The sequence below is a fragment of the Streptomyces sp. NPDC014733 genome, assembly GCF_043083385.1.
Classification (GTDB): domain Bacteria; phylum Actinomycetota; class Actinomycetes; order Streptomycetales; family Streptomycetaceae; genus Streptomyces.
Map to the genome: position 1 here is coordinate 384,020 of NZ_JBIBYO010000005.1, position 56,738 is coordinate 440,757.

Below are 56,738 nucleotides of genomic sequence, written 5' to 3' on the forward strand. Positions count from 1 at the left end.
TCATCTCAGCCTCGCCGCCGAGGAGCGGTACGCGCAGGCCGGACGGCTGCTGACGGAGCTGGCGGCGCTGGACGTGCCGTACGCGGTGGCCGGCGGCGATCTCAACGACCGGCCGGACGGCCGGAGTTTCCGGCGGCTGTCCGGGGCGCTCACCGACGCCTGGGCCGCGCACCCGTGGGGCGGGGAGTTCACCTCGACACCGCGCGAGCCGCACCAGCGCATCGACGCGCTCTTCACCACCGGCGGTGTCGAGGTACTGGGCTGCGGTGTCCCGCACGGGCTGCCCGGGGTGGACCCCGCCGATCTGACGGCCGCCACCGACCATCTGCCGGTGCTCGCGGCGCTGCGGATCCCGGCGGTCGCTCCCTGAGGGGTGTCCGCAGCGCCCGCGCCGGGTGGCCTCAGACCACCGCGCCGCTGCCGGGCGCCGGCCCGTCGCCGTCCTCGTCGTCGTCCTTCATGCGGGCGATCAAGGTGGCGAAACCGCCGAGGAAACCGCCGACGCCCAGGACCGTGATCCACCACGTCACCGGCTGCTGGAGCAGCACCATGACGACCAGCAGCAGCGGTCCGCCGAGCACCGCGAGCCAGGCGAACTTCGCCGTCACGTCGGCCTGCGGGAGCGGGGGCGGCTCGGGCGGGGTGAAGTGGCCCTCGTCGTCCTCGTCGAAATCGTCCTCCGAGGGCTCGGCGGCGCTCCAGTCGCGCGGGCCGACGCCCGGCGCGTACACCACGAAACTGCCGGGGGAGCCGGGGCCGGGCGCCGCGGGACCGGGCGGCGTCCTCGGTTCGTCGTCCCCGGTCCGGTCCTCGGAGCCGGACTCCCCGGTCCGCTCCTCGGGGCCGGACTCCCCGGCCGGAGCGTCGGACGCCTGCGCCGCGGGGGCGGGCCGCTCGCCCTCCGGGGCGGCGGTGCCGGCGCCGTGGCCGGGCTCCCCGGGGTCGGTGCTCTCGCCCCGTACCTCCCGGCGGGCGTCGTCCCACGCCGGTTCCTCGCCGTAACCCGCGACGATCTGGGCCCAGGCGGCCTCTTCGTCCAGCGGGTCCTGGGGATCGCGAGGGCTACGCTCCGCCACGGGCCGCCGTCCCCTCGTCCACCGGGTCGGTCAGGGCGCCCGGGGCCAGCCGCTCGATGAAGGCGGCGGTGTCCCGGAAGATCTGCTCGGCGTCGTGGTCGAGCGTGGCGACGTGGTAGCTGTGCTCCAGCAGCGTCCGGTCCACGTCCGTCGACGACACCCGGGCCAGGATCCGCTCGGAGTCGGCCGGCGGGACGACATGGTCCTGCGGGCTGGTCATCACCAGCAACGGCTGTGTGACCTGCGGGAGTTCGGTGTCCACCAGCCGGAAGAACTGCCGCACGGAGTACGCGGCGTGCAGCGGGACGCGGTCGTAGCCGGTCTCCGTGGCGCCCGGCTCGGCGATGTCGCTCGCCAGGCCCTTCGTCGTCGGGACGAGGTGGCGCAGCACGGGCAGCAGCCCGGCCAGCGCGTCGTGCACCTTGTTGGCCGGGTTGACCACCACGACGCCGCTGATCGCGTCGCCGTGCCGGGCGGCGAGCCGCAGCGCCAGCGCGCCGCCCATCGACAGCCCGCAGACGAAGACCTTGGTGCACCGCTCGGAGAGCGCCCGCAGCTCGCGGTCGACCTCCGCGTACCAGTCCTGCCACGTGGTGACCGCCATGTCCTGCCAGCGGGTGCCGTGGCCGGGCAGCAGCGGCAGCGTGACGCTCGCCCCCCGGTCGGCGAGGTACTCGGCCCAGGGGCGTACGGACTGGGGGGAGCCGGTGAAGCCGTGACACACGAGGACGCCGACCTCTCCGCCGTCACGGCGGAACGGCTCGGCTCCGGGAAGGAGCGGCACCGGGGAACTCCGATCGATGGGGGATCTGGCTCGTCACCTGCAGCGTACGCGGAGTGACGCCGGTGGGGTAAGGGCGATCGCGCGATGCGGGGGCCCGCCTCGTCCCGGACGGCGGGCCGGAGGCGACGAACGGGGCTCCGGGCCGGGTTAAGGTCTTTGCGTCACACACAGGAGGCAGTCGGTTGATCTACGGCGCAATGAAGTTCTCTCTCGGCGGTTCGCTCAAGCTGGCGTTCCGTCCCTGGGTGGAAGGCATCGAGAACGTTCCCGCCGAGGGTCCGGCGATCCTCGCGAGCAACCACCTGTCCTTCTCGGACTCCTTCTTCCTGCCCGCGGTCCTCGACCGCAAGGTCACCTTCATCGCGAAGGCCGAGTACTTCACCTCGCCCGGCGTGAAGGGGAAGCTGACCGCCGCGTTCTTCAAGGGCGTGGGCCAGCTGCCCGTCGACCGCTCGGGCGCGCGCGGGGCGGGCGAGGCGGCCATCAAGAGCGGTATCGAGGTGCTGGAGCGCGGTGAGCTGTTCGGCATCTACCCGGAGGGCACCCGCTCGCCCGACGGCCGCCTCTACCGCGGCAAGCCCGGCGGTCTGGCCCGGGTCGCGCTGGCCACCGGGGCGCCGGTCATCCCCGTCGCGATGATCGACACCGAGAAGGTGCAGCCGCCCGGCAAGATCGTGCCGAAGATGATCCGGCCCGGCATCCGCATCGGCAAACCGCTGGACTTCACGCGCTACCAGGGCATGGAGGGCGACCGCTTCATCCTGCGCTCGGTCACCGACGAGGTGATGTACGAGATCATGAAGCTCTCCGGCCAGGAGTACGTCGACATCTACGCGACGGCGGCCAAGCGGCAGATCGCCGACGCGAAGAAGAAGGCCGAGGCCGAGGCGAAGAAGGCCGAGGCCGCCGGCAAGGGCAAGGGACACGGCACGGACGGACCGGGTAAGGCCGGGGCCGGGGCGTAGGCGCGCCCGGCGAGGGGTGGGGGCCGGGGAATGGCGGACACCGACACGACGACGGAGGCGGGCGGGGCGGTGGCGGGCACGGCGCCCGCCGCGCCGCGGCCGGGGCTGCGCATGTCCGTGGAGCTGCCGCTGTGGCGCGCGCTCACCGGCTACCGCATCCTCACGCTGATCTACACCTGCTGCCTGGTCGCCTCGCAGTACGAGAAGTACGTGCATCCGCTCGGCGCGGTCGGCTACATGGTGGCGCTCGCCGTCTGGACCGCGCTGACCTGGCGCCACACCACTTCGGCGGAGCGCTGCACCCGGCGCTTCCTCGCCGGGGACCTCACCTTCGCGGTGGGCGGCATCCTGCTGACCATGGTCGTCGAGTCCCATGAGCGGATCATGGGCGGCGCGGCCACGCTGCCGTCGATCTGCACCGCGGGCTCCGTCCTCGGTTTCGCGATCAAGGGCGGCTGGCGGTGGGCGATGGCCGCGTCCAGCCTGGTGGCCGTCGCCAACCTCGTCGAACGCGAGGAGCTGGCCGGGAACACCATCCACAACGTCGTACTGGTCTGGGTGGCGAGCGTGGCGATCGGCTACGTCGTCGAGGTGGCCCGCGACAGTGAGCGCACCCTCGCCCGCGCGCTCCAGATCGAGGCGGCCACCCGGGAGCGGGAGCGGCTGGCCCGCGACATCCACGACAGCGTCCTCCAGGTCCTCGCGATGGTGCAGCGCCGCGGCGCCGCGATCGGCGGGGAGGCGGCGGAGCTGGGCCGGATGGCCGGGGAGCAGGAGGTCGCGCTGCGGACGCTGGTGGCCGGCGGGCTGGTCCCGTCGCCCCGTACGGGCGCCCCGGCGCCCGCCGCCGCACCGCCGGTGGCCGCCGCGCCGCCCGCCGACGCGGCGCGGGGCGGCCGCTGCGACGTACGGGCGCTGCTCGCCCCGTACGCCGGGAGCGGGGTGACGTTCTCCGAGCCGGGCACCGCCGTGGAGCTGCCGGCGCACGCCGCCGGGGAGCTGGCCGCCGCGGTCGGCGCCGCGCTGGACAACGTACGGGTGCACGCCGGGGAGGATGCCCGGGCGTGGGTGCTGCTGGAGGACGAGCCGGAGGCGGTCGTGGTGACGGTCCGGGACGACGGGCCGGGCATCCCCGAGGGGCGGCTCGACGACGCCGAGCGGGAGGGGCGGCTGGGTGTCGCCCTGTCGATCCGCGGGCGGCTGCGGGACCTGGGCGGCACCGCCGAGTGGCTGTCGGTCCCCGGTCAGGGCACCGAAGTGGAGTTGACCGTGCCCAAGGGCGCACCGCCCGAGGGCCGACGCGGGGGGAAGACGCGCGCATGAGCGACCAGGACGGCACGGTTCCGGCAGGCGGTTCCGGCGACGCGATACAGGTGATGGTGGTCGACGACCACCCGATGTGGCGCGACGCCGTCGCCCGGGACCTGGCGGCCGCCGGGTGCGAGGTGGTGGCCACCGCGGGCGACGGTCCGCAGGCGGTGCGCCGGGCCCGCGCCGTGGTGCCCCAGGTCCTCGTCCTGGACCTCAACCTCCCCGGGCTGCCCGGGGCGCAGGTCTGCAAGGAGGTCGTCGGCTCGCACCCCGGTGTGCGGGTCCTGGTCCTGTCGGCCAGCGGGGAGCACGCCGATGTGCTGGAGGCGGTGAAGTCCGGGGCGACCGGCTATCTGCTGAAGTCGGCGAGCACCGAGGAGCTGCTGGACGCGGTGCGCCGCACCGCCGCCGGTGAGCCGGTCTTCACCCCGGGGCTGGCCGGTCTGGTCCTCGGCGAGTACCGGCGGCTCGCGACGGAACCGGCGCCCGCCACCGCGGACGTGCCCGGCGCCCCGAGCCTGACCGACCGGGAGACCGAGGTGCTGCGGCTGGTCGCCAAGGGCCTCTCGTACAAGCAGATCGCCGAGCGGCTGGTCATCTCGCACCGCACGGTGCAGAACCACGTCCAGAACACCCTCGGCAAGCTCCAGCTCCACAACCGCGTCGAGCTGGTCCGGTACGCCATCGAGCGCGGGCTCGACGACGCCTGACCCGCGGGCCGCGTCACCGCCGCGCCGCGCTCCCGCCCGTACGGGTGATCGTCGGGCGCCAACTCGCCCCCGGCGTACCGGAGTCGGCCGCACGCCCATCCCGGAGTGACCCGGATCACGTCTAGCGTGACCGCATCGGTTCGTGCGGGGCCGTGCGCGGCCCTCTGACGGGATGTAGGTGAAGGCGATGCGGGTCGGAGTGCTGACCGGCGGTGGCGACTGCCCCGGTCTGAACGCGGTGATCAGGGCCGTCGTCCGCAAGGGCACCCAGGAGTACGGGCACACCTTCGCGGGTTTCCGCGACGGCTGGCGCGGGCCGTTGCGCGGCGACGTCCGCCCGCTGGACATCGCCGCGGTCCGCGGCATCCTGCCCCGCGGCGGTACGGTCCTCGGCTCGTCGCGGACCAACCCCTTCCAGGAGGAGGACGGCGTCCGCCGGATCAAGGAGACGCTGGCGAAGGAGGAGGTCGAGGCGTTGATCGCGATCGGCGGCGAGGACACCCTCGGCGTCGCGGCGAGGCTCTGGGAGGAGCACGGCATCCCCTGTGTCGGCGTCCCCAAGACCATCGACAACGACCTCTCGGCCACCGACTACACCTTCGGCTTCGACACCGCCGTCGGCGTCGCCACGGAGGCCATCGACCGGCTGCACACCACCGCCGAATCCCATATGCGGGTCCTGGTCGTCGAGGTGATGGGCCGCCACGCGGGCTGGATCGCCCTCCACTCGGGGCTCGCGGGCGGCGCCAACGTCATCCTCATCCCCGAGCAGCGCTTCGACGTCGAGCAGGTCTGCGCCTGGATCGAGTCCCGCTTCCGGGTCCGCTACGCGCCGGTGGTCGTCGTTGCGGAGGGGGCCATGCCCAAGGACGGCCAGATGGTGCTGAAGGACGGCAGCACCGACGCGTTCGGGCATGTGCGGCTCTCCGGTGTGGGGGAGTGGCTGGCCAAGGAGATCGAGCGGCGGACCGGCAAGGAGGCGCGGACCACCGTCCTCGGCCACACCCAGCGCGGCGGCACGCCCAGCGCCTTCGACCGCTGGCTGGCCACCCGCTTCGGGCTGCACGCCGTCGACGCGGTGCACGCCCGTGACTTCGGCTCGATGGTGGCGCTGCGCGGTACGGACATCGTGCGGGTGCCGCTGGCCGAGGCGACGGCGCAGCTGAAGACGGTCGATCCGGCGCTGTACGCGGAGGCGGGGGTGTTCTTCGGCTGACGGCGCGGGCGGCGGCGGGCGGGTGTGCTCCGGAGGGGCCGGGGCGCCCCGCCCGTCGCTCCGCCGGGCCCCGCCCGCGCCGCGGCGGGGCCCGGCGGCCCGGGGCCCGTATATTCGGCCCGGCAGACAAAAGCCGCGGAACGGGCGGGTGTGAGGCGAGGAGGAGAGCGGTATGGAGATCATCGCGTTCGGGGTGCAGGCCGATGAACGGCCCCTGCTGGAGCGGGCGTTCGCCGGCCGGCACCAGATCCGCTGCCTGGACGTCAACCTCGACCACGACACCGCGCCCATCGCCCACGGCTACGAGATCGTCACCACCGACGTCAACTCCGAACTGTCCGCCGAGGTCCTCCAGACCCTCTTCACGGGCGGTACGAAGCTGATCGCCCAGCGGGCCACCGGCTACAACAACATCGACCTCCGGGCCGCCGCCGACCTCGGCATGACCGTCGGCCGGGTCGCCGCCTACTCGCCCTACGCCGTCGCCGAGTTCGCCTGGGCGCTCGCCCTCGCCGTCGACCGCCGGGTGATCCGCGCCGCCCAGCGCACCCGGCTCTTCGACTTCCGCCTCGACGGGCTGATGGGCCGCGACCTGCGAGGACGCACCGCCGGCGTGGTCGGCACCGGCCGGATCGGCGAGGCGTTCACCCGCATCGCGCACGGCTTCGGCATGCGTTTGCTGGGCTGGGACCTCGCCGAGAACCCGGCCTGCCGGGACCTCGGGATGCGCTACGTCGACCGCGACCACCTCTTCGCCGAGTCCGACCTGATCACCCTGCACGTCCCGCTGACCGACGCCACCCGCCGTCTCGTCGACGCCCCCGCGCTGGCCGCCATGAAGGACGACGCCCTGCTGGTCAACACCAGCCGCGGCGGACTCGTCGACACCGCCGCCCTCGTCGAGACCCTGAAGTCCGGCCGCCTCTCCGGCGTCGCCCTCGACGTCTACGAGGAGGAGGCCGGAATGTTCTTCCACGACCGGTCCCTCGACGTCGTCCGCGACGACGTGCTGGCCCGCCTGATGACCTTCAACAACGTCCTCGTCACCTCGCACCAGGCGTACTTCACCGCCGACGCGGTCGGCCAGATCACCGACGCCACCCTCGCCAACGTCGAGGACTACCTGGCCGGCCGCGACGGCGTGAACCTCCTCGTCACACCAGAACGGCCGCCAGCAGCTGGGCGGTGAGCCGCGCCCCGTCCAGCGTCAGCACCGACTCCGGGTGGAACTGCACCCCGGCGAAGCCCGGCCCGCGCAGCGCGTGCACCTCCCCGCTCACCTCGTCCCGGCTCACCTCCACGCGGTGCATGGCCAGTTCGGCGGCGGTGGCGTCGTCGCAGCGGGCGGTGAAGGTGTTGTAGAAGCCGACGGTCTCCGGGCGTCCGAAGAAGTCGATCCGCTCCTGCGCCCCCTGGAACGGCACCTCCTTGCGGACGATCTCCAGCCCCAGCTCCGCCGCCAGCAGCTCATGGCCGAGGCAGACCCCGAGGACCGGCCGGTCCGCCGCCCGCCCGCCCACCAGCTCCGCGGCGAGCGACCGCAGGAAGCGCATCCGGGGGTCGCCGGCGTCGGACGGATCGCCGGGGCCGGGGCCCAGCACCACCGGCCCCCGGTGCGCCCGCACCGCCGCGCGCAGCCCCGGCTCGTCGAACCGGCGCACCGTGACCTCCAGGCCCGACGTCCGCAGCAGATGCGCCAGCATCGCGGTGAAGGTGTCCTCCGCGTCCACGACCAGCGCATGGCCACGCAGCGCCGCGGTCGGCTCGCCCGAGCGCATCCGCAGCCAGAACGGCGCCAGATCCGCCCGCCGCGCGTCCAGCGCGGCCCGCACCCGCGGATCGTCCGCCAGCCGCGGCGCCTCGGCGTCCGCCGCCGGCCGCTCCGGCGCCGGCCGCACCCCCAGCGCGGTGAGCACCCCCGCCGCCTTCGCATGTGTCTCGGCCACCTCGCCGTACGGGTCCGAGGCCCGTACCAGCGTCGCCCCGACCGGCACCCGCAGCCGCCCGCCCGCGTCGATGTCGGCCGTCCGGATGAGGATCGGCGAGTCCAGCGTCTGCGCCCCGGACGCGTCCCGGCCCAGCAGCGCCAGCGCGCCCGCGTAGTAGCCGCGGCCCCGGCCGTCGGCGGCGCGCGGCTCGTGGCGCTCGATGACCCGGCAGGCGTTCTGCACCGGCGAGCCGGTGACCGTCGCCGCGAACATCGTCTCCTTCAGCACCTCCCGCACGTCCAGCGAGGTCCGGCCGCGCAGCTCGTACTCGGTGTGCGCGAGGTGCGCCATCTCCCGCAGCCGCGGCCCGACGACCACCCCGCCGCCGTCGCCGACGGTGCACATCATCTTCAGCTCCTCGTCGACCACCATCGACAGCTCCTCCACCTCCTTGCGGTCGCCGAGGAACGCCAGCAGCCCCTCGGCGCTGGGGCCGCCCGCCGGGTAGCGGTAGGTGCCGCTGATGGGATTCATCACGACGGTGCCGCCGCCCGGCGCGTCCGGCCGCGCCCCGGTCATCCGCACATGCACCTCGGGGCTGGCGCCGACCAGCGTCCGCGCCCCGGGGCGGTGCACCACGTACGTCCAGTACGCCCCGCGCTCCCCGGCCAGCAGCCGCCGGAACAGCGCCAGCGCGTCGGCGGCGCCGAATCCGTCGATCGCGCCCTCGAAGGTCCGCCGGATCACGAAGTTGGCGCCCGCCCCGGTGCCGATCTCGTCCCGCACCACCCGCCCGACGATCTCCGCGTACGCGTCGTCGGCCACGTCGAACGCCCCGTCGCGCACCGCCACGTCGTGCGCCGGGAGCGCCTCCCGCACGGCGTCCAGGGGCAGCTCGTACGCGGTGTGCGGGCGCAGCACGGCCAGCGGGGTGGCGTCGTCGTGGGCGGTGAACCCGCGCTCGCGGATCTGCCGGAACGGGACCAGAGCCAGCGCATCGGTGACCGGCGCGCCGGAGGCGTCCGGGCCGTCGCCGAGCGGGATGTCCGCCAGCAGCTCGACCTCGGTGACCTCGCCGATCAGCACCTCGACGACGGAGCCGTCGCGTCCGGGCGTACGGCGGCGCAGCAGCGCGAACGGCGGGCAGCCGGGGGCCAGCAGCTGCCGCACCAGGGCGGCGGCGTCCTGCGCTGCGGGGGAGTGGTCGTGCATCCGGGGTTCCTTCCGGGAGGAGGAACGGCCGGTGGATACACCGAAGGCCGCCCCTCGGGCGGCCTTCGCGAAGTTCGAGTGAGTACGCGCGTGTCAGCGGGCCGCCGGATGAGCGGTCCACCACCAGTTCGTGACGTGCTGCGCGTACATGCCGGGCACCCTACCGGACCCGCGGCGGCCCGGCGCCGCCGTCCGCACTCCGGACGGCCGCACCCGGCAGCACCCGGCCGCGTGGAGCGGCCCGGAAACGGAGGTGAACCGGCACCGGGCCGCCGGCCGGGGCGCCCGGCCGGCGGGTGCGGTCCGTCTCATACTCCGGGCGTGGCCCGGACACCCTCCGCGGACCCCGTAATGTGGACGGTGTGACCGTGAACGCTGATACCCACGCCGGTGGCAACACCTGGCGAGACCTGCCCGCGGCGCAGCAGCCCGACTGGCCGGACCACGAGGCTCTGCGCGATGTGATCGCGGAGCTCGAGTCCTATCCGCCGCTCGTCTTCGCCGGCGAGTGCGACCAGCTGCGCGAGCGCCTGGCAGCGGTCGCCCGCGGTGAGGCGTTTCTGCTGCAGGGCGGCGACTGCGCGGAGGCGTTCGACGCCGTCTCCGCCGAGCACATCCGCAACAAGCTCAAGACGCTTCTCCAGATGGGCGCCGTCCTGACCTATGCCGGGTCCGTCCCGGTGGTCAAGGTCGGCCGGATCGCCGGCCAGTACAGCAAGCCGCGCTCCAAGCCCACCGAGACCCGCGACGGCGTGACGCTGCCGACCTACCGCGGCGACTCCGTCAACGGCTTCGAGTTCACCGAGGCGGCCCGGATCCCGGACCCCGAGCGGCTCAAGCGGATGTACCACGCCTCCGCCGCGACGCTGAACCTCGTCCGTGCCTTCACCACCGGTGGCTACGCCGACCTGCGCCAGGTGCACGCCTGGAACCAGGACTTCGTGAAGTCGTCGCCCTCCGGCCAGCGCTACGAGGCGCTCGCCCGCGAGATCGACCGCGCGATGAACTTCATGAACGCCTGCGGGGTCGACCCGGAGGAGTTCCGCACCGTCGAGTTCTTCTCGTCGCACGAGGCGCTCATCCTCGACTACGAGTCGGCGCTCACCCGCACCGACTCGCGCACCGGGCAGCTCTACGACGTGTCGGGCCACATGGTCTGGCTCGGCGAGCGCACCCGCCAGCTCGACCACGCGCACGTCGAGTTCGCCTCGCGCATCCGCAACCCCGTGGGGGTGAAGCTCGGCCCGAACACCACGGCCGAGGACGCGCTGGCGCTCATCGAGCGGATCGACCCGGACCGTGAGCCGGGCCGGCTGACCTTCATCACGCGGATGGGCGCGGACAAGATCCGCGACCGCCTTCCCGGGCTGGTGGAGAAGGTCACCGCCTCCGGCGCGCAGGTCGCGTGGATCTGCGACCCGATGCACGGCAACACCTTCGAGGCGGCGTCGGGCCACAAGACCCGCCGCTTCGACGACGTGCTCGACGAGGTCAAGGGCTTCTTCGAGGTCCACAAGGCGCTGGGCACCCACCCGGGCGGCATCCACGTCGAGCTGACCGGCGACGACGTCACGGAGTGCGTGGGCGGCGGCGACGAGATCTTCGTCGACGATCTGCACCAGCGCTACGAGACCGCCTGCGACCCGCGGCTCAACCGCAGCCAGTCGCTGGACCTGGCCTTCCTGGTCGCGGAGATGTACCGCGACCAGTGAGTCCGTCCGTCGCGACGGTGAGCGACACACCTGTGGGGCGCGGATCTGTGATCCGCGCCCCACGGCGTTGTCCGGCGTTGTGCGGCACCTTCGACGAAAGGTAAGGTAAGGGTTACCTCACTGACGATCAACGGGATCGACGAGGCCGACCTACGCGGAGGTGGACCGGGTGTACGTGTGCTCCTGCTTCGGCATCACCGAACAGCAGGTCCGCGAGCATGCGGACACCGGTGCCTGCACGCCCCGCCAGATCGCCTCCGCCTGCAAGGCCGGCACCGACTGCGGCGGCTGTGTGCGCCGCATCCAGGCGCTGCTGGGCCGTGGCGCCTGCCCGCGCCGCGAGCTGATCGACAAGGGCGCCCCCGAACCGCTGGGCGCACCCGTCCCGCCGGCCGCCGCCGAGGCCCTGCCGGTGGCGGCGGAGTCCCTGCCGGTGGCCCCGGAGGCCCCGGTCGCCGAGCCGGCCGCGGCGCTGCTCCCGGTGGCGCAGACGCCCCCGGCGTACCGCGAAGCGGCCTGACCGCCGCCGCGGGCGGCGGGCTCAGGTGCTGGGCTGCTCGACCAGCTGGGCGATGTAGAGCGGCTCGCCGAGCTTCTCCACCAGCTCCAACTGCGTGTCCAGATAGTCGATGTGGTGCTCCTCGTCGGCGAGGATGCTCTCGAAGATGTTGGCCGAGGTGATGTCCCCCTTGGCGCGCATCAGCTCGATCCCGCGCTTGAGCCGGTCGATCGCCTCGACCTCCACCTGCCGGTCCGCCTGGAACATCTCCGTCACCGTCTGGCCGACGCGGACATGGAACAGCCGCTGATAGTTCGGCAGTGCCTCCAGGAAGAGGATGCGGTCGGTGAGAATTTCCGCGTGCTTCATCTCGTCGAACGATTCGGCGCGGGTGTACTTCGCAAGCTTCGGCCAGCCGAAGTTCTCCTGCATCTTCGCGTGCAGGAAGTACTGATTGATCGCGGTCAGCTCGGCGGTCAGCTGCTCGTTGAGGAATTCGATGACCTCGGGGTCGCCCTGCATGGCAGCGGGCTCCTTCCGCGCGGTAACGGGCACGTGCGCCGCATCCTTGCATCGCCCGGAGCGTAACGTCCAGTAAGTGCACGCTTACTGTGGATTGCCCGTTTCGTCTGGCGTTGGTCAGGGGCACCCCTTCCGGTCTGACACCATGGAGGCATGGGTCAGCCGGAAAGCCGCGAAGCGGAGCAACCTCCGCTGCCTCCCGGGCAGCGACTGCAGCGGGGCTGGCCCGTCACGCACTACGGCCCGGTGCCGAAGTTCCGTCCCGAACGCTGGGAGTTCCGCGCCTTCGGCGCCACCGCGGACGGCGACAAACACTGCTGGACGCATGAGGAATTCGCCGCGCTGCCGTATACGACGGTCGTCGCCGATATGCATTGCGTCACCAAAATCAGCATGCTGGGCGCCGAATGGGGCGGTGTCCGTACGGCGACGATCCTCGAACTCGCACCGCCCGCACCCGAGGCCACGCACGTGATGGTCTGGGCAGAATACGGATTCAGTTCGAACCTGCGCCTGGAGGATTTCGCGGCGGAGAACTGCCTTTTCGCCACCCACCGCTCCGGTGAACTCCTCACCGCCGAACACGGCTTCCCGGTCCGGCTGATCGTCCCCCATCTCTACGCCTGGAAGGGCCCCAAGTGGGTCCGCGGCATCGAGTACATGACCGCCGACCGCCGCGGCTTCTGGGAGGAGCGCGGCTACCACAACCTCGGCGACCCCTGGCGCGAACAGCGCTACTCCTACCAGGAGGAACCGGGGGACGGGCCGGAGCTGTGACGAGGCGTCCGCCGCGGTGCGCAGCACGCGCCCGGCGGCCCGTCCCGGGCACACCGGCCCGCCCGGCCCGTCGGCTCAGCTGATCGCGGCCGTCCGCAGCTCCTTCAGCCGGGCGACGTCCGCCGCATGCCCCTCCGGGCCGCCGGGCGTCTCGATCACCAGCGGCACGCCGTCCGTCGCCGGGTGGGTGAACAGCTCGGCGAACGGCTCCGCACCGAGGTGACCGGCGCCGATGTTGGCGTGCCGGTCCTTGTGGGCGCCGACCACGTCCTTGGAGTCGTTGGCGTGGATCAGCCGCAGTCGGCCCTCGCCGGTGACCTCCGTCAACTCGTCCAGCAGCGCCTTCATCCCGCCTGGCGCGGCCATGTCGTGACCCGCCGCGAACGCATGGCAGGTGTCCAGGCAGACGCCGAGCTTCGGATGGCGCTCCAGCACCTCGAAGTACGGCCCGAGATCCTCGGCGAGCGCGCACAGCGAGGCGCCCTGCCCGGCCGTCGGCTCCAGCAGCAGCCAGGGATCGTCGTCGTGCACCAGCTCCGCCAGCAGCGGCCGCATCCACTCCCCGGCCTGCGCCAGCGCCTCGGCGCGCGGCCGCCCGCCGGTCGCCGAACCGGTGTGCACCACCACACCGCGCGCGCCGATCGCCCGGCCGCGGCGCAGCGAGTGCCGCAGCGACGCCACCGACTTCTCCACGGTCGCCTCGGTGTGCGAGCCGAAGTTGATCAGATAGGGCGCGTGGACGTACGCCGGTATGCCCTCGTCCGCGCAACCGGCCCGGAACGCCTCGTCCTGCGCGGGGTTGCCCGCCGGTGTCGCCCAGCCGCGCGGATTGGCGACGAAGACCTGGACCGCTTCACCGCCCATCGTGCGGGCATAGGGGAGACCGGCCTTGGCCAGGCCGCCGGCGACCGGCACATGGCCGCCGACCGGATTACGGAGCCGGCCGCGCGCGGCGGCGTCTGCGGGGGAGGGATGGTTGCTCACTCCACCAGGGTGCCAGGCCCCACCGACAACGCGGCCGGGGCCCGGCTCCGGGCCCGTACGGCGGCTCCGTAGAAGCTCAAGCGAACTTGAGGCCATGGGCGCGAGGCCGGGGCTGCCCCCTACAGCGCGCCCTTGAGCCTGATCGTGATCGTGCTGCCCTTGGGCGCCTGCTCACCCGGGTCGACCGACTGCGACTCGACGGTGTCCTGCGGGAACAGGAACGGCTTCTTGACCTCCACCGAGAACCCGAGGCCGGTCAGCTGCTTCTTCGCGTCGTCGACGTTCTGCCCCGTCACCTTCGGCACCGTGACCATCTCCGGGCCCAGCGACAGCGTCAACGTCACCGTCTCGCCCTTGCCGAGCTGCCCACCGGCGGGGGACTGGCGGGCGACGGTGCCCTTGTCCTCGGGTGAGTGGATCGCCTGGTCGGCGAAGTTCACCACGAAGCCCTCGTCCCGCAGCGTCTCGGCGGCGTCGTCGCGGTCGTCACCCGTCACATCGGGGACGTCCAGCGCCGCGCCCCGGCTCACCGTCAGCGCCACCGCCGTGTCGGGATGCCGCTCACTGCCCGCCGCCGGGTCCGTCCGGATCACCGACCCCTTGGCGACCTCGTCGCTGAACTCACGGCGCGTCGCCCCCGGCACCAGCCCGCGCTCCCGCAGCGCCCGCCGGGCGTCGGCCACCGGGGTGCCCGACAGGTCCGGGACGGTGACGATCTCCGGGCCGCGCGAGACCGTGAGCGTGACCGTCCCGGTGCCGCGTATACGGGCGCCGGTGCCCGGGGCGGTGGCGATCACGCGGCCGCGCCGCACCGTGGGGCTGTAGTCGCGCACCACCTTCACGCCCAGGCCCTCGTCCCGCAGCGTCTGCTCGGCCTTCGACTGCGCCATGTCCAGCACCGCGGGGACGGCGGTGAACTGCCCGGCGGTGACGTACCAGATACCGGTGCCGCCCCCGAGGACCAGCAGCACCGCGGCGACGATCGCCACCAGCCGGCGCCGCGGATCGGCGAACGGGCCGCGCCGGGCGGGCGGCGCCGGGCGCAGCCGGGTGGTCGGCTCGGACGCCGGGACCTCCAGGCGGCTGGTGCGGTTCAGCCCCTCCTCCCCGGGCGCCGGCCCGATGCCCGCGAACCCGGGCAGCGGCGGCTGCACCACGGCGCGCGGCAGCACGCTCGTACGCTCCGTGCCGTCGCCCGCCGGAACCTCCCTGGCCTGCGGCGGGACCGCGTCCAGCTGCGCGTCGGACAGCCCCTCCCGGGCCTCGCGCACCGCGGAGAGCAGCGCCACCGCGTCCTCGGGACGGCCCTGCGGGGCGCGGGCGGTGGCCAGCGCGACCAGTGCGTCCAGCGGCGCGGCGAGGCCGGGCACCGCCTCCGACGGCGGGGCGACGTCCTCGTGCAGATGGCGGTAGAGCACCTGGGCCGCCGTGCCGCCGGTGTGCGGTTTGGCGCCGGTGAGCATCTCGTAGAGCACCACACCGCAGGCGTAGACGTCGACGCGGGCGTCGGCGGTGCCTTCCTCGATCTGCTCGGGCGCCAGATACGAGACGGTGCCCAGGACCGCGCCGGTGGTGTCGGTGTGCGCGCCGACCGTGCGCACCAGACCGAAGTCGGCGACCTTGACCCGGCCGTCGTCGCCGATCAGGACGTTCTCCGGCTTCATGTCGCGGTGCACCAGGCCCGCGCGGTGGGCGGCGCCCAGCGCGGCGAGGATCGGCTCCAGCACGTCCAGCGCGGCCCGCGGGCGGAGTGCGCCCCGCTCGCGCAGCACATCGCGCAGCGTGCACCCGGCGACGTACTCCATCGCCAGATAGACGTACGTGCCGTCGGTGCCCTGGTCGAAGACGCCGACCACATTGGGGTGCGACAGCTTGGCGACCGACTTCGCCTCGCGGATGAAGCGGTCCACGAACGCGCCGTCCACGGCCAGCGACGGATGCATCACCTTCAGGGCGAGCACGCGGTCGAGGCGGGTGTCCAGGGCGCGGTAGACCGTCGCCATGCCACCGGCGGCGATGCGCGCCTCGACGCGGTACCGGCCGTCGAGCAACTGCCCGACCAGGGGGTCCTGAAGGGTCGTATCCACGGCAGACGAGTCTACGAGGACCTACCGACACCGCCGCCAGTCCGGCGGCCGTACGGGCGCACTGCGGCCGAACGGTGACCGGAAGCGGCCGCGGGGCGACGGGATACGCCCGCCGCCCCGGGACGTCAGAACGCCGGGCGCTCCGGATCCAGCTCCGCGCGGCCGTCCCGCGGCGACGACGCCAGCGCGAAGTGGCGGCGCGGGATGCGTCCGGCGCGGAAGGCCAGCCGCCCCGCGTCGACCGCGTACCGCATCGACCGCGCCATCAGCTCCGGATCCTGCGCGCGCGTCACCGCCGACGCCAGCATCACCGCCGCGCACCCCAGCTCCATGGCGAGCGCCGCGTCCGAGGCGGTCCCGGCGCCCGCGTCGAGGATCACCGGGACCCCGGCGCGCTCGGTGATCAGCTGGAAGTTGTGCGGGTTGCGGATGCCCAGCCCGGAGCCGATCGGCGAGCCCAGCGGCATGATCGCGGCGCAGCCCACGTCCTCCAGCTTCCGGGCCAGCACCGGATCGTCGTTGGTGTAGGGCAGCACCGTGAAACCGTCGTCCACCAGGGTCTCCGCCGCGTCCAGCAGCTCCACCGGGTCGGGCAGCAGGGTCCGCTCGTCGGCGACCACCTCCAGCTTGACCCAGTCGGTGCCCAGCGCCTCCCGGGCCAGCCGGGCGGTGAGCACCGCCTCGCCCGCCGTGAAACAGCCCGCGGTGTTCGGCAGCACCCGGATGCCGTGCCGGTCGAGGACGGAGAGGACCGAACCCTGGACGGTCGGGTCCAGCCGCCGCATCGCGACCGTCGTCAGCTGTGTCCCGGACGCCAGCAGCGCCCGCTCCAGGACGTCCAGACTGGGCGCGCCCCCGGTGCCCATGATCAGCCGGGAGGTGAGGTCCGTACCGCCCAGGGTGAGGAGATCGTCGGCCATCGCTCAGCCCCCCTGGACTGCGGTCAGCACCTCGACACGGTCCCCGGCGGCGAGCGGGGTGTCCGTCCACCGGGAGCGCGGCACGACGGTCTCGTTGACGGCGGCGGCGACCCCGGACGGGGCGGCCGACAACGTCGCCACCAGCCGGTCCAGGGTCAGCCCGCCGGGGATCTCCCGGGCGGCGCCGTTGACGGTGACGGTGACCGGGGCGCCGGAGGGGGTGGACGGGACGGGGGAGGTCGGTGGGGTCATGCCTGCTGCTCCTGGAGGACGCGTCCCGGGGCGGCCGGCGCACCGGCGCCCGGGGCGAAGCGGTCGGGGGAGAACGGGCGGGCCTCCTCGGGCAGCCGCCCCGTGGTGAGCGCCTCGGCCAGCGCGTCACCGGTGATCGGCGTCAGCAGCACGCCGTTGCGGAAGTGCCCGGTGGCCAGCAGCAGCCCGGGCAGCGCCGTCGGGCCGAGCAGCGGCGCGTTGTCCGGCGAGGTGGGCCGCAGCCCCGCGCAGGTCTCCACCAGCGGCAGCTCCGTCAGGCCCGGCACCAGCTCGTGCGCGTCCCGCAGCAGCTCGTAGACGCCGCCCGCGGTGACGGTGGTGTCCCAGCCCAGCTCCTCCGTGGTGGCGCCGACGACCAGCTCGCCGTTCTCCCGCGGCACCAGATAGAGCGGCCCCCCGCGCACCACGGCCCGTACGGTGCGCGACAGGAACGCCGGGCTCCCCTGGGGCATGCGCGGCAGCCGCAGCCGCAGCACCTGGCCCTTCACCGGGCGCACCGGCGGCCGCACCTCGTCCGGCACCCCCGCCAGCCGCCCGCTGAGGCTGCCTGCGGCCAGCACGGTGGCGCCCGCCGCGATCCGGGTGCCGTCGGCCAGCTCGGCGCCGGTGGCACGCCCCGCGGCGACCGTCAGCCGGGCCGCGCGGGTGCGGTGGAAGGCCACCCCGGCCCGCTCGCACGCCACCAGCAGCGCCGCGGTCAGCCGCCGCGGATCGGTCTGGTGGTCGCCGTCGACCCGCAGCCCCCCGCGCACGCCGGGCGCGAGCATCGGCTCCAGGCGCCGGCACTCACGCCCCGGCAGCCAGACCGACTCCAGCCCGCACCGCACCTGGAGGGCGTGGAGCTCTCGCAGGTGGGCGCGGTCGTCGGCGTCGAGCGCCACGGCCAGGGTGCCGCAGGCGCGGTAGCCCGCGTCCAGGCCGCTCGCCTCCTCCAGCTCCGCCACGAAGTCCGGATAGCGGCGGGCGGAGGCGAGGTTGAGGCCGAGCAGCGTCTCCTCGCCGTGGTGGAGCTCGGTGACGGCGGCGAGCATCCCGGCCGCGACCCGGCCCGCGCCGCCGCCCGGCTCCGGATCGGCCAGCGCGGTCCGCAGTCCGCGCCGCGCGGCCCGCCAGGCGGTGACCAGCCCCATGAGGCCGCCGCCGATCACCAGGACGTCGGGGTGCGGTGGATCCGTCGGGCTCGGTGGTGTGGCAGATGGAGGCATGGGCGTCCAGCCCCTCCCTTCGCCGGCATGACCCGGATCAGGTTCGTACGGTCGGAGGCCGGTCAGCCTCCCTCTCAGCCCGGTACGCCGGGCTCCCGCGAGTGCGTGTCCGCCTCACCCTAGTACCCGCCTCCCGGGCCCCGTAAGGCGGCGCCCGGGGAGCGGACGGGCCGTCCGGGGGAGCGGGGAGCGGTCCGTAACGCTGTGTCAGAGATCTCCTTGCGCGGTGCTGCGGACCGCTTCGCGCGCCGTCCTAGAGTGACCGGGTGAGCGAGCAGAGGAAGTCCTCCCAGGCCCCTGACCACACGCCCCGCGTGGTGATCGCCGGTGCGGGTATGGCGGGCGTGCAGACCGCCGTCGCGCTGCGCGAGAACGGCTGGCACGGCGCGATCACCGTCTTCGGCGACGAGCCGCACCCGCCCTACGACCGGCCGCCGCTCTCCAAGGCGGTCCTGCTGGGCAAGGCCGACGGCGCCGCCTTCGACGTCGACTTCCGCTCCCTCGGCATCGAGCTGGAACTGGACCACCCGGTGACCGGCATCCGCCCCGGGGAACACCTGCTGGACACCGCGCGCGGCCCGGTCCGCTACGACCACGCCGTCCTCGCCACCGGGGCCGCACCCCTGCGGCTGCCCGGCACCGAGGGGCACCCCGGGGTGCACCTGCTGCGCACCCTGGACGACGCGCGGCGGCTGCGGCCCGTCCTGGCCGGGCGGAGCGAGATCGTCGTGGTCGGCGCGGGCTGGATCGGCGCCGAGTTCGCCACCGCCGCCCGGGAGGCGGGCTGCGCCGTCACCGTCGTCGAGGCCGCCGACCGCCCGCTGGCCGGGGCGCTGCCCGCCGAGGTCGCCGCCCACATGACGCCCTGGTACGCCGCGGCCGGTGCCGAACTGCGCACCGGCGCGCGGGTCGCCGCCGTCGGGGAGCGGGGCGTGGTGCTGGACGACGGCACCGCGCTGCCCGCCGACGCCGTCCTCGTCGGCATCGGCGCCCGCCCCGCCACCGGTTGGCTGGCCGGTTCCGGCATCGCGCTCTCGCCGGAGGACGGCTCGGTCCTCGCCGACGACCGGCTGCGCACCTCCGCCCCGGACGTCCACGCCGTCGGCGACTGCGCCTCCTTCCCCTCCGCCCGCTACGGCCGCAGACTCCTCATCCACCACTGGGACAACGCCCTCCAGGGCCCCCGCACCGTCGCGCAGAACATCACCGGCGACCCCGCCGAGGCCACCGTCTACGACCCGGTCCCGTACTTCTGGTCGGAGCAGTTCGGCCGGTTCGTCCAGTACGCGGGCGACCACGGCGGCGCCGACGAGCTGGTCTGGCGCGGTGATCCGGACGGCGCCGCCTGGTCGGTCATCTGGCTGCGCGACGGCGTCCTGGTGGCGCTGCTGGCGGTCGGCAGGCCCCGCGACCTGGCCCAGGGACGCCGCCTCATCGAGCGCGGCGCCGCCCTGGACCGGGTGCGGGCCGCCGACGCGTCCGTCCCGCTCAAGTCCGCGGTCCGCTGAGCCGCACGGGGCGTACGGGGACGGGCCCGGCGCCTGGCGGGGACCGTGCGCCGGGGCTCCGGCGCCGCCCGCGCGGCCCTCTCCGGCGACGCCCGGCTACCGACTGTCAGTGCGAGGTGGCACGCTTGTCCTGTGACCGAGATTGACGCAAACATCGATGGACTCGTCCCCGCCTGGCTCACCCTCCCCGACATCGCCGAAGAGTTCGGCGTCGAGGTGACGCGCGTACGGCAGCTGGTCAAGGAGGGCCAGCTGATCGCGGTGCGCCGCGGCGAGAACAGGGCACTGCACGTGCCGGCCGATTTCATCAAGGACGGCAAGGTCGTCAAGGGCCTCGTCGGCACCCTGACGCTCCTGCGGGACGACGGCTTCGCCGACGACGAGATGCTGGAGTGGCTCTTCACCGCGGACGACACCCTGCCCGGCACCCCCGCGCAGGCACTGCGGGAGAACCGCGGCACGGAGGTGAAGCGCCGGGCGCAGGCGCTCGCCGTGTGACGCCCGGGGTTGTCTTTCCGGTCCTCGCGGATCAGTGAGGACCGGAAGGCCCCCAGGGGCGGGCCGCGCCCCGGCCCGCCCGCACCACCCGCATCCGTAACCGCTACCGACGTGGCGTACGGCCGGAGCTCCCGGCCGTACGCCACCGCCTTGGGGGAGCACCCGATGACGACCCGGACCCACGCCGCCCGCGCCGCGGCCCTCGCCGACGCCCGGCTCTACCTCTGCACCGACGCCCGCACCCGCCAGGGCGACCTGCCGCAGTTCCTCGACGCGGTGCTCTCCTCCGGGGTGGACATCGTCCAGCTGCGTGACAAGGGCATGGAGGCGGCCGAGGAGCTGCGCCATCTGGAGACCGTCGCGGACGCCTGCCGCCGCCACGGCACACTCCTCGCCGTCAACGACCGCGCCGACGTCGCGCACGCCGCCGGAGCCGATGTGCTCCACCTCGGCCAGGGCGACCTCCCGGTGCCCGCCGCCCGCGCGCTCCTCGGCCCGGACGTCCTCATAGGCCGCTCCACGCACGCCGAGGCCGAGGCCGATGCCGCCCTCGCCGAGCCGGGCGTGGACTACTTCTGCACCGGACCCTGCTGGCCCACGCCCACCAAGCCGGGCCGCCACGCCCCGGGCCTCGGCCTCGTCCGGTACACCGCCGGGCAGGCACCCGAGCGCCCCTGGTTCGCCATCGGCGGCATCGACGCCGGCAACCTCGACGCGGTGCTCGACGCCGGCGCCCGCCGGATCGTCGTCGTCCGCGCCCTCACCGAGGCGGAGGACCCCGCCGCGGCCGCCGCCTCGCTCGCCGGACGGATACGCGAGCGGGCCGCCTGATCCGGCGGACGCCCGGCCCGGCGCCCGGTGACGGGGGCCCGGCGCCCGGGCGGCGCTGCCCGCCCTCCCGTCCCACTCCGTGGACGGGAACCAGCCCTATTCCGGCATTCCACCGGAGTCGGTTGGTGCCCGACCCACAGGTGGATAACCTTCCCGTATGGCCCTAGGTACCGCTTCCACCAGGACTGATCGCGCACACACCGTCCGTGAGCTGCTCGCTTCCGGCAAACAGTCGTACTCGTTCGAGTTCGCCGCCCCGAAGACCGAGAAGGGCGAGCGGACGCTGTGGAACGCCATCCGCCGCATCGAAGCGGTCGCCCCGACCTTCGTCTCCGTGACCTACGGCGCCGGCGGCACCTCCCGTGAGGGCACCGTCCGCGCCACCGAGCGGATCGCCACCGACACCACGCTGACGCCGGTCGCCCACCTCACCGCCGTCAACCACTCCGTGGCCGAACTGCGCAACATCATCGGGCAGTACGCCGACGCCGGCATCCGCAACATGCTCGCGCTCCGCGGCGACCCGCCCGGCGACCCGATGGGCGACTGGGTCCGCCACCCGCAGGGCATCACCTACGCCGCCGAACTGGTCCGCCTGATCAAGGAGTCCGGCGACTTCTGCGTCGGCGTCGCGGCCTTCCCCGAGATGCACCCGCGCTCCACGGACTGGGACACCGACGTCGCGCACTTCGTCGACAAGTGCCGCGCGGGCGCCGACTTCGCCATCACCCAGATGTTCTTCTACGCCGAGGACTACCTCCGGCTGCGCGACCGCGTCGCCGCCGCGGGGTGCGCGACGCCGATCATCCCCGAGATCATGCCCGTCACGAACATCCGGCAGATCGAGCGGTTCGCCCAACTGAGCAACGCCGCCTTCCCGCCTGAGCTCGCGGACCGCATCCTGGCCGTCAAGGACGACCCGTCCGCTGTACGCTCCATTGGCATCGAGTACGCCACGGAACTGTGCGCGCGCTTGAGGGCCGAGGACGTTCCCGGGTTGCACTTCATCACCCTGAACCACTCCACGGCGACCCTGGAAATCTACGAGAATCTGGGGCTGCACCAGCAGTCCTGATCACGGTGCCGCAGCGCGGCGGAAGAGGGGCGTACATGGGCTGGGCGGTCCTCTACATCGCATTCGGTTGCGTCGCGCTGTGGCTGCTGGGCGAGGTCCTCCTCCAGCACAAGGCCCGCCTCCGCTGGCGGCTGCTGGCCTTCACCGGATTCCTCGGTGTGGTGGCGGGCGTGCTCCTCCCGTCGGTGATCGTCATCGCCCTCGGCGCCGCCGCGTTCGCCACCGGACAGACCTACGTGACGCTCTCCTTCCGCCGCGGCTTCACCACCGGCTGGTCGCTGCGGAAGGCGCCGCCGGAGAACAACCGGCGCCGCCGGGCCAGGTCCGGTGGCCGCCGGCCCGCCCTGCACGTCTCCGACATCGAGGAGACGACCGGCCCCTCCGGCACCCCCGACGCCCCGGCCCCCGTGGACGGAGCCGACGCCTCCGGCCCGTACGACGCCACCGCGCCCCACACCGCCCCGGACGGCTACCCCTCCCACGACGGGTACGGCACCGCCCCGCAGCCCGACCAGGACGGCAGCTGGGCCCCCGACGGCCCCGCCGCCGCCCCCGTCTTCGGCGGCCAGGACGTCTATGCCCAGGGTGGCTACGCCCAGGACGTCTACGCTCCGCAGCCGCTCCCCGACGAGACCGGCCAGTACGGCGTCTACAGTCCCGACGCCCGTTCCGCCCCGCACGGCTCGGACGCCTACGCCCCGGCCTTCGGCCACCAGCCGGCGGACCCCGGCCCCTACGGCCACGGCGGCGGTTACGGCCCCGGCGCGCACGACGCCTACGCCGATCCCTACGGCTCCTACGCCCCGTACGGCACCGACCCGGGCGCGGCCGCCGGGCCTCACCCCGGCGCCCAGCCGTACCCGCCGCACGACCCCTACGCGCCGGTCGACCCGTACGCCCAGCAGCCCTACGGAGCGGCGTACGGCACCTCGCTCCAGGACTACGGCGACACCCCGCCCGGCGGGGTCTGGGTGCCGCAACAGCGCGACGGCGTCCGCCCGCCCGGCGAACCGCCGTACCCGCCGACCTCGCACCACGGCCACGAGGAGCAGCAGTACCGCTACTGACCCTGCGTCAGCTACGGCTGCGCCGAGGGGACATGGCCCCGGACCACGCGGTCCGGGGCCTCTCGTGTGCGCGCTCGGCGGCCTCCCGGAAAGCAGGCGCCACCGGCCTTCGCCGCTGATACAAAGGTGATCTCTCCGCGCCGTCGGGGTGCGGGTTCCGGAACAGAGGGGGAACGGCCGTGGCCATGAGCACCCGCGCCGTGGTGGAGGAGCTGCTGCGTCGCATCGGCGAGGGCGACCCGGAGCGCATCGCCGAGCTGTACGCCGAGCGGATCGACTGGAAGCTGGACTGGCCCGAGGCCGAGCACGGCCGCACCGCCACCCCGTGGATCCGTCACCGCGCCACCCGCGCCGACGCCGCCGCCCACTACCGCGAACTGGCGGAACACCATGTGCCCGGGCAGGCGGCCACCGAGATCGAACGCCTCCTGGTGGACGGCGTCGACGCCGTCGTGCTCGGCGAGATCCGCCAGACCGCCCGCCCCACCGGCCGCGCCTACCGCGCCCGGTTCGCCCTGCACCTCACCGTCGCCCACGGCCTGATCACCCGGCACCACGTCTACGAGGACAGCCTCGCCGTGGCCGCGGCGTTCACGGTGGACGGGGCGGACGCGGCGGCGGATATCCGCTGAGCCCCGAGCGGCTGCGGCCCGCGGCCGCTCGCCCCGGCCCGCGCTCGACGGCGCGCGGTCGGCGGCGCGCGAGCTGCGGGCGGGTGCCCCCCCTGGCGGCGGAGGCGGAGCTGCCGCTACCCGCCCCGCGCCGTCCCGTGAAGTCGCCCACCGGGCACGCCTCTTACGGGCGCGCCCGCGGCCCCACGGGCGGCTCAGGTCGAGCCGTGCCAGTCATCGCCGTTGACGATCAGTCCGGCGACGATCGCCCCGGACATCCCGGCGTGCGCCGGACCGCCGCCCGGGTGCGACCAGCCGCCGACGGCGTAGAGACCGGGTATCCGGGTGCGGTTGGCGGGGTGCAGGAACCGGCCGCCGCCACCGGCCAGCGCGGGGCCGGGCAGCAGCGCTTCGCCGGTCGGCGGCAGCACCTCGCGCCACAGCAGCCGCTCCCGCAGCCCCGGCACCGCGGCCTCGGCGCGCTCCGTCATCCGCTCGGCCAGCATCTCGGCGCCGTCCGCGGAGAGGCCGCCGGGCCCGGGCGCCGCCACCGTCGCCGTCAGCGTCACCGCCTCATGGGCGTCATCGGGGCGGGTGGCCGGGTCGTCGGGCCGCAGCACCGTCACCGTCGGCGCGACCGGGGCACCGCCCCCGCCGAACACCGCGGCCAGCTCCGCCGCCCGGTCGTCGGTGTGCACCACCGTGCGGTGCGCGGCACCGTCCGGCCGGGCGCCGCGCAGCGCCAGCGCCACCGTCATCCGGGCGGGCGCCGCACCCGGCGGCGGACCGGCCGGGGCGTCCGACGCCTCCCACGGCGCCCCGCCGGGCACCAGCCCCGCCAGCGCCCGCGGGGTGACCCCGGCGACCACGTACTCCGCCTCCGTCACCTCGCCGTCGGCCGTGACGACCCCCGCCGCCCGGCCGTCCGCCACCACGATCCGCTCGACCGGCACCCCGAAACGGAACTCCACGCCCCGCTCCAGGCACCGCGCATGCACCGCGTCCGCCAGCGCCCGCATGCCGCCGGCCGGATACCAGGTGCCGAAGGTCTGCTCCATGTACGGCAGCACCGCCGCGCTCGCCGGGACGGCGCGCGGATCGAAGCCGTACGCCGTGGCATGGCTCTCCAGCAGGGCGATCAGCCGCGGATCGGACAGCTCACGGCGGGCGACCTCCGCGAGCGTCGCGGTCGTCGGACCCTTGCCGCGGCCGAACAGGCCACGGCGGCGCACCGCCGGATACGGATCGCGCCCCAGCACCTGCCATTCCGCCCACAGCGGCTCCTCCAGGAGCGGTCTGCGGGTGGCGTCCCAGGCGTCCCGGGCGCGGCCCAGGAAGTCGCTCCAGCGCTCCCCGGCGCCCGCGCCCAGCGCGCCGTCCAGCGCCGCGAGGACGCCGCCGCGCGAGGCGTTCGGCAGCGACACCGCGGTGCCGTCCGGGAAGACGTGGCGGCTCGCGGGATCGACCTGTGTGAGCGTCAGCACGCTCTCCAGCGGCTCCCGGCCGGTCTTGACGAAGAGATCGCGGTAGACCGCGGGGAGGTGCAGCAGCGCGGGCCCGGTGTCGAACCCGAACCCCTCCCGCTCGAAGCGCCCCAGCGCCCCGCCGTACGTCGCCTCCCGCTCGCACACCACCACCCGGTGGCCCGCGACGGCCAGCCGCGCGGCGGCCGCCATCGCGCCCGCGCCCGCCCCGATCACCGCAATCCGTGCCATGTCCGCGACTGTATCCGCAGCCACTGACAACGCCCGCACCCCGCCCGCCGGGCGGCCTCAGCGCGCGACGGGATCCGCCTCCGCGGCGGCCGCGAGCCGCTTCTCCTCGCGGCGTTCGCGCCGCCGCCGCAGGTAGCGGCGGATCCGCGACCAGAGCAGGATCACCAGCGCCAGCCCGGCCAGCAGCAGCGTGGCGGCGATGACGGCGGCGGCGACCGGGTGGAACACCGCGAACGCGACCAGCCCGGCGACCCCGAGGTCCTCGACGACGCTCACCACGATGTTGCTGGCCGGCTCCGGCGAGGTGTTGACCGCGATCCGTGTCCCCGCCTTGACGAGATGGCTCAGCAGCGCCGTGGAGCCACCGACCGCGCCCGCCGCCAGCTGCGGCAGCGACCCGTCGTGCCCGGCCAGCAACGCCGCCACGACGCCGCCCGCGACGGGCCGTACGACGGTGTGCACGGCGTCCCAGACGGAATCCACGTACGGGACCTTGTCGGCGACGGCCTCGAAGAGGAAGAGCACCGCGGCGGCGATCAGCACATCGGGACGCTGGAGCGCGTCCGGTACCTCGTCGGTGACGCCGGTGGCGCCGAGCAGACCGAGGAGCAGCACGACGGCGTAGGCATTGATCCCGCTCGCCCAGCCACTGGTGAACACCAACGGGAGTACGGACATGCCGGAGATCGTAGAGCAGCGTGGGGGCGGGGTGCTCACGGGTGAGTACGCGTACTCAGACGGTGAGATGAGTAGGTACGCGGATGGGCCGCACCCCGCCGGAACGACAGAGTGGGGTGCACCGAAGGGACGCGGCGCCGCACCGCCGGCACGGGGCGGCGGAGCGGCGCGGCATCCCGGACGTGACGGGGGAAGCACGGGGGAAAGTACGGGGGATACGGGGGAAGCGCTGCCCTGGTCGGATCGGTGGGGGAACGATCCGCGCCAGGGCCGCGCGCTTTCCGCGCCCGGCCCCGGGGGACGGCGGTGAACCGCGGTGACCCGGGCGGGACGCTCCCGGCGATGGCCTACAGGCGGGCACCTTCGGCCAACGCCGGTGCCCCGGGCGGGATGCTCCCGGCGATGGCCTACAGGCGGGCACCTTCGGCCAACGCCCTCCGGGCAGGGGCTCGTTCGGGCCCGCGGCTCAGCCGCGGTGGCCGCTCACCCGCCCCTGGAGCAGCCGGGACAGCGCCGCGTGCACCTCGTCCAGGGAACGGTCCGGCTGATACGACTGCCAGTCCAGCGCCGCCACCAGCACCATGCCGAACAGCGCCGACGCCGTCAGCGGCACATCGATCTCCTCGCTCAGCTCGCCCTCGGCGACGGCCTGCCGGAGCACGCCCTCCACCACGGCCACGGCCCGCTCGCGGACCACCATCAAGGTGGACTGCCAGGCCCGGTTGGTGCGCCACAGTTCGGCCACGTAGAGCTGGGTGAGCGCCGGGTAGCGGGAGATGAAGTCCAGACCGGCGCGGATCATCGCGTCCAGCGCGTCGATACGGGAGCCGCCGCGGGCGGTCACCTTCTCGGCCGCTTCCTGGAGGGAGGCCGCCAGCAGTTCGATGCCGTGCCGCAGCAGTTCCTCGAAGAGAACGTTCTTGCTCGCGAAGTTGTAGTAGACCGTGCCCTTCGCGACCCCCGCCCGCTCGGCGATCTCGTCCACCGTGGTGGAGGAGAAGCCCTGTTCGGCGATGAGGGTGACCGCGGCGTCGAAGAGCTTGCGCCGAGTGGCGTCGCGGCGTGAGTGGGAGCTGTCCATGCAGGTGATTGTGCCGGTCCGCGGCCCCTGCCCGCTCCCGGGCGCAGCGTGGGGCGCAGGTTCGCGCGCGCCGCGCAGCCGGCCGTCCGGAGGCGGTCGGCGCGGGCGGCGGGGACGGGTGGGCGAATTGCCTCCCTGCCGCCGTACTTCTCCGTGAAAGGCCAGGTCAGGGCCGATTGTCAGTGGTGTGCCGCACGATGGGGGCAACGGTTCCGAACCGGTTTGCGACGACTGGAGGTTCGTCATGGCAGCTCGTCCCGCAACGGGCAGCTCCGCTGCGTACGGTCCCCCGAGCGATGTCCATCCCGTTCTGCGGCGTTCGGCAGCGCCACCCGCCGCCCTCACCCTGCTCACCCAGGCCCGCCAGGGCCTCACCGAAGCCGAGACCCTGCGGTCCCCGAACGAACGCTTCGCCACGGCCCACCTCGCCGCGCTGCGCACCGCCGCCGCGGTGCTGGCCGTCCGGGGCAGGCCCGAGACCACCCCGCACCGGCGGCGCCGCATCCGCAGCGCCTGGGACGTCCTGCCGGAGGTCGCACCGGAACTCACCGAGTGGAGCGCCCTTTTCGCCGCCGGGGCCGGGCGCCGGGCCCGGGCCGAGGCCGGCATACCCGGCGCGGCCGGCCGACGGGACGCCGACGACCTCATCCGCGCCGCCGACCACTTCCACCGCCTGGTCGAGCGCATGCTGCTGCTCCAGCCGTCCCTGCCGGACCAGCGGGCGGGGTGAGCCGGGGCGGTACGCGGACCGGTCGCCCGCGTCCGGCTGCCGGCGCCCGGCTGCCGGCGCCCGGCCGGGCGCAGGCGGCGCCTCGCGCCCCGCACGCCGGGTGCGGGCGCGGGGCGCCGCCGCCCCATGCCTTCCGCCGCCGTCCCGGGCCCCGTCCGCGCGGCCCGGACGCGACGGGAGCCACGGAAGCCTTGAAAGCCACGGAAGCCGCAGGTGGCGCCGCAGACCGCGGACGGTGCGCGACGCAATAGGGTGGTGGGCGCCTAGTTGTTCTGCCCCTCCGAGGAGCCACCCGCCGTGTCTGACCCGCTGCGCCCGCGCGCATCCCTTCGTACCGCCGTGGTCTGGGAGGTTCTCAAGGACGCCCTGGAGCGCCGGGCCGAGGTCGCCGGGCGCGAAGTCCTCGACGTCCTCGACACCGGCGGCGGCACCGGCAACTTCGCCGTGCCGGTCGCCCGCCTCGGCCACCGCGTCACCGTCGTCGACCCCAGCCCCAACGCCCTGTTCGCCCTGGAGCGCCGTGCCGCCGAGGCGGGCGTCGCCGACCGGATCCGCGCCGTCCAGGGCGACGCCCACGGCCTCTTCGACGTCGTCGAGCGCGGCGGCTTCGACACCGTGCTGTGCCACGGCGTCCTGGAGTACGTCGACGACCCGGCCGAGGGCGTCCGCAACGTCGTCGCGGCGCTGCGCGAGTCCGGCACCCTGAGCCTCCTCGCGGCCGGTCTCGGCGGCGCCGTGCTGGCCCGCGCCCTCGCCGGGCACTTCACCGAGGCCCACCAGGCCCTCACCGACCCGGCCGGACGCTGGGGCGAGGGCGACCCGGTGCCCCGCCGGTTCACCGCCGACCAGCTGTCCGGGCTGGTCACCGGCGCCGGGTTGCAGGTCGACGCGGTGCATGGGGTACGGGTCTTCGCCGACCTCGTCCCGGGGGTGCTCGTCGACACCGAGCCGGGCGCGATGGAGGCGCTGCTGAAGCTGGAGGCGGCCGCCGCCGAGCAGCCCGCGTTCCACTCGGTCGCCACCCAACTGCACGTTCTGGGCCGCCGCGGCTGATCGCCACCGGTGGCCGACCGCCGGGTGCGGTCGGCCACAGCCCACCCGATCAGCCCCTTCTCCCCGTATGATCGAGGGACGACGTTCCGGCATGACGGATAGGCGGGTGGGGAATGCAGGCAGCATCACCACCGGCCGCCCTGGCGGCCAGGACAGTGGACTGGCGCAGAGGGGCGGGTTTCACGGGGGCGAATCCCTGCCTATCCTGAAAGGGCCGCACCCGGTCGCCCCCGCGACCGACGAGTAGGAGGACTCCGTGCCGCTCTCGGAGCACGAGCAGCGCATGCTCGAGCAAATGGAGCGAGCGCTGTACGCCGAAGATCCCAAGTTCGCGACAGCGCTTGAGGGAAGCGGGCTGCGCACGTACACCCGGCGACGGGTCTACCAAGCGGTCGTCGGCTTCCTGGTCGGTATCGGCCTGCTCATGGCCGGCATGGTCGCCCAGCAGATCTGGATCAGCGTCGTCGGCTTCCTGGTGATGCTCGGCTGCGCCGTCCTCGCCGTGACCGGCTGGCGCAAGGCCCCCAAGCCCGGCGAACAGCGGCCCGGCGCGGTACCGGGGAAGCGCGGCAGGGCGGGCGGAGCGCCCGCGCGGCGCCAGTCCGGCGGCCGCCGCTCGATGATGAACCGCATCGAGGACCGCTGGCAGCGCCGCCGCGACGAACAGGGCCACTGAGCCCGCGCCGTCCCCGGCCCTGACGGCTCCGCCGAGCCGAACCGCACACCGAAGCCCTTGACGGGGCCGCCCGCACGTCGGGCGGCCCCGTCGTTTGCGTGGCGCCTCTGCCGGCCTCGGTGGGTTCGCGCGGGCCGCGGCCGGAAGGCGGGGCCCGGTGGGCACGGAGTCCCGGGACCGGCTCGGGCCTGCGCCCCGTGCGGAGGGCCGGGCCCGCCCGGACGCACCGTGCGGCCACGCGCCCTGGGGACGCCCGCCGCACGCCCGGCCCCGGTCCCCGGCCCGGCGTACGGCGGTTCCGCGCCGGTTCAGGTCCGCCGGCCGCCCGGCCGCAGCGCCGTGGTGAGGCGGCGTACGGCGGTGGCCGTGCGGCCGGCGGCGCGGCGGCGCCGGAAGGCCGTCCACCGGGCCGCGTACGCCCTGACCTGCCGGTCCGCGGAGCGGGGCGCGAGGGCCGCACGCCACCGCGCCCCGCGGGACGCCTGCGCGTACAGGGCCGCACAGGCCACGCGGACGTCCGCCGTCACCTGTGGTGCCGGCCGGGGCCGCGCCGCGTACAGGGACTCCTCGACCGCCCCGGCCACTCGGTGCACGGCCTCCGCCGCCTCGGGCGGCAGCGCGGCGGCCTCGGCCAGCCGGACGGCCGTCCGGCGCGGGGTCAGCGCCTCGTCCGGCGCGACGCCCAGGTCCCAGGCGGTGTCGGTCAGCTCCTGCCAGGCGTCGAGAGCGGCCGCCGGGCCCTCGCCGGAGAGCCGCCGGTCCCGGAGCCGACGCCGCCAGAGCGCCGGGAGCGCGGCCACCGAGAGCAGCAGCAGACCGCCCAGAATGAGGCCGACGACGGCGGGAACGGACGGGCCGCCGCCCGGCGAGCCCGGGGCCGGGGCCGTGGGCGCCGCCGCCGTGCAGCCCGTGGCGCCCGCGCGCTGACCGGGGCCGCAGGTCGGATCCGGCCGCGGGCCGCCGGTCGGCATCGTGGGGCGGGTCGGCTCCTGCGCGGGGGAGCCCGAGGTGTGGTCCCGGGAGGTGTCCGGCAGCGCGTACTCCGGGATGTTGCCGCGGCTCGGGGTGGGCTCGAAACGCGTCCAGCCCACCCCCTCGAAGTACAGCTCGGGCCAGGCGTGGGCGTCCCGCAGGCCGACCGAGGTCGTTCCGTCGGGCTGCTTGGTGCCCGGGGTGAAACCGACGGCGACCCGCGCCGGGATGCCCAGGGTGCGCGCCATCGCGGCCATCGAGAACGAGAAATGGACGCAGAAGCCCTCCTTCTGCTCCAGGAACCGGGCGATGGCCTTCACCCCGCTGCCCGCCCGCACCTCGGTGTCGTAGCGGAAGCCGCCGTCGGTGGCGAACCAGTCCTGGAGCTTGACGGCCTTCGCGTACGGGGTGGCCGCGCCGCGGGTCACCTGGCGGGCCGTCGCCGCGACCACGGGCGGCAGTTCGGCGGGGACCCGCGTGTACTCGCGGCGCAGCGCGTCGGGCGGCGGCGGGGCCTCGGCGAGCTGCCGGGCGGTGGGCCGCACCCGCAGGCTCTCCACCTGGTACTGCAGGCCACGGGTGTTCTGGCCGCGGTCGCCCACCAGGGTGCGGCCCTGCTCCTCGAAGCGCCACCGCCCGGCGATACCGACCCGGGACGCCGGGAACGGCATCGGCAGCCAGTTCTGGCCGTACCACTCGGCGGTCGAGATCGAGGTGTTGACCTGGGTGGTGGCGACCTCCGGGGAGAGCCCCGCGGGCCGCGGCAGCTGCTCGGGCACATCGGTCACGGTCCGCTCGGACGGCTTCCAGGCCGTGCCGTCGAACTGGTCGAGCGCCACGATCCGCAGATACAGATCGCGGGTGTCGCCGGCCGTGGTGCGGTAGTTGAGGACCTCCTTGTCCTCGGGCTGGTTCAGGCTGTTCTGGAGGGAGACCAGCGGGTTGACGGCGGAGATGGTGCCGCCGCCGGAGCCCGCGTCCGGGCCACCCGTGCCGAGCAGGCCGGTGCCCAGCGACGGCAGCGCCGCCGGGACGGCGACGGCGACACCGAGCGCCAGCGCACCGATCCGCCGCCCGTGCCGCACCGGCGCCGGCCCGGACGCCGCCTTACCGGGCCGTGGCCACCACCGGGAGCCCCGGCCGGCCGTGCCGCCGAACACCCGGCCCCACCGCGACAGCCGGTCGCGGCCCTCGGCCAGCAGGAGCAGCAGATAGCCCGCGGCGGCGATCAGGAACCACAGCCAGCCCGTGCCGCCCGTGGTCAGCCCCGCGGCCACCGAGTAGAGCGCCAGCAGCGGCAGCCCGGCGGGCGCGGCGCTGCGGTAGGTGACCGCCAGCGCGTCCACGGCCAGGCCGACCAGCGTCACCCCGCCGACCAGCAGCAGGCGGATCCCCGGGGTGAGCGGCGCCGGGCTGGCGTACCGGCTCACATCCGCGACCCCCGACTGCCCGAGGCGGACCAGCTCCGCGACGGCGTCCGGGCCCGGCACCACCCCGAGCAGCGCCTGCTCACCCGCGTACAGCGCGGTCAGCGTCGACGCCGCCACCACGGCCTGGGCCACGACGACCACCGGCCGGGGCCACGGCAGCCGCCGCGCCCCGGCGCCCGCGGCCGTCACCAGCACCACCAGCAGCGCCGCCGGCACCATCCAGCTGACCGGATCGACCAGCGGCACCAGCGCACAGGACGCGCAGAGCGTCGCCACCGCCGCCCACAGGGCAGGCCCCCGCCCGCTCATCCGCGCCCTCCCGCCCGTACGGCCCGGCCGCCCGCGGCGCACCCGCCGCCCGGCGGCACGTCCGTCGCGGCGCGCCGTCCGGGTGCGCCTCCGCCGTGGTGCCGCCCGCTCACGTACCGCCTCATGTGCCGCTCCCCGCTGCCGCGCCGTCCGGGTCCGCCGGGGCGTACGGCGCGGCCGCCGCGCCCGCCCAGGGACCATCGGAGGGTATGCCGCCCGCCCCGTCGGCCGCCCGCCACAGCGCGGGCAGCGAGGCGCCCGGCGCCACCGGCAGGGCCGTCCAGCCCGCCTCGCGGAGCATCCGCAGCCGGTCGTCGAGCCTCGCCGGAGCGGCGCCGGACCGCCCCTGCCAGGAGTGCTCCGCCCAGGCTTCGCCGTCCAGGACGAAGGCGACCGCGGCCGTGCAGCGCCGCCGCATCCGCGCCGCCGCCTCGACCGCCGCCTCGTCCAGCTCCCCGAAGAAGCCGATCAGCAGCCCCTCGCCGCCGTGCAGCGCCTCGTACGCCGCCGAGAGGTCCGGCTGCGCGGACGGCTCCACCACGGCGAGGACGTCCAGCAGCAGCCCGGCCGCCGCACCGGCGTCCGCACCGCCCGCCCCGGTGGCGGTGCCCTCCGGGCCGGGCACCGCGGCGCCGGCGTCCGTCAGCAGCCGTACCGAGAAACCGCGCTCCAGCAGATGCGCCGCGCTGGACGCGGCGGCCGCCACCGCCCATTCGAACGCCGACTCCGGACCGGCGCCGTGGTGCGCCGCCTCCCGGGTGTCGAGCAGGACCGTGCACCGGGTCCGCCGCGGCTGCTCCTCCCGGCGCACCATCAGCTCGCCGTGGCGCGCGGTGGACCGCCAGTGGACGCGGCGCAGATCGTCACCGTGGCGGTAGCCGCGCGGGATGACGTCGTCCTCGCCCGCCAGCGCCGCCGAACGCCGCCGCCCGTCGCCGTACCCGGCCGTCTCCCCGGCCATCCGCACCGCCGGCAGCGGCTCCGTGCGGGGCACCGCCGTCAAGGTGTCCGAGGAGCCGAAGGCGCAGGTCAGCTCGCACATGCCGAACGGGTCCGCCAACCGCAGCTCCAGCGGCCCGAGCGGGAAGCGCCCCCGCAGATCCGACCGGACGCGGTACGACACCTCCCGGCGCCCGCCCGCCTCGATGCGGTCCAGCACGAACCGCGGCCGCGGCCCGAGCACGTACGGGACCCGGTCCTGGAGCATCAGCACGCCCGTGGGCAGCCGGGAGAGGTTCTCCACCGACAGCCCCACCCGGGCCTCGGCGCCCACCGGCACCCGGGCGGGCGCGAGCGTACGGTGCGCGGCGACGCGGTAGCGCGTGCGGTGCAGCACCAGGACGCAGACCAGCGGCAGCGCCGCCAGCAGCAGCCCCACCCGCAGCAGATCCGCCTGGCCCAGCAGACAGGCGCAGACCGCGGCGGCGACGCCCGCGGCGAGGAACGAACGGCCGCGGGTCGTCAGCCCGGCGAGGGCCACCCGCAGCCCGCTCCGACCGGCGGTCCCGCTCCCGTCGGACATCACCGCTCCCGGAGGCCGGGCGGGCGGCGGTCCGGGGCGTCCGCCCGGGCCTGCCGCGCCGGGTCCGGCACCGGGACGCGGTGCAGGATCTCCAGCACGATCTGCTCCGCACCGCGGCGGTTCAGCTGCGCCTGTGAGGTCGGCAGCAGCCGGTGCGCCAGCACCGGGACGGCCAGCGCCTGCACATCGTCCGGCAGGACGTACTCCCGCCCGGCGAGCGCCGCGGACGCCTTCGCCGCGCGCACCAGGTGCAGCGTCGCCCGCGGGGAGGCGCCCAGCCGCAGGTCCGGATGGGCGCGGGTGGCCGCCACCAGCTCCACGGCGTACCGGCGCACCGCCTCCGCCACATGGACGGCCCGCACCACCGCGGTCAGCCGGTCCACGTCCTGGGCACGCGCCACCGGCCGCAGCCCCTCCAGGGGCGAGGCCGCGCCGTGCGCGTCGAGCATCCGCAGCTCGGCCGCCGGGCTCGGATAGCCCACGGACACCCGGGCCATGAAGCGGTCCCGCTGCGCCTCCGGCAGTGGATAGGTGCCCTCCATCTCCACCGGGTTCTGGGTGGCGACGACCATGAACGGGCTGGGCAGCTCGTACGTCCGCCCGTCCATCGTGACCTGCCGCTCCTCCATGGACTCCAGCAGCGCCGACTGCGTCTTGGGGGAGGCGCGGTTGATCTCGTCGCCGATGACGAACTGGGCGAAGATCGCGCCGGGCTTGAACTCGAACTCCTTGCTCTGCTGGTCGAAGACGCCGACACCGGTGATGTCGGACGGCAGCAGATCCGGGGTGAACTGGATGCGCCGCACCGAACAGTCCAGGGACCGCGCCAGCGCCTTGGCCAGCATCGTCTTGCCGACGCCCGGCACGTCCTCGATGAGCAGGTGCCCCTCGGCGAGCAGCACCGTGAGTGCCAGCCGTACGACCTCCGGCTTGCCCTCGATGACACCTTCGACCGACCGCTGCACCCGTTCGGCAGTGGTGGTCACATCAACGAGGCTCGCTCGCTCGTCATACGTCGTCACCGGCCCTCCTCGGCCCTTCCCCGTGCCCGCGCTGAACAGAGGATTCCTCATCACCGGACCGGCGCCTTCCGTACGGCCCGGCCCGCCCCCGGATACGGCGTCGCACCCGGCCAGGGCCGCGGCGACGCCACTCCCGCATTCTCACCGCCGCGCGCACTCCGCGTCATGGCCTGTGGACAACTGACGGTGTTTCGCCCCGGCAGGTGACGCCGCCCGGCCGCACGCGGGCAGCACGAAGCCGGGTGCGGGACAGCGGGTCCCGCACCCGGCGGTGGCGCGAGGTCAGCGCTGGGGGAAGATCTCCCGCAGCAGACCGGTGGTGACGTCGAAGACGAAGCCGCGGACGTCGTCCTTGTGCAGCAGGAACGGCGAGGTGCGCACCCGCTCCATCGACTGGCGGACGTCCTCGTCGAGGTCCTTGAACGCCTCGACCGCCCAGGTGGGGCGCTGGCCGACCTCGGCCGCCAGGTCGTGGCGGAAGTCCTCGGTGAGGCCCAGCAGCCCGCAGTCGGTGTGGTGGATGAGCACCACCGAACGGGTGCCCAGCGCGCGCTGGCTGATGGTCAGGGAACGGATGATGTCGTCGGTGACCACACCGCCCGCGTTACGGATGGTGTGGCAGTCACCCAGCTCCAGACCGAGCGCCGCGTGCAGGTCGAGGCGGGCGTCCATGCAGGCCACGACGGCGACCTTGAGGACCGGCCGGGCATCCATGCCGGGGTCGCCGAACGCTTCGGCGTACTCCGCGTTCGCCGCGACGAGGCGGTCGGTGACGGTGGTCCCGGCAGGCGTGGTGCCGTCGGCGGCCGGGGAGGGCGACTGTGAGGCAGATATGGACATGGCCTCACCGTAGCCCCGGCAGCCGGATCCGGCCGCACCTGGGAGCGGTCATAGCGGGCGACATCACCCTTTGTGATGTAATCCACATGGAGCGTTACGGAGCCCCCGTTCGGGTGGGCGATGGCCCGAACAGCCGCTCCGGGACGCGCGGAACCGGTTGATTGACCGGGGAAGGCGGTGGACTAAAGTGGCGCGAAGTGGGAGGCGCGACGCTCTCCTCGGTCCCCGAAGCCCTCGCGTGCCCACCGCACGTACGGCTCGGCCTCCTCCCGCTCCAGCGGCCTTCCGGCGCCAATTCCCGTCGCCGGAGAGCCACTTCCCCTTCAGAGCGGGCGGGGACCAAGCGGTACGTGCGGCACCCCGCCAGCGGCCGGGGACCCACCTGCCGCTCACCCATCGGAAGGCTTATGAGCGAGCGCAGCGAGCGAATCAGAATGAGGTGCGCCCGCCCCGGATGCGGGTCCGCCCGGCGAAGCGGGGGCCGTGCATGAGCGGCAACACTCGCCACGTCCCCGTCATGCTCCGGCGCTGTCTGGACATGCTCGCCCCCGCCCTCGCCGAGCCGGGCGCCGTCGTCGTCGACTGCACCCTCGGGCTCGGCGGCCACAGCGAGGCGCTGCTCGCCACCTTCCCCGCCGCCCGGCTCATCGCCCTCGACCGCGACCCCTCCGCGCTGCGCCTGGCCGGCGAACGGCTCGCCCCGTACGGTGACCGCGCCACCCTGGTGCACGCCGTCTACGACGAACTCCCCGAGGTCCTCGACCGCCTCGGCGTGCCCCGGGTCCAGGGCGTCCTCTTCGACCTCGGCGTCTCCTCGATGCAGCTCGACGAGGCCGACCGCGGCTTCGCGTACGCACAGGACGCGCCGCTGGACATGCGGATGGACCAGACGACCGGCATCAGCGCCGCCGACGTCCTCAACACCTACGCCCCCGGGGAGCTGGTGCGGATCCTGCGCTCCTACGGGGAGGAGAAGCAGGCCAAGCGGATCGTCGAGGCGGTGGTGCGCGAGCGGGCGAAGGAGCCGTTCCGCAACAGCGCCCGGCTGGTCGAGCTGATCCGCGAGGCGCTGCCGCAGGCCGCCAAGCGGCACGGCGGCAACCCCGCCAAGCGCACCTTCCAGGCGCTGCGCATCGAGGTCAACGGCGAGCTGGCGAGCGTGGAGCGGGCGGTGCCCGCCGCGGTGAAGGCGCTGGCGGTGGGCGGCCGGATCGCGGTCCTCGCCTACCACTCGCTGGAGGACCGGATCGTCAAGCAGGTCTTCGCCGCCGGTGCCGCCAACACCGCGCCGCCCGGTCTGCCCGTCGTCCCCGAGCAGTACCAGCCGCGGCTGAAGCTGCTCACCCGGGGCGCCGAGCTCCCCACGGAGGAAGAGGTCGCCGAGAACCGGCGGGCGGCCCCGGCCCGGCTGCGCGGTGCCGAACGCATCCGTGAGGACATCGCGTGACCCCCCGGGGGCGTTCGCCGAAGGGGCCCTCCCGCCTCGCGGCGCTGTTCCCCGGCGGGAGCAGTTCCGCCGCGCGAACGCCCTTCGTCCTGCTGGTCGTCGTCCTCCTCGGCTCCGGGCTGCTCGCCCTGCTGCTGCTCAACTCCGCGCTCAACCAGGGTTCGTTCGAGCTGAGCCGGCTGGAGAAGCGGACCGACGAACTCACCGACGACCAGCAGGAGCTCCAGCAGGAGGTGGACGCGGTCTCCGCACCGGGCGCCCTCGAACGGCGCGCCCGGGAGCTGGGCATGGTGCCGGGCGGCAACCCGGCGTTCCTCGCCCCGGACGGCACGGTCCGCGGCCGGCCCAGCGAGGCGACCGAGGAGCCGCACCCGCTGGACGCCCCGGCCGGCCCGTCGCTCCCCGGGGCGCTCGGCGGCGCCGCCTCCCCGGGGGCCACGGCGTCCCCGGGCGCCCCCGCACCCGGTGCGTCCGGTGCCCCGTCCCCGGGCGCCGCCGGTGCCCCCGCGCCGGCCGCCGCACCCCGTCCGCCCGGCTCACCGGCCCCGGACGGCCGTGCGGCACCGGCCGCTCCGCCGCCCGCCGCCCCCGCCCCGACGACCTCCGGCAGGTGAACCGGTGACGTACCAGGCCCCCCAGCCGTACGGCGCAGGAGACCCGCGGCCCCCGGCGGCCACGGGCACCGGCGTCCCGCACCGGAGGGCCGTGTCATGACCGCGCCCAAGGACCCCCGGCGCCGCGTCCCGCGCCCCGCGCAGAGCGGCGGCGCCCGCCGGCCCGCCCCGAAGAGCGGCCGCCCGGCGCCGAAGAACGGCCGCACCGCCGCGGGCCGCCCCCCGGCCGCGCGCCGCCCCGCCAAGGCCGCACCGCCGCGGCGCCCCGCCCGGCCGCGCCCGGCCCCGCGGCCCGCGCCCGCGCTCCGGCTGGGCAGCCCGCGGCCCCGGCTGCGGCTGGTCGCCCTCGCGCTGACGCTGGTGATGCTGGTCTTCGTGGTCCGCCTCTTCCAGGTGCAGGCCGTCGACGCCGCCGCGTACGCCGCCAAGGCCAACGTCAACCGCTACGTCCCGGTGACCCTGGCCGCCGAGCGCGGCGCCATCACCGACCGCTCCGGCACCGACCTGGCCACCACCGTCGACGCGTACGACATCACCGCCGACCCCAGCCTGCTGGCGCCCGACAAAACCAAGATCGCGGACGCTCCGCGGCGGGCCGCCGCGCTGCTCGCGCCGGTCCTCGGTGAGGACCGCGCCACCCTCGCCGCCAAGCTGTCCAAGCCCTCCTCCCGGTACGTCGTCCTCGCCCGGCAGCAGACCCCGCAGGTCTGGAAGAAGATCAAGGACATGCGGGCGGAGCAGGACAGGAAGGCGGCCGCCGCGCCGAAGAAGGCGCCCGCCCCCAACGTCCTCGTCGGCATCTTCGCCGACAAGCACAGCAAGCGCGTCTACCCCAACGGCGCCCTCGCCGCCGGCGTCCTCGGCTTCGTCAACAGCGAGGGCCGGGGCGGCGGCGGCCTGGAGGCCCAGCTGAACAGGGAGCTGGCCGGCAAGGACGGCAAGCTCGTCTACGCCCAGTCCGGCGGCCGCCGGGTGCCCACCGCCGACACGCAGGAACACCCCGCCGTCCCCGGCACCGACGTCCGTCTCACCCTGGACCGCGACATCCAGTGGGAGGCGCAGAAGGCCATCACCGAGCAGGTCACCAAGTCCAAGGCCGACCGCGGTTACGTCGTCGTCCAGGACACCCGCACCGGCCAGATCCTCGCCCTCGCCAACGCCCCCGGCTTCGACCCCAACCACCTCGACCGGGCCGACCCCGCGGCCCTCGGCAACGCCGCCCTCACCGACGCCTACGAACCGGGCTCCACCAGCAAGCTCATGTCGATGGCCGCCGTCCTGGAGGAGGGCGCCGCCACCCCCGCGACCCGCGTCACCGTCCCCAACCGGCTGCACCGCGGCGACCGGCTCTTCGCCGACGACGTCGACCACGACACCTGGCACCTGACGCTCAACGGCGTCCTCGCCAAATCCAGCAACATCGGCACCATCCTCGCCACCGGCCAGCTCGGGAAGACCCAGCCCGAGGCCAACCGGGTGCTCCACTCGTACCTCGACAAGTTCGGCATCGGCCGTCCCACCGGGCTCAACTTCCCCGGCGAGACCGACGGCATCCTGGCCAAGCCGCAGGACTGGAACACCTCGCAGCAGTACACGATCCCGTTCGGCCAGGGCCTGTCCCTCAACGCCGTCCAGGCCGCCTCCGTCTACTCCACCATCGCCAACGGCGGCGAGCGCATCGCCCCAACCCTCGTCCGCGGCACCACCGGCCCCGACGGCCACTACCGCCCGGCACCCGCCCCCGAGAAGAACCGCGTGGTGAGCGCCAAGACCGCCCGGCAGCTCGCCACCATGCTCGAATCCGTCGTCGACGACCGCGAGGGCACCGGCGCCGCCGCGAAGATCGACGGCTACCGCGTGGGCGGCAAGACCGGCACGTCCAACCGGGTGGATCCCCAGACCGGCCGCTACCACGGCTACACCGCCTCCTTCGCCGGTTTCGCCCCCGCCGACACCCCCCGCATCACCGTCTACTGCGCGGTCCAGAACCCCACCAAGGGCAGCTATTTCGGCGGCCAGGTCTGCGGCCCCGTCTATCAGCAGGTGATGAAGTTCGCGCTCAAAACCCTGCAGGTCCCGCCCAGCGGCAGCGCGCCCCCGAGGCTGCCCGTCACCTTCACGCCAGGCGACTGAAAACGAGGCAACATCGCCGTGACGACCATCACTCCCCACGGAACACCCGAGCCGGCGCACCGCTCCCGCCCGGAGCCCTCACTTCGCCTCGGAGCCGCCGCGCCCGGTACGCTCACCGCCGTGTCACATGCTGAACAGTCCCCCAACGCCCAGAAGGACGCCTCCGGAACGTACCCGGGAGCGCCCCGCCCCGAGGAGGTCCGTCCCACCCCTCTGGCGGTCCTCGCCGAGCAGCTGGGCACCACCGCTCCCGACGCGGCAGACGTCCAGGTCACCGGCATCACCCATGACTCCCGGGCGGTACGCCCCGGTGACGTCTACGCGGCACTGCCCGGAGCCCGTCTGCACGGCGCCGACTTCGTCGCCCAGGCCGCCGACCTCGGCGCCGCGGCGATCCTGACCGACCCGACGGGCGAGAAGCGCGCCGCCGGGACGGGCCTTCCGGTCCTGGTCACCGAGGACCCGCGCGCCCGGATGGGCGCCCTGGCCGTCTCCATCTACGGCGCGCCGGGCGAGGACCTCCTCCAGATCGGCATCACCGGGACCTCCGGGAAGACCACGACGGCCTACCTGATGGAGGGCGGCCTGCGCGAAGCGCTGTCCCGTGTGGGTGGTGGCGGGCGACGGGAGGGCGGCCTGAAGGCGGCGGCCGCCGCCGACGGCAAGGGCGCGCTGACCGGGCTGATCGGCACCGTCGAGACCCGCATCGGCGACGAGCGCATCAAGTCCGAGCGGACCACCCCCGAGGCCACCGACCTCCAGGCGCTCTTCGCCGTGATGCGCGAGCGGGGCGTCCGCTCCGTCGCCATGGAGGTCTCCAGCCACGCGCTGGTCCTCGGCCGGGTCGACGGCTGCGTCTTCGACGTCGCCGTCTTCAACAACCTCAGCCCGGAGCACATGGAGTTCCACTCCGGCATGGAGGACTACTTCCAGGCCAAGGCCCGGCTGTTCACCCGGGCCCGCAGCCGCGCCGGTGTCGTCAACCTCGACGACGAGTACGGCAAGCGGCTGGCCCGCGGCCTCTCCGAGGTCCCGGTGACCACCTTCTCCGCCGAGGGCCACCCGGACGCGGACTGGCGCGCCTCCGACGTCGAGATCGGCGCGCTCGGCTCGACCTTCACGGTGCACGGCCCGAACGGCGAGAAGCTGCGGGCCGCCTCGCCGCTGGCCGGCCCGTTCAACGTCGCGAACGCGCTCGCCGCGATCACCGCCCTGGTCGTCGCCGGGATCGACCCGCAGACCGCCGCCGACGGCGTCGCGGCCGTCCCCGGCGTCCCCGGCCGGCTGGAGCGCGTCGACGCCGGTCAGCCGTATCTCGCCGTCGTCGACTACGCGCACAAGACCGACGCCGTCGAATCGGTTCTGCGGGCGCTGCGCAAGGTCACCGACGGCAAGCTGCACGCCGTCCTCGGCTGCGGCGGCGACCGTGATCCGCACAAGCGCGTCCCCATGGGCGCCGCGGTGGCCCGCCTCGCCGACACCGCCGTACTGACCTCCGACAACCCGCGCTCCGAGGATCCGCTGGCGATCCTCGCCACCATGCTCGCGGGCGCCGCCGAGGTCCCGATCCACGAGCGCGGCACCGTCCTCGTGGAGGAGGAGCGCGGCGCGGCCATCGCCGCCGCCGTCGCCCGCGCCGAACCGGGCGACACCGTGATCGTCGCCGGCAAGGGCCACGAACAGGGCCAGGACATCGCCGGAGTGGTCCGCCCCTTCGACGACCGCCAGGTGTTGCGCGAGGCCATCGAGGCCGCGCAGTCCGAGCAACAGCCGAACCACCAGGGATGACACACCGCCATGCGCGCACAACCTTTCCGCTGGTACCTTCCGCCGCTCGCCGGGGGTGACCTGTGATCTCCCTGACCCTCGCCGAGATCGCGAGCATCACCGGCGGGCAGCCGCACGACATACCGGACCTGGAACTCCAGGTCACCGGCCCGGTCGTGCAGGACTCCCGGCAGGTACGCCCCGGCAGCCTCTTCGTGGCCTTCGCCGGTGAACGCGCCGACGGCCACGACTTCGCCGCCGGTGCCGTCGCCGCCGGTGCGACGGCCGTGCTCGCCGCCCGCCCGGTCGGCGTCCCGGCGATCGTCGTCGACGACGTCACCGCCGCGCTCGGCGCCCTGGCCCGCGCCGTGGTCGGCCGTCTGGGCACCAACGCCGTCGCCCTCACCGGCTCCGCCGGCAAGACCAGCACCAAGGACCTGATCGCCCAGCTGCTGCGGCGCAACGGCCCGACCGTCTGGCCGGAGGGCAACCTCAACAACGAGATCGGCCTGCCGCTCACCGCGCTCCGGGCCGACGAGAGCACCCGCCACCTCGTCCTGGAGATGGGCGCGCGCGGCGTCGGCCACATCCGCTACCTCGCGGCGCTCACCCCGCCCCGGATCGGTGTGGTCCTCAACGTCGGCAGTGCGCACATCGGCGAGTTCGGCGGCCGCGATCAGATTGCGCTGGCAAAGGGCGAACTGGTCGAGGCGCTGCCCTCCGCGGAAGAGGGAGGGGTCGCCGTGCTCAACGCCGACGACTCCTACGTCCGCGCGATGGTGCACCGCACCAAGGCCCGTACGGTCCTCTTCGGCGAGGCGCCGGAAGCCGACATCCGTGCCGAGAACGTCCGGCTGACCGCGCTCGGACAGCCCGCCTTCACGCTCCACACACCCTCCGGGTGCAGCGAGGTGACCATGCGGCTGTACGGTGAGCACCACGTGTCGAACGCGCTCGCCGCGGCCGCCGTCGCCCACGAGTCGGGCATGTCCGTGGACGAGATCGCCACCGCGCTCTCCGAAGCCGGCACGCTCTCCCGCTGGCGGATGGAGGTCACCGAGCGCGCGGACGGCGTGACGGTCGTCAACGACGCCTACAACGCGAACCCCGAGTCCATGCGAGCGGCGCTGCGAGCGCTGGTCGCGATGGGCGAAGCCGGCAAGGCGCGGGGCGGGCGCACGTGGGCGGTGCTCGGAGAGATGGCCGAGCTGGGCGAGGACGCCCTCGCCGAACACGACGCGGTCGGACGCCTGGCCGTCCGACTCAACGTCAGCAAGCTCGTGGCGGTCGGTGGCAGGGAAGCCGCCTGGCTGCAAATGGGCGCTTACAACGAGGGTTCGTGGGGTGAGGAGTCGGTGCACGTGTCCGACACGCGGGCGGCGGTCGACCTGTTGCGCAGCGAGCTGCGTCCGGGGGACGTCGTGCTGGTGAAGGCGTCCCGGTCGGTGGGGCTCGAACGAGTCGCGGCGGCATTGCTGGACGAGGGCGTACAGGGCGCCGAGAGCGGGTCCGCGACCCGATGAACTCCATGAAGCAGATCCTCTTCTCCGGAATGATCGGGCTCTTCCTGACCCTGATCGGTACCCCGCTGCTGATCAAGCTGCTGGCCAAGAAGGGCTACGGGCAGTTCATCCGCGATGACGGCCCCCGTACCCACGGCAGCAAGAAGGGCACGCCCACCATGGGCGGTATCTCCTTCATCCTGGCCACGATCATCGCGTACGCCCTGACGAAGGTGATCACCTCCAGCGACCCGACCTTCTCCGGTGTGCTGGTCCTCTTCCTCTTCGCGGGCATGGGCCTGGTCGGCTTCCTCGACGACTACATCAAGATCGTCAAGCAGCGGTCGCTGGGTCTGCGGGCCAAGGCGAAGATGGCCGGTCAGCTGATCGTCGGTATCGCCTTCGCGGTGCTCTCGCTGCAATTCGCCGACCTGCGCGGCGCGACCCCGGCCTCCGACCGGCTCTCCTTCACCCAGGACTTCGGCTGGCAGATCGGCCCGGTGCTGTTCGTCATCTGGGCGCTGTTCATGATCCTGGCGATGTCCAACGGCGTGAACCTCACCGACGGCCTCGACGGTCTGGCCACCGGCGCCTCGGTGATGGTCTTCGGCGCGTACACCTTCATCGGCATCTGGCAGCACCAGGAGTCCTGCGCCAACGCGATCACCGCGGGCCCCGGCTGCTACGAGGTGCGCGATCCGCTGGACCTCGCGGTGGTCGCCTCCGCCCTGATGGGCGCCTGCTTCGGCTTCCTGTGGTGGAACACCTCGCCCGCCAAGATCTTCATGGGTGACACCGGTTCGCTGGCGCTCGGCGGCGCGCTCGCCGGTCTCGCGATCTGCTCCCGCACCGAGCTGCTGCTGGCGGTCCTGGGCGGTCTCTTCGTCCTCATCACGATGTCCGTGGTCATCCAGGTCGGATCGTTCCGCCTGACCGGCAAGCGGGTGTTCCGGATGGCGCCACTCCAGCACCACTTCGAACTCAAGGGGTGGTCCGAAGTCCTTGTCGTGGTCCGCTTCTGGATCATCCAGGGCATGTGCGTGATCGTCGGCCTGGGCCTCTTCTACGGCGGCTGGCAGGCCGCCAAGTGACCGCCGAATTCGCAGGCGCGCACATCACCGTCGCCGGTCTGGGCGTGAGCGGCATCAGCGCCGCCCGCGCCCTGGCCGGCCGCGGCGCCCAGGTCACGGTCGTGGACGGCGGCGACGGCGAGCGGCAGCGGGCCGCCGCCGCGGAGCTGACGGAGTGGGCGGCCCGTCAGGCCGCCGGTGGTTCGGTGACCGTCCGCCTCGGCGACGGCGCCACCCTCCCCGCGGGCACCGGTCTCGTCGTCACCTCGCCCGGCTGGAAGCCGGACAGCCCGCTGTTCACCGCCGCCGCCGAGGCCGGCGTGGACGTCGTCGGCGACGTCGAGATCGCCTGGCGGCTGCGCGGCCCGGACGCCGCCGACTGGCTGGCGGTCACCGGCACCAACGGCAAGACCACCACCGTGCGGATGCTCGCCGCGATCCTGGAGGCCGAGGGGCTGCGCACCACGGTCGCCGGCAACATCGGCACCCCGATCATCGACCTGGTCCTCGCCCAGGACACCGAGCGCTACGACGTACTCGCCGTGGAGCTCTCCAGCTACCAGCTGCACTGGGCCCCGTCCGTACGGGCCCACTCCGGGGCGGTCCTCAACCTCGCCCCCGACCACCTCGACTGGCACGGTTCCATGGCGGCGTACGCCGCCGACAAGGGCCGGATCTACGAGGGCAACACCGTCGCCTGCGTCTACAACGTGGCCGACAAGGCGACCGAGGACCTGGTCCGCGAGGCCGATGTCGAGGAGGGGTGCCGGGCGATCGGCTTCACCCTCGGCACCCCGGGCCCCTCGCAGCTCGGCGTCGTCGACGGCATCCTCGTCGACCGCGCCTTCGTCGAGAACCGCCAGAAGCAGGCCCAGGAGCTGGCCGAGGTCGCCGATGTGACGCCGCCCGCGCCACACAACATCGCCAACGCCCTCGCTGCGGCGGCGCTGGCCCGGGCGTACGGCGTGCGGCCCGCGGCGGTCCGCGAGGGGCTGCGGGCGTTCCACCCGGACGCCCACCGCATCGAGCATGTCGCGGACGTCGCCGGTGTGGCGTACATCGACGATTCCAAGGCGACCAACACCCACGCGGCCGAGGCGTCGTTGGCCTCGTACGAACCCATCGTCTGGATCGCCGGGGGACTCGCCAAGGGGGCCACCTTCGACGAACTGGTGCGCCGGGCCGCGGGAAGGCTGCGCGGAGCGGTGCTGATCGGTGCGGACCGTGCGCTGATCAGCGAAGCTCTGGCGCGACACGCCCCCGATGTCCCGGTGGTCGACCTCGACCGGACCGACACTGGGGCGATGTCCGCGGCGGTCCGCGAGGCGGCCGCCCTCGCCGAGCCCGGCGACACGGTGCTCCTGGCCCCGGCCTGCGCCTCGATGGACATGTTCACGAACTACAACAAGCGCGGCGACGCCTTCGCCGACGCGGTGCGCGACCTGAGCGCATCTGGCCGGTAGCCGCTCGTCCCGCTCCCGTCGAGGATCTGCGGCCCGCACTGTGGAGGGGACGAGATGACGGCCCGATCGGCGAAGGCGGCGCCACCGCGTCCGCGGCGCACCGTGAGTGCGCCGCGGACTCCGCGGAAGCCGCGCGGCGGCCGCCCGACCGGTGGCGCCCCGCGGCGGATCCACGCCCGTCTCCGGCGGGCCTGGGACCGTCCGCTGACGGCGTACTACCTGATCCTCGGCGGCAGCATGCTGCTCATCGTCCTCGGTCTGGTGATGGTCTACTCGGCCTCGCAGATCAAGGCGCTCCAGTCCGGGCTGGCACCGAGCTTCTTCTTCCGCAAACAGCTGATGGCCGCCGCCATCGGCGGGGTGCTGCTCTACCTCGCCGCCCGGCTGCCGGTGCGGCTGCACCGCGCGTTCGCCTATCCGCTGCTGGCCGTCTCGGTGTTCGCGATGTGCCTGGTGCAGGTGCCGGGGATCGGGGTCGCGGTCAACGGCAACCAGAACTGGATCAACCTCGGCGGCGCCTTCCAGATGCAGCCGAGCGAGTTCGGGAAGCTGGCGCTCGTCCTGTGGGGCGCCGATCTGCTCGCCCGTAAGCAGGAGAAGAAGCTGCTGGCGCAGTGGAAGCATCTGCTGGTGCCGCTGATCCCGGTCGCCTTCCTGCTGCTCGGGCTGATCATGCTCGGCGGCGACATGGGCACCGCGATCATTCTCACGGCGATCCTCTTCGGGCTGCTGTGGCTGGCGGGCGCCCCGACCCGGCTGTTCGCCGGTGTGCTGGGCGCCGCGGCGGTCATCGGCGCCCTGCTGATCAAGACCAGCGCCAACCGGATGTCCCGTCTCGCCTGCATCGGCGCGACCGATCCGGGCCCCAGCGATCAGTGCTGGCAGGCGGTGCACGGCATCTACGCGCTGGCCTCCGGCGGACTCTTCGGTTCCGGGCTCGGCGCGAGTATGGAAAAATGGGGTGAACTCCCTGAACCGCACACCGACTTCATCTTCGCCATCACCGGGGAGGAACTGGGACTGGCGGGGACGCTGTCGGTGCTCGCCCTGTTCGCGGCTCTAGGCTATGCGGGTATCCGCGTGGCCGGACGCACGGAGGACCCCTTCGTGAGGTACGCCGCGGGAGGTGTGACCACCTGGATCATGGCCCAGACCATGGTCAACATCGGTGCGGTGCTCGGCCTGTTGCCGATCGCCGGCGTCCCGCTCCCGCTGTTCTCCTACGGAGGCTCCGCCCTGCTGCCGTCGATGTTCGCCGTCGGGCTGCTGATCGCCTTCGCGCGTGACGAGCCCGCGGCACGGGCGGCACTGGCCGCGCAGGCCACGCGGCGGCCGGGTTCCGGAAGGAAGCCGGCCGGGGTGAGATGGAAGACGATGAGACGGCGCGTCACGAGGCGACCGTCCGGAGAGCGGTGAATTTCGGTGCATGTCGTACTCGCCGGTGGGGGGACCGCCGGCCACATCGAGCCCGCGCTCGCCCTCGCGGACGCACTGCGGAGGCAGGACCCGACCGTGGGGATCACGGCACTCGGCACGGAACGCGGGCTGGAGACCCGGCTCGTCCCGGAGCGCGGCTACGAACTGGGACTGATCCCGGCCGTACCGCTGCCCCGTAAGCCCACCCCCGAACTCATCACCGTCCCCGGGCGGCTGCGCGGCACCATCAAGGCGGCCGAGCAGATCCTGGAGCGGACGAAGGCGGACTGCGTCGTCGGCTTCGGCGGTTACGTCGCGCTGCCCGGCTACCTCGCCGCCAAGCGCCTGGGCGTGCCGATCGTCGTCCACGAGGCCAACGCCCGCCCCGGTCTGGCCAACAAGATCGGCTCCCGGTACGCCAAGTACGTCGCGGTCTCCACCCCGGAGAGCAAGCTGCGCGGCGCCCGCTACGTCGGCATCCCGCTGCGCCGGACCATCGCCACCCTCGACCGGGCGGCCGTCCGCCCCGAGGCGCGCGCGGCGTTCGGGCTCGACCCCAACCTTCCGACGCTGCTGGTCTCCGGCGGCTCCCAGGGCGCGCGCCGCCTCAACGAGGTCATCCAGGCCGCGGTGCCGGCGCTCCAGCGCTCCGGTATCCAGGTCCTGCACGCGGTCGGCCCGAAGAACGAACTGCCGCAGGTCGACAACATGCCGGGCATGCCCCCCTATGTCCCGGTACCGTACGTGGACCGGATGGACCTCGCCTACGCCGCGGCGGACATGATGCTCTGCCGCGCGGGCGCGATGACCGTCGCCGAACTCTCCGCCGTCGGGCTCCCCGCCGCGTACGTCCCGCTGCCGATCGGCAACGGCGAACAGCGGCTGAACGCCCAGCCGGTGGTCAACGCCGGCGGCGGACTCCTCGTCGACGACGCCCAGCTGACCCCGGAGTGGGTGCAGTCCACGGTCCTGCCGGTCCTCGCCGACCCGCACCGGCTGTTCGAGATGTCCCGTGCGGCCGCCGAGTTCGGCCGCCGGGACGCCGATGAACTCCTCGTCGGCATGGTGTACGAGGCGATTGCCCAGCGGAACAGCTAGACGACGAAAGGCAGGGGGAGCGTGGCCGGACCGACCGCCGCCCGCAGCGGCACCAAGGGGGCGCCGGCGTCCGGCCGGGCCCCCGCCGAACCGGCCCGCACCGGGCGGCGCTTGTGGCCACGCCTCCCCTTCCGCCGTCCCGGACGTCGCGGTCTGATCATCACTCTGATCCTGGTGGCCGTCCTCGGCGGCTTCGGCGTCTGGGCCCTCTACGGCTCGGACTGGCTACGGGTGTCGGGCGTCAAGACGTCCGGCACCCGGGTGCTGACCTCCCGCGAGGTCGTCGAGGCGGCCGAGGTCCCGCTGCACACCCCCCTCGCGTCGGTCGGCACCGACGCGATCGCCGCCCGGCTGCGCCACCGGCTGCCCCGCATCAAGTCCGTGGACGTGGTCCGTTCCTGGCCGCACACGATCGCCCTGAAGGTGACCGAGAGGGAGCCGGAACTGGTCATGCCGGAGGGCGGCAAGTACGTCGAAGTCGACGCCGAAGGTGTCCGTTTCGCGACCGTGCCCACGCCTCCCAAAGGCGTTCCCGCACTTCAGCTGGTGGCGGACGGCGCCCCCAGCCTGGACCGTTTCGGTCCCGCCCGGCTGCGCCGGGCCGCGGTCGAGGTCGCGTCAGATCTTCCCAAAACCCTTCACAACCAGGTCAAAACCGTGCGCGTGACGTCGTACGATGCGATCACGCTCGAACTCACGGGGAAGCGCACGGTGGTGTGGGGGAGTGGCGAACACGGCCGTCGGAAGGCCGCGGTGCTGACCGCTCTCCTCAAGGCCGCGCGTGACGCACACCACTTCGACGTATCCGTTCCCAGTGCACCTGCGGTGTCCGGGAGTTGACGGCCGTCGCCGCAGGCCAGCCCCCTGGATGGCTATCACCGCGGGTGATCACATAGGGTGAAAAGAAAAACGGGAGGTTCGGCGTGTTCGTTGAACGTGCGCCACTTGTCGACTTAGTGTCTCGTTCCAAAGGGACTTTGCTTCCAAGGAACACGGATACAAGTAACCCTAAACTTCAACGTTAGGGTTCGGGTCGGCAATACGGACCGTCCCATCGGCATCAGTCGGCGTCCACAAGGAATGTGAGGCGGCGACACGTAACTCGAGGCGAGAGGCCTTCGACGTGGCAGCACCGCAGAACTACCTCGCAGTCATCAAGGTCGTCGGCATCGGCGGCGGTGGCGTGAACGCCATCAACCGGATGATCGAGGTCGGGCTCAAGGGCGTCGAGTTCATCGCGATCAACACCGATGCGCAGGCGTTGCTGATGAGCGACGCCGACGTCAAGCTCGACGTCGGCCGCGAAATGACCCGCGGACTCGGCGCCGGCGCCAACCCGGACGTCGGCCGCAAGGCGGCCGAGGACCACCGCGAGGAGATCGAGGAGGTCCTCAAGGGGGCCGACATGGTCTTCGTGACCGCGGGCGAGGGCGGCGGCACCGGCACCGGCGGCGCCCCGGTCGTCGCCAACATCGCCCGTTCGCTGGGCGCCCTGACGATCGGTGTGGTCACCCGGCCGTTCACCTTCGAGGGCCGCCGGCGGGCCAACCAGGCCGAGGACGGCATCGCCAGCCTCCGTGAAGAGGTCGACACCCTCATCGTCATCCCCAACGACCGCCTGCTGTCCATCTCGGACCGCCAGGTGAGCGTGCTGGATGCGTTCAAGTCGGCCGACCAGGTGCTGCTCTCCGGTGTCCAGGGCATCACCGACCTGATCACCACGCCCGGCCTGATCAACCTCGACTTCGCCGACGTCAAGTCCGTGATGTCGGAGGCCGGTTCGGCGCTCATGGGCATCGGCTCGGCGCGTGGCGACGACCGCGCGGTGGCCGCCGCGGAGATGGCGATCTCCTCGCCGCTCCTGGAGGCGTCCATCGACGGCGCCCGCGGCGTGCTGCTCTCCATCTCCGGCGGCTCGGACCTCGGTCTCTTCGAGATCAACGAGGCCGCGCAGCTGGTCAGCGAGGCGGCTCACCCCGAGGCGAACATCATCTTCGGCGCGGTCATCGACGACGCGCTCGGCGACGAGGTGCGGGTCACCGTCATCGCCGCGGGCTTCGACGGCGGTCAGCCGCCGGCCCGCCGCGACACGGTCATCGGCTCCTCCTCGACCAAGCGCGAGGAGCCGGCCCCGGCCCCCAGCCGTCCGGTCACCCCGCCCGAGCCGCGGTCGTCGTCCTTCGGCGGCCTGGGCGCGGTGCCGGTGCGGGACGAGGAGCCGGCTCCGGCCGAGACCTCCTCGTTCAGCGACGTCCTGTCGTCCCAGCCCGCCACCCCGCAGGTGCCCCCGGCCCGTCCGTACTCGGACACCGCGGCCGAGGAGCTGGACGTCCCCGACTTCCTGAAGTAGCCGAAGCACAGCAGTGATAGGGCAACAGCGGTACGCGAGCGGCGCGCACTTCGCCTTCACCGACAGGTGGGGCGGGGTGAGCGCCGCTCCGTACGATCAGCTCAACCTCGGCGGCGCGGTCGGCGACGACCCGGCCGCCGTCCACGAGAACCGCGCCCGCGCGGCCCGGGAACTGGGCCTCGCGCCGGACTCCGTGGTCTGGATGAACCAGGTGCACGGCAAGGACGTCGCGGTGGTCGACGGGCCGTGGCGCGACGGCGGCATTCCCTGCGTCGACGCGGTGGTGACCACCCGTCGGGGCCTGGCCCTCGCGGTGCTCACCGCGGACTGCACCCCCGTACTCCTCGCCGACCCGGTCGCCGGGGTCGTGGGCGCCGCACACGCGGGACGGCCCGGGATGGTGGCCGGTGTGGTGCCCGAAACGGTCCGCGCCATGACCGGACTGGGCGCTCGGCCCGACCGGATCGTCGCCCACACCGGACCGTCGGTGTGCGGTCGCTGCTACGAAGTGCCCGCCGCGATGCGGGACGAGGTCGCGGCCGTGGTCCCCGAGGCCTGGGCGACCACCTCGTGGGGCACCCCGGCGGTGGACGTCACCGCGGGGGTCGCGGCCCAACTCGCCACCGCCGGCGTACCGGTCCGTGAAGATTCCCACATCTGCACCATGGAATCGGCGGACCACTTCTCCTATCGGCGCGACCGCACCACCGGGCGGCTCGCGAGCTACGTATGGCTGGACGGCGCGTTGTGACGGACCGCAAGACGGAACTGGCCGCCAATCTGGCGCGGGTCGAGGAGCGCATCGCCGCCGCCTGCGACGCCGCCGGGCGCCGGCGTGACGAGGTCACGCTGATCGTGGTCACCAAGACCTACCCGGCGAGCGATGTGCGGCTCCTCGCCGAGCTGGGCGTGCGTCAGGTGGCGGAGAACCGCGATCAGGACGCGGCACCCAAAGCCGCCGAATGTGCCGATCTGCCCCTGACTTGGCATTTTGTTGGTCAATTGCAGACCAACAAGGTCCGATCGGTCGCCGGGTACGCCGGACTCGTCCAGTCCGTCGACCGCGCCCGTCTGGTCACCGCGCTCTCCAGGGAAGCGGTGCGCGCGGAGCGGGAGATGGGGTGCCTGATCCAGGTGGCGCTGGACGCCGAGGCGGGGGAGCGGGGCGACCGCGGCGGGGTGGCGCCGGACGGCGTCGCGGCGCTCGCCGCCGCGATCGACGGTGCCCAAGGGCTGCGCCTGGACGGTGTGATGACGGTCGCACCGCTGGCGGGGCCGTACGCCGGGCGCCAACGGGCCGCGTTCGAGCGGCTCATGGAAATCTCAACCGACCTGCGCGCCGCTTATCCTGCTGCCACCATGGTGTCGGCAGGCATGAGTGCGGACTTGGAGGACGCCGTGGCGGCCGGAGCGACACATGTGCGCGTCGGCACTGCGGTACTCGGAGTCCGTCCACGCCTCGGGTAACGTCGCCAAGCAAGTCGGACCACAGCACAAAATATGGTCATTCCCGTAAAAAAAGGGACAGGCCCAGTGGATCCAGGGCGCCCGGTGACGGAGCCGATCCACCACAGAGCGGAGGACGCAGAGAATGGCCGGCGCGATGCGCAAGATGGCGGTCTACCTCGGCCTCGTGGAGGACGATGGGTACGACGGCCGGGGGTTCGACCCCGATGACGAGTTCGAGCCCGAGCTCGACCCGGAGCCCGACCGCGGACGGCGGCAGCAGCAGCAAGTGCAGCCGGAGACACGCCCGGAGCGGGAGGAGCCGGTCAGGTCCGTTCAGCCGCCGGCGCAGCGTGAGCCCACTCCGCTGCCCGCGGAAAGCGGACGACCCGCCCGAATCGCCCCCGTGGCATCCATCACACCCGACCGTCCGAATCTGGAGAAGAACGCACCGGTGATCATGCCCAAAGTTGTGTCCGAGCGGGAGCCTTACCGCATCACCACACTGCACCCCCGGACCTACAACGAAGCCCGTACCATCGGGGAACACTTCCGTGAGGGCACTCCGGTGATCATGAATCTCACGGAGATGGACGACACCGACGCGAAGCGACTTGTCGACTTTGCCGCCGGGCTAGTCTTCGGTCTGCACGGCAGCATCGAGCGCGTGACGCAGAAGGTGTTCCTGTTGTCGCCTGCTAACGTCGATGTCACGGCGGAGGACAAGGCCCGTATCGCAGAGGGTGGGTTCTTCAACCAGAGCTGAGACGCAACACCGGGCACACCGAGGCCGCGAGGCCGACACGAGGGATCAGGGGAGAGGGACGCGCGAAGATGAATGTCTTTGGGCAGGTGATCTACATCGCGCTGTACTGCTTCCTGATCGTGTTGATCTTCCGGCTGGTGATGGACTACGTGTTCCAGTTCGCCCGTTCATGGCAGCCAGGCAAGGCAATGGTCGTCATTCTTGAGGCCGCTTACACCATCACCGATCCGCCACTCAAGCTTCTGCGGCGGGTCATCCCGCCGCTGCGTCTCGGGGGCGTGGCGCTTGACCTGTCCTTCTTCGTATTGATGATCATCGTATACATCCTGATCACCGTCGTGAGGTCGGTGTTGTTGGTGTGAACGATACGGTCTTGCCGATTGCCGACGACTACGTTGAGGTGAAGTAGAGATGCCGTTGACCCCCGAGGACGTGCGGAACAAGCAGTTCACAACCGTCCGCCTCCGAGAAGGCTATGACGAGGACGAGGTCGATGCCTTCCTCGACGAGGTGGAAGCCGAACTGACCCGTCTGCTGCGGGAGAACGAGGATCTGCGCGCGAAGCTGGCCGCCGCCACGCGAGCCGCCGCCCAGAACCAGCAGCAGGGTCTCCGGAAGGGACCCGACCAGCAGCAGGAGCAGCAGCAGCGCGGAGGGGCACCGGTGCCCGCCGCCATATCGGGTCCGCAGCCGGTGCCGCCGCAGCAGCCGGGGATGGGTGGCCCTCCCCAGCTTCCCGGTGGTGCACCTCAGCTGCCCGCAGGTCCCGGTGGACACGGCCCGCAGGCCGGCCCGCACGGCCCCGGCCCGATGGGCCCCGGCGGCCCGATGGGTGGCGGCCCCATGGGCGGCCCCGGCGGTCCGCAGCAGCTGCCCCAGGGCGGGCAGCAGCAGGGCGGTCCCGGCGGTGACAGCGCGGCGCGCGTGCTGTCGCTGGCGCAGCAGACCGCCGACCAGGCGATCGCGGAGGCCCGTTCCGAGGCCAACAAGATTGTCGGCGAGGCGCGTTCGCGCGCCGAGGGCCTGGAGCGGGACGCCCGCGCCAAGGCCGACGCGCTGGAGCGGGACGCGCAGGAGAAGCACCGCGTCGCGATGGGCTCCCTGGAGTCCGCCCGCGCCACGCTGGAGCGCAAGGTCGAGGACCTGCGCGGCTTCGAGCGCGAGTACCGCACCCGCCTGAAGTCCTACCTGGAGAGCCAGCTGCGTCAGCTGGAGAACCAGGCCGACGACTCGCTGGCCCCGCCGCGGACCCCGGCGGCCGCGTCGCTGCCGCCGTCGCCCTCGATGGCGTCGGCCGGTGCGGGCTCCATGGGCGGTGGCAACCACACCATGGGTGGCGGCCAGTCGATGGGCAGCCACAACGGCAGCTCCGGCGGCGGCCCGTCGTACGGCGGTCAGCAGCAGATGGCGCCCGCGATGACGCAGCCGATGGCTCCGGTCCGGCCGCAGAGCCCGCAGCCGATGGGGCAGGCCCCGTCGCCGATGCGTGGCTTCCTCATCGACGAGGACGACAACTGACGTAGACCGGCGCACCGCGTCATACACGTTCGGCAATCAGGGCCGGGCCCCGAGGGAGATGTTCCCCCGGGGCCCGGCCCTTTTGCGGGCGCGGGCGCGGGCCCGGACGGGGAGGGCCCGGCCTCGGGCGCCCGTGGCCTCGGAAAGGGCGCAAAGGCCCCGGGCCCGTTCCGCCTTTTCCCGGAGGCCCCCTGAATCCGGCTCAGCCGAGGCGTCGTCAGCCGGTGGGCGTCTGCCGTCCCTCGTTCGTGCGGCGCTCTTTCGGGGGGCGGTGGCCCGGGGTGGCGCGGCGACGCCGGGCGGGAAATCGCACCGGTCCCGGGCCCGCCGGGCGGGAAATCGCACCGGGCGCGCCCGCTCCGCCGTACGGGGAAGAGCAGCGGGCCCCCGGCACACGCGCGGTGTGCCGGGGGCCCGGGGAGGTACGGCGGGCGGGGCCGCCGGAGGTTACGCCTTGCGGAGGCGGAAGGCGAGGCCCAGGGGCTCGTCCGTGAACAGCTCGCCGTAGGTGGCGGCGTCGTCGGCCGCTTCCTGCTCGGCGGTGAAGGCGGTGGCCAGCACCTCGTCGGCGATCAGGGTGGCGTGCTCGGCCAGGGCCGTGCGCAGCTCCGCGTCGGCGGTCTCCCAGCGCAGGGCGATCCGGTCGGAGACGTCCAGACCGCTGTTCTTGCGCGCCTCCTGGATGAGGCGGATCGCGTCACGGGCCAGCCCGGCGCGGCGCAGCTCCGGGGTGATCTCCAGGTCCAGCGCGACGGTCGCACCGGCGTCGGACGCCACCGACCAGCCCTCGCGCGGGGTCTCGGTGATGATGACCTCGTCCGGGGTGAGGGTGACGGTCTCGCCGTCCACCTCGACCGTGGCCTCACCGTCGCGCAGCGCCAGCGAGAGCGCCGCGGCGTCGGCGGCGGCGACCGCCTTGGCGACCGCCTGGACGCCCTTGCCGAACCGCTTGCCCAGCGCCCGGAAGTTGGCCTTGGCGGAGGTGTCGACCAGCGAACCGCCCATGTCGGAGAGGGCGGCGAGCGAGGTGACGTTCAGCTCATCGGCGATCTGTGCGCGCAGGTCCTCGGAGAGACCGGCGAAGCCGTGCGCCGCGACCAGTGCGCGGGACAGCGGCTGACGCGTCTTCACCCCGGACTCGGCGCGGGTGGCCCGGCCCAGCTCGACCAGCCGGCGCACCAGCTGCATCTGCGTGGACAGCTCCGGGTCGATCAGCCCCGGGTCGGCCAGTGGCCACGACGCCAGGTGCACGGAGTCCGGCGCCTGCGGGGTGACCGGGACGACGAGGTCCTGCCAGACCCGCTCGGTGATGAACGGCGTCAGCGGCGCCATCAGCCGGGTCACCGTCTCGACCACCTCGTGCAGGGTGCGCAGCGCGGCCGGGTCGCCCTGCCAGAAGCGGCGGCGCGAGCGGCGCACGTACCAGTTGGAGAGGTCGTCGACGAAGGACGACAGCAGCTTGCCGGCGCGCTGGGTGTCGTACGCCTCCAGCGCCTCGGTGACGCCCTCGACGAGGGTGTTCAGCTCGCCGAGCAGCCAGCGGTCGAGCAGCGGGCGCTCGGCCGGCGCCGGGTCGGCTGCGGACGGCGCCCAGTTCGAGGTGCGGGCGTAGAGCGCCTGGAAGGCGACGGTGTTCCAGTACGTCAGCAGGGTCTTGCGGACGACTTCCTGGATGGTGGTGTGGCCCACCCGGCGGGCGGACCAGGGCGAGCCGCCGGCCGCCATGAACCAGCGGACCGCGTCGGCGCCGTGCTGGTCCATCAGCGGGATCGGCTGGAGGATGTTGCCCAGGTGCTTGGACATCTTCCGGCCGTCCTCGGCGAGGATGTGGCCCAGGCAGACGACGTTCTCGTACGACGACTTGTCGAAGACGAGGGTGCCGACGGCCATCAGCGTGTAGAACCAGCCGCGGGTCTGGTCGATGGCCTCGGAGATGAACTGCGCCGGGTACCGCTTCTCGAAGAGCTCCTTGTTGCGGTACGGGTAGCCCCACTGCGCGAACGGCATCGAGCCCGAGTCGTACCAGGCGTCGATGACCTCGGGGACGCGGGTGGCGGTCAGCGTGCAGCCCTCGTGGGTGCAGCCGAAGGTGACGGCGTCGATGAACGGGCGGTGCGGGTCCAGGCCCGACTGGTCGGTGCCGGTCAGCTCGGTCAGCTCGGCGAGCGAGCCGACGCAGGTGAGGTGGCCCTCCTCGCAGCGCCAGATGGGCAGCGGGGTGCCCCAGTAGCGGTTGCGGCTCAGCGCCCAGTCGATGTTGTTCTGCAGCCAGTCGCCGAACCGGCCGTGCTTGACGGAGTCCGGGAACCAGTTGGTGTTCTCGTTCTCGCGGAGCAGGGCGTCCTTGAC

General features: G+C 73.7%; 52 protein-coding genes and 1 riboswitch (2 of these 53 running past the window's edge). Of the genes, 34 read left to right on the top strand and 18 right to left on the bottom strand.

Features of this window, described 5'->3' with window-relative positions; translation table 11 throughout:
- Nucleotides 1-370, top strand: partial view of an endonuclease/exonuclease/phosphatase family protein gene (locus tag ACF1BH_RS15445; protein WP_391642964.1) — the end only. It extends 383 nt beyond the left edge of the window; 370 of the gene's 753 nt are visible here — the last part of the coding sequence; the start codon falls outside the window, past its left edge; it ends in the stop codon at nt 368-370.
- 31 nt (nt 371-401) lie between these two features.
- On the opposite strand, the gene ACF1BH_RS15450 is transcribed toward ACF1BH_RS15445, so the two are convergent.
- Nucleotides 402-1,076: a hypothetical protein gene (locus tag ACF1BH_RS15450; RefSeq protein ID WP_391642965.1), complete on the bottom strand. Its 675-nt coding sequence runs from the start codon at nt 1,074-1,076 to the stop codon at nt 402-404.
- Nucleotides 1,063-1,860 carry an alpha/beta hydrolase gene (locus ACF1BH_RS15455; RefSeq protein ID WP_391642966.1) on the bottom strand — a complete coding sequence of 266 codons (798 nt, stop codon included), beginning with the start codon at nt 1,858-1,860 and terminating at the stop codon, nt 1,063-1,065. Before ACF1BH_RS15455 ends, ACF1BH_RS15450 begins: the two co-directional genes overlap by 14 nt.
- A gap of 197 nt (nt 1,861-2,057) precedes the next feature.
- On the opposite strand from ACF1BH_RS15455, the gene ACF1BH_RS15460 reads away from it, so the two are divergent.
- From ACF1BH_RS15460 to ACF1BH_RS15480, 5 genes are all read left to right on the top strand, one after another.
- Nucleotides 2,058-2,825, top strand: a complete 768-nt coding sequence (locus ACF1BH_RS15460) for a lysophospholipid acyltransferase family protein (RefSeq protein WP_391643078.1) — start codon at nt 2,058-2,060, stop codon at nt 2,823-2,825.
- Between the two features lie 111 nt (nt 2,826-2,936).
- Entirely contained in the window at nt 2,937-4,148 is a 1,212-nt protein-coding gene (gene macS / locus ACF1BH_RS15465; RefSeq protein WP_391643079.1) for a MacS family sensor histidine kinase, read from the top strand.
- Nucleotides 4,145-4,846, top strand: coding sequence for a response regulator (locus ACF1BH_RS15470; RefSeq protein WP_391642967.1), 702 nt, complete (start codon nt 4,145-4,147; stop codon nt 4,844-4,846). Before macS ends, ACF1BH_RS15470 begins: the two co-directional genes overlap by 4 nt.
- A 187-nt stretch (nt 4,847-5,033) precedes the next feature.
- Nucleotides 5,034-6,062: a 6-phosphofructokinase gene (locus tag ACF1BH_RS15475; RefSeq protein ID WP_391642968.1), complete on the top strand. Its 1,029-nt coding sequence runs from the start codon at nt 5,034-5,036 to the stop codon at nt 6,060-6,062.
- Between the two features lie 172 nt (nt 6,063-6,234).
- Complete coding sequence (locus ACF1BH_RS15480) at nt 6,235-7,251, top strand: 2-hydroxyacid dehydrogenase (protein WP_391642969.1); 1,017 nt, start codon at nt 6,235-6,237, stop codon at nt 7,249-7,251.
- Here ACF1BH_RS15480 and ACF1BH_RS15485 read toward each other — a convergent pair.
- On the bottom strand, nt 7,217-9,202 hold the full coding sequence (locus tag ACF1BH_RS15485; RefSeq protein WP_391642970.1) for an anthranilate synthase family protein: 1,986 nt from the start codon (nt 9,200-9,202) through the stop codon (nt 7,217-7,219). The two genes, ACF1BH_RS15480 and ACF1BH_RS15485, sit on opposite strands and share 35 nt — an antisense overlap.
- 93 nt (nt 9,203-9,295) lie before the next feature.
- A complete protein-coding gene (locus ACF1BH_RS15490) occupies nt 9,296-9,514 on the bottom strand; it encodes a trp operon leader peptide (RefSeq protein WP_391642971.1) in 219 nt (72 codons plus the stop codon).
- A gap of 50 nt (nt 9,515-9,564) precedes the next feature.
- On the opposite strand from ACF1BH_RS15490, the gene ACF1BH_RS15495 reads away from it, so the two are divergent.
- Nucleotides 9,565-10,914, top strand: coding sequence for a class II 3-deoxy-7-phosphoheptulonate synthase (locus ACF1BH_RS15495; protein WP_391642972.1), 1,350 nt, complete (start codon nt 9,565-9,567; stop codon nt 10,912-10,914).
- 169 nt (nt 10,915-11,083) lie between these two features.
- Nucleotides 11,084-11,434 carry a bacterioferritin-associated ferredoxin gene (locus ACF1BH_RS15500; RefSeq protein ID WP_391642973.1) on the top strand — a complete coding sequence of 117 codons (351 nt, stop codon included), beginning with the start codon at nt 11,084-11,086 and terminating at the stop codon, nt 11,432-11,434.
- Between the two features lie 21 nt (nt 11,435-11,455).
- On the opposite strand, the gene bfr is transcribed toward ACF1BH_RS15500, so the two are convergent.
- The gene (gene bfr / locus ACF1BH_RS15505; protein WP_391642974.1) at nt 11,456-11,935 is read right to left on the bottom strand and encodes a bacterioferritin; all 480 of its coding nucleotides are present in this window, start codon (nt 11,933-11,935) and stop codon (nt 11,456-11,458) included.
- Nucleotides 11,936-12,088: 153 nt separating this feature from the next.
- On the opposite strand from bfr, the gene ACF1BH_RS15510 reads away from it, so the two are divergent.
- Entirely contained in the window at nt 12,089-12,712 is a 624-nt protein-coding gene (locus tag ACF1BH_RS15510; RefSeq protein ID WP_391642975.1) for a sulfite oxidase-like oxidoreductase, read from the top strand.
- Between the two features lie 75 nt (nt 12,713-12,787).
- On the opposite strand, the gene ACF1BH_RS15515 is transcribed toward ACF1BH_RS15510, so the two are convergent.
- The 5 genes from ACF1BH_RS15515 to thiO form a co-directional block, all read right to left on the bottom strand.
- Complete coding sequence (locus ACF1BH_RS15515) at nt 12,788-13,696, bottom strand: deoxyribonuclease IV (RefSeq protein WP_391642976.1); 909 nt, start codon at nt 13,694-13,696, stop codon at nt 12,788-12,790.
- 119 nt (nt 13,697-13,815) lie between these two features.
- On the bottom strand, nt 13,816-15,783 hold the full coding sequence (gene pknB / locus ACF1BH_RS15520) for a Stk1 family PASTA domain-containing Ser/Thr kinase (protein ID WP_391642977.1): 1,968 nt from the start codon (nt 15,781-15,783) through the stop codon (nt 13,816-13,818).
- Between the two features lie 125 nt (nt 15,784-15,908).
- Nucleotides 15,909-16,703 carry a thiazole synthase gene (locus ACF1BH_RS15525; protein WP_391642978.1) on the bottom strand — a complete coding sequence of 265 codons (795 nt, stop codon included), beginning with the start codon at nt 16,701-16,703 and terminating at the stop codon, nt 15,909-15,911.
- A gap of 3 nt (nt 16,704-16,706) precedes the next feature.
- Nucleotides 16,707-16,955 carry a sulfur carrier protein ThiS gene (gene thiS / locus ACF1BH_RS15530; RefSeq protein ID WP_391642979.1) on the bottom strand — a complete coding sequence of 83 codons (249 nt, stop codon included), beginning with the start codon at nt 16,953-16,955 and terminating at the stop codon, nt 16,707-16,709.
- A complete protein-coding gene (gene thiO / locus ACF1BH_RS15535) occupies nt 16,952-18,181 on the bottom strand; it encodes a glycine oxidase ThiO (RefSeq protein ID WP_391642980.1) in 1,230 nt (409 codons plus the stop codon). The genes thiS and thiO overlap by 4 nt, the downstream gene beginning before the upstream one ends.
- Nucleotides 18,179-18,290, bottom strand: a riboswitch (TPP riboswitch). Its footprint overlaps the gene before it by 3 nt.
- A 157-nt stretch (nt 18,291-18,447) precedes the next feature.
- On the opposite strand from thiO, the gene ACF1BH_RS15540 reads away from it, so the two are divergent.
- The 6 genes from ACF1BH_RS15540 (at nt 18,448) to ACF1BH_RS15565 (ending at nt 23,792) form a co-directional block, all read left to right on the top strand.
- Nucleotides 18,448-19,689, top strand: a complete 1,242-nt coding sequence (locus ACF1BH_RS15540) for an NAD(P)/FAD-dependent oxidoreductase (RefSeq protein ID WP_391642981.1) — start codon at nt 18,448-18,450, stop codon at nt 19,687-19,689.
- 132 nt (nt 19,690-19,821) lie between these two features.
- Nucleotides 19,822-20,187, top strand: a complete 366-nt coding sequence (locus ACF1BH_RS15545) for an Rv2175c family DNA-binding protein (RefSeq protein ID WP_391642982.1) — start codon at nt 19,822-19,824, stop codon at nt 20,185-20,187.
- A 165-nt stretch (nt 20,188-20,352) separates the two neighbouring features.
- A complete protein-coding gene (thiE, locus tag ACF1BH_RS15550; protein ID WP_391642983.1) occupies nt 20,353-21,018 on the top strand; it encodes a thiamine phosphate synthase in 666 nt (221 codons plus the stop codon).
- A 157-nt stretch (nt 21,019-21,175) separates the two neighbouring features.
- Nucleotides 21,176-22,093, top strand: a complete 918-nt coding sequence (gene metF / locus ACF1BH_RS15555; RefSeq protein WP_391642984.1) for a methylenetetrahydrofolate reductase [NAD(P)H] — start codon at nt 21,176-21,178, stop codon at nt 22,091-22,093.
- A gap of 35 nt (nt 22,094-22,128) precedes the next feature.
- The gene (locus tag ACF1BH_RS15560) at nt 22,129-23,160 is read left to right on the top strand and encodes a hypothetical protein (RefSeq protein WP_391642985.1); all 1,032 of its coding nucleotides are present in this window, start codon (nt 22,129-22,131) and stop codon (nt 23,158-23,160) included.
- A gap of 185 nt (nt 23,161-23,345) precedes the next feature.
- Nucleotides 23,346-23,792, top strand: coding sequence for a nuclear transport factor 2 family protein (locus ACF1BH_RS15565; RefSeq protein WP_391642986.1), 447 nt, complete (start codon nt 23,346-23,348; stop codon nt 23,790-23,792).
- Nucleotides 23,793-23,986: 194 nt separating this feature from the next.
- Here the strand turns inward: ACF1BH_RS15565 and ACF1BH_RS15570 are convergent, their stop codons facing one another.
- The 3 genes from ACF1BH_RS15570 to ACF1BH_RS15580 all read right to left on the bottom strand — a co-directional run bounded on the left by ACF1BH_RS15570 (nt 23,987) and on the right by ACF1BH_RS15580 (nt 27,245).
- The gene (locus ACF1BH_RS15570) at nt 23,987-25,486 is read right to left on the bottom strand and encodes a phytoene desaturase family protein (protein WP_391642987.1); all 1,500 of its coding nucleotides are present in this window, start codon (nt 25,484-25,486) and stop codon (nt 23,987-23,989) included.
- A gap of 57 nt (nt 25,487-25,543) precedes the next feature.
- Nucleotides 25,544-26,164 (bottom strand): DUF4126 domain-containing protein, encoded by a 621-nt coding sequence (locus ACF1BH_RS15575; protein WP_391642988.1) that lies wholly within the window; start codon nt 26,162-26,164, stop codon nt 25,544-25,546.
- 466 nt (nt 26,165-26,630) lie between these two features.
- A complete protein-coding gene (locus ACF1BH_RS15580) occupies nt 26,631-27,245 on the bottom strand; it encodes a TetR/AcrR family transcriptional regulator (RefSeq protein WP_391642989.1) in 615 nt (204 codons plus the stop codon).
- A gap of 244 nt (nt 27,246-27,489) precedes the next feature.
- On the opposite strand from ACF1BH_RS15580, the gene ACF1BH_RS15585 reads away from it, so the two are divergent.
- The 3 genes from ACF1BH_RS15585 (at nt 27,490) to ACF1BH_RS15595 (ending at nt 29,704) form a co-directional block, all read left to right on the top strand.
- Nucleotides 27,490-27,975: an SAV_6107 family HEPN domain-containing protein gene (locus ACF1BH_RS15585; protein WP_391642990.1), complete on the top strand. Its 486-nt coding sequence runs from the start codon at nt 27,490-27,492 to the stop codon at nt 27,973-27,975.
- Between the two features lie 297 nt (nt 27,976-28,272).
- On the top strand, nt 28,273-29,028 hold the full coding sequence (locus ACF1BH_RS15590) for a methyltransferase (protein ID WP_391642991.1): 756 nt from the start codon (nt 28,273-28,275) through the stop codon (nt 29,026-29,028).
- A 256-nt stretch (nt 29,029-29,284) separates the two neighbouring features.
- Nucleotides 29,285-29,704 (top strand): DUF3040 domain-containing protein, encoded by a 420-nt coding sequence (locus ACF1BH_RS15595; protein ID WP_391642992.1) that lies wholly within the window; start codon nt 29,285-29,287, stop codon nt 29,702-29,704.
- Nucleotides 29,705-30,012: 308 nt separating this feature from the next.
- On the opposite strand, the gene ACF1BH_RS15600 is transcribed toward ACF1BH_RS15595, so the two are convergent.
- The 4 genes from ACF1BH_RS15600 to ACF1BH_RS15615 all read right to left on the bottom strand — a co-directional run bounded on the left by ACF1BH_RS15600 (nt 30,013) and on the right by ACF1BH_RS15615 (nt 35,799).
- Nucleotides 30,013-32,415 carry a transglutaminaseTgpA domain-containing protein gene (locus ACF1BH_RS15600; protein WP_391642993.1) on the bottom strand — a complete coding sequence of 801 codons (2,403 nt, stop codon included), beginning with the start codon at nt 32,413-32,415 and terminating at the stop codon, nt 30,013-30,015.
- A 121-nt stretch (nt 32,416-32,536) separates the two neighbouring features.
- Nucleotides 32,537-33,937, bottom strand: coding sequence for a DUF58 domain-containing protein (locus ACF1BH_RS15605; protein ID WP_391642994.1), 1,401 nt, complete (start codon nt 33,935-33,937; stop codon nt 32,537-32,539).
- Nucleotides 33,937-34,959: an AAA family ATPase gene (locus ACF1BH_RS15610; RefSeq protein ID WP_391642995.1), complete on the bottom strand. Its 1,023-nt coding sequence runs from the start codon at nt 34,957-34,959 to the stop codon at nt 33,937-33,939. Before ACF1BH_RS15610 ends, ACF1BH_RS15605 begins: the two co-directional genes overlap by 1 nt.
- A 282-nt stretch (nt 34,960-35,241) precedes the next feature.
- On the bottom strand, nt 35,242-35,799 hold the full coding sequence (locus ACF1BH_RS15615) for a beta-class carbonic anhydrase (RefSeq protein ID WP_391642996.1): 558 nt from the start codon (nt 35,797-35,799) through the stop codon (nt 35,242-35,244).
- A 487-nt stretch (nt 35,800-36,286) separates the two neighbouring features.
- Here ACF1BH_RS15615 and rsmH point away from each other — a divergent pair, with 487 nt between their 5' ends.
- The 16 genes from rsmH to ACF1BH_RS15695 all read left to right on the top strand — a co-directional run bounded on the left by rsmH (nt 36,287) and on the right by ACF1BH_RS15695 (nt 54,389).
- On the top strand, nt 36,287-37,246 hold the full coding sequence (gene rsmH / locus ACF1BH_RS15620) for a 16S rRNA (cytosine(1402)-N(4))-methyltransferase RsmH (protein WP_391642997.1): 960 nt from the start codon (nt 36,287-36,289) through the stop codon (nt 37,244-37,246).
- On the top strand, nt 37,243-37,860 hold the full coding sequence (locus ACF1BH_RS15625; protein ID WP_391642998.1) for a septum formation initiator family protein: 618 nt from the start codon (nt 37,243-37,245) through the stop codon (nt 37,858-37,860). The genes rsmH and ACF1BH_RS15625 overlap by 4 nt, the downstream gene beginning before the upstream one ends.
- A 96-nt stretch (nt 37,861-37,956) precedes the next feature.
- Complete coding sequence (locus ACF1BH_RS15630; RefSeq protein ID WP_391642999.1) at nt 37,957-39,993, top strand: peptidoglycan D,D-transpeptidase FtsI family protein; 2,037 nt, start codon at nt 37,957-37,959, stop codon at nt 39,991-39,993.
- A gap of 18 nt (nt 39,994-40,011) precedes the next feature.
- Nucleotides 40,012-41,781, top strand: a complete 1,770-nt coding sequence (locus ACF1BH_RS15635) for a UDP-N-acetylmuramoyl-L-alanyl-D-glutamate--2,6-diaminopimelate ligase (RefSeq protein ID WP_391643000.1) — start codon at nt 40,012-40,014, stop codon at nt 41,779-41,781.
- Nucleotides 41,782-41,843: 62 nt separating this feature from the next.
- Nucleotides 41,844-43,283, top strand: coding sequence for a UDP-N-acetylmuramoyl-tripeptide--D-alanyl-D-alanine ligase (gene murF, locus ACF1BH_RS15640; RefSeq protein WP_391643001.1), 1,440 nt, complete (start codon nt 41,844-41,846; stop codon nt 43,281-43,283).
- Between the two features lie 5 nt (nt 43,284-43,288).
- Nucleotides 43,289-44,353 (top strand): phospho-N-acetylmuramoyl-pentapeptide-transferase, encoded by a 1,065-nt coding sequence (gene mraY, locus ACF1BH_RS15645; RefSeq protein WP_030281734.1) that lies wholly within the window; start codon nt 43,289-43,291, stop codon nt 44,351-44,353.
- A complete protein-coding gene (gene murD, locus ACF1BH_RS15650; RefSeq protein ID WP_391643002.1) occupies nt 44,350-45,795 on the top strand; it encodes a UDP-N-acetylmuramoyl-L-alanine--D-glutamate ligase in 1,446 nt (481 codons plus the stop codon). The genes mraY and murD overlap by 4 nt, the downstream gene beginning before the upstream one ends.
- A gap of 54 nt (nt 45,796-45,849) precedes the next feature.
- On the top strand, nt 45,850-47,211 hold the full coding sequence (gene ftsW / locus ACF1BH_RS15655; protein ID WP_391643003.1) for a putative lipid II flippase FtsW: 1,362 nt from the start codon (nt 45,850-45,852) through the stop codon (nt 47,209-47,211).
- Between the two features lie 6 nt (nt 47,212-47,217).
- Nucleotides 47,218-48,309, top strand: coding sequence for an undecaprenyldiphospho-muramoylpentapeptide beta-N-acetylglucosaminyltransferase (murG, locus tag ACF1BH_RS15660; RefSeq protein WP_030281726.1), 1,092 nt, complete (start codon nt 47,218-47,220; stop codon nt 48,307-48,309).
- A 21-nt stretch (nt 48,310-48,330) separates the two neighbouring features.
- The gene (locus ACF1BH_RS15665; RefSeq protein ID WP_391643004.1) at nt 48,331-49,149 is read left to right on the top strand and encodes a cell division protein FtsQ/DivIB; all 819 of its coding nucleotides are present in this window, start codon (nt 48,331-48,333) and stop codon (nt 49,147-49,149) included.
- 283 nt (nt 49,150-49,432) lie between these two features.
- Complete coding sequence (ftsZ, locus tag ACF1BH_RS15670) at nt 49,433-50,659, top strand: cell division protein FtsZ (RefSeq protein ID WP_391643005.1); 1,227 nt, start codon at nt 49,433-49,435, stop codon at nt 50,657-50,659.
- A 13-nt stretch (nt 50,660-50,672) separates the two neighbouring features.
- Nucleotides 50,673-51,410, top strand: coding sequence for a peptidoglycan editing factor PgeF (pgeF, locus tag ACF1BH_RS15675; protein ID WP_391643006.1), 738 nt, complete (start codon nt 50,673-50,675; stop codon nt 51,408-51,410).
- On the top strand, nt 51,407-52,126 hold the full coding sequence (locus ACF1BH_RS15680; RefSeq protein WP_391643007.1) for a YggS family pyridoxal phosphate-dependent enzyme: 720 nt from the start codon (nt 51,407-51,409) through the stop codon (nt 52,124-52,126). Before pgeF ends, ACF1BH_RS15680 begins: the two co-directional genes overlap by 4 nt.
- Nucleotides 52,127-52,250: 124 nt before the next feature.
- Nucleotides 52,251-52,871: a cell division protein SepF gene (locus ACF1BH_RS15685; RefSeq protein ID WP_030281718.1), complete on the top strand. Its 621-nt coding sequence runs from the start codon at nt 52,251-52,253 to the stop codon at nt 52,869-52,871.
- Between the two features lie 68 nt (nt 52,872-52,939).
- Nucleotides 52,940-53,233: a YggT family protein gene (locus tag ACF1BH_RS15690; protein ID WP_030281716.1), complete on the top strand. Its 294-nt coding sequence runs from the start codon at nt 52,940-52,942 to the stop codon at nt 53,231-53,233.
- Nucleotides 53,234-53,282: 49 nt separating this feature from the next.
- Nucleotides 53,283-54,389 (top strand): DivIVA domain-containing protein, encoded by a 1,107-nt coding sequence (locus ACF1BH_RS15695; RefSeq protein WP_391643008.1) that lies wholly within the window; start codon nt 53,283-53,285, stop codon nt 54,387-54,389.
- A 447-nt stretch (nt 54,390-54,836) separates the two neighbouring features.
- Here the strand turns inward: ACF1BH_RS15695 and ileS are convergent, their stop codons facing one another.
- On the bottom strand, nt 54,837-56,738 hold the 3' portion of the coding sequence (ileS, locus tag ACF1BH_RS15700) for an isoleucine--tRNA ligase (RefSeq protein ID WP_391643009.1). Its footprint extends 1,254 nt past the window's final position; only the last 1,902 of its 3,156 coding nucleotides appear in the window; the start codon falls outside the window, past its right edge; it ends in the stop codon at nt 54,837-54,839.

What these genes read in the sequence shown, in the direction of transcription:
- ACF1BH_RS15475 (WP_391642968.1), top strand. Translation starts at nt 5,034, where the DNA reads ATGCGGGTCGGAGTGCTGACCGGCGGTGGCGACTGCCCCGGTCTGAAC.
- ACF1BH_RS15575 (WP_391642988.1), bottom strand. Translation starts at nt 26,164, where the DNA reads ATGTCCGTACTCCCGTTGGTGTTCACCAGTGGCTGGGCGAGCGGGATC.
- bfr (WP_391642974.1), bottom strand. Translation starts at nt 11,935, where the DNA reads ATGCAGGGCGACCCCGAGGTCATCGAATTCCTCAACGAGCAGCTGACC.
- ACF1BH_RS15630 (WP_391642999.1), top strand. Translation starts at nt 37,957, where the DNA reads ATGACCGCGCCCAAGGACCCCCGGCGCCGCGTCCCGCGCCCCGCGCAG.
- ACF1BH_RS15480 (WP_391642969.1), top strand. Translation starts at nt 6,235, where the DNA reads ATGGAGATCATCGCGTTCGGGGTGCAGGCCGATGAACGGCCCCTGCTG.
- ACF1BH_RS15560 (WP_391642985.1), top strand. Translation starts at nt 22,129, where the DNA reads ATGGGCTGGGCGGTCCTCTACATCGCATTCGGTTGCGTCGCGCTGTGG.
- ACF1BH_RS15690 (WP_030281716.1), top strand. Translation starts at nt 52,940, where the DNA reads ATGAATGTCTTTGGGCAGGTGATCTACATCGCGCTGTACTGCTTCCTG.
- ACF1BH_RS15605 (WP_391642994.1), bottom strand. Translation starts at nt 33,937, where the DNA reads ATGTCCGACGGGAGCGGGACCGCCGGTCGGAGCGGGCTGCGGGTGGCC.
- ACF1BH_RS15695 (WP_391643008.1), top strand. Translation starts at nt 53,283, where the DNA reads ATGCCGTTGACCCCCGAGGACGTGCGGAACAAGCAGTTCACAACCGTC.
- ftsW (WP_391643003.1), top strand. Translation starts at nt 45,850, where the DNA reads ATGACGGCCCGATCGGCGAAGGCGGCGCCACCGCGTCCGCGGCGCACC.
- ACF1BH_RS15565 (WP_391642986.1), top strand. Translation starts at nt 23,346, where the DNA reads ATGAGCACCCGCGCCGTGGTGGAGGAGCTGCTGCGTCGCATCGGCGAG.
- ACF1BH_RS15470 (WP_391642967.1), top strand. Translation starts at nt 4,145, where the DNA reads ATGAGCGACCAGGACGGCACGGTTCCGGCAGGCGGTTCCGGCGACGCG.
- thiO (WP_391642980.1), bottom strand. Translation starts at nt 18,181, where the DNA reads ATGCCTCCATCTGCCACACCACCGAGCCCGACGGATCCACCGCACCCC.
- ACF1BH_RS15615 (WP_391642996.1), bottom strand. Translation starts at nt 35,799, where the DNA reads ATGTCCATATCTGCCTCACAGTCGCCCTCCCCGGCCGCCGACGGCACC.
- ACF1BH_RS15685 (WP_030281718.1), top strand. Translation starts at nt 52,251, where the DNA reads ATGGCCGGCGCGATGCGCAAGATGGCGGTCTACCTCGGCCTCGTGGAG.
- thiS (WP_391642979.1), bottom strand. Translation starts at nt 16,955, where the DNA reads ATGACCCCACCGACCTCCCCCGTCCCGTCCACCCCCTCCGGCGCCCCG.
- ACF1BH_RS15600 (WP_391642993.1), bottom strand. Translation starts at nt 32,415, where the DNA reads ATGAGCGGGCGGGGGCCTGCCCTGTGGGCGGCGGTGGCGACGCTCTGC.
- ACF1BH_RS15580 (WP_391642989.1), bottom strand. Translation starts at nt 27,245, where the DNA reads ATGGACAGCTCCCACTCACGCCGCGACGCCACTCGGCGCAAGCTCTTC.
- ACF1BH_RS15485 (WP_391642970.1), bottom strand. Translation starts at nt 9,202, where the DNA reads ATGCACGACCACTCCCCCGCAGCGCAGGACGCCGCCGCCCTGGTGCGG.
- metF (WP_391642984.1), top strand. Translation starts at nt 21,176, where the DNA reads ATGGCCCTAGGTACCGCTTCCACCAGGACTGATCGCGCACACACCGTC.
- macS (WP_391643079.1), top strand. Translation starts at nt 2,937, where the DNA reads ATGTCCGTGGAGCTGCCGCTGTGGCGCGCGCTCACCGGCTACCGCATC.
- ACF1BH_RS15490 (WP_391642971.1), bottom strand. Translation starts at nt 9,514, where the DNA reads ATGAGACGGACCGCACCCGCCGGCCGGGCGCCCCGGCCGGCGGCCCGG.
- ACF1BH_RS15510 (WP_391642975.1), top strand. Translation starts at nt 12,089, where the DNA reads ATGGGTCAGCCGGAAAGCCGCGAAGCGGAGCAACCTCCGCTGCCTCCC.
- ACF1BH_RS15525 (WP_391642978.1), bottom strand. Translation starts at nt 16,703, where the DNA reads ATGGCCGACGATCTCCTCACCCTGGGCGGTACGGACCTCACCTCCCGG.
- ACF1BH_RS15570 (WP_391642987.1), bottom strand. Translation starts at nt 25,486, where the DNA reads ATGGCACGGATTGCGGTGATCGGGGCGGGCGCGGGCGCGATGGCGGCC.
- mraY (WP_030281734.1), top strand. Translation starts at nt 43,289, where the DNA reads ATGAAGCAGATCCTCTTCTCCGGAATGATCGGGCTCTTCCTGACCCTG.
- ACF1BH_RS15460 (WP_391643078.1), top strand. Translation starts at nt 2,058, where the DNA reads ATGAAGTTCTCTCTCGGCGGTTCGCTCAAGCTGGCGTTCCGTCCCTGG.
- thiE (WP_391642983.1), top strand. Translation starts at nt 20,353, where the DNA reads ATGACGACCCGGACCCACGCCGCCCGCGCCGCGGCCCTCGCCGACGCC.
- rsmH (WP_391642997.1), top strand. Translation starts at nt 36,287, where the DNA reads ATGAGCGGCAACACTCGCCACGTCCCCGTCATGCTCCGGCGCTGTCTG.
- ACF1BH_RS15585 (WP_391642990.1), top strand. Translation starts at nt 27,490, where the DNA reads ATGGCAGCTCGTCCCGCAACGGGCAGCTCCGCTGCGTACGGTCCCCCG.